The following is a 56804-nucleotide window of genomic DNA, read 5'->3' on the forward strand; positions in this document are numbered from 1 at the left end:
CGGGCTCAGGCACTCGAAGGTTTCACCAGATGCGGCATCGGTGTATTCGCCGTTGATGAAGGCGCGGCCTTCGATCTGCAATTGCCGGGCGCGGGCCTGCCAGTCAGCCAATGTCATGGTCGGTTCCTCGTGGACGTTGCGCGGCGCGCTTGCGGCAAGCGGCGCCGAAGGCCTGGAAAATGGCCAGGTAGTGGGGATGGGCAGTGACCTGCCATTCGGGGTGGAACTGCACGCCGAGGGCGAAGCTGGCATCACGCACCGACACCGCTTCTACCAGGCCATCGCAGGCCACGGCTTCGACACGCAGGGCCATGGCCAGGCGATCGATGCCCTGGCCATGGATCGAGTTGACCTGGCACTGCGCCGGCAGGCCGGCCGCCTGTAACAGGCCGCCGGACAACACTGTCAGGGGCTGGCGTGCGGCGTACTGCACGGCAACGGGCTGGTCTGCCGGCTCGCGGTGGTCCAGGTAGCCGGGGAGTTCATGCACACACGCATGCAGGCTGCCGCCCAAGGCCACGTTCAGCTCCTGGAAGCCCCGGCAGATCGCCAGCAGTGGGATGTCGGCAGCCAGCGCGGCGCGAATCAGCGGCAGGTTGAAGGCATCGCGCTGCGGGTCGTGCAAGGTGCCTGGGGCACTCGGCGGGCCTGCGTAATGATGCGGTTCGAGGTTGGACGGCGAGCCGGTCAGCAACAGGCCGTCGACGTTGGCCAGCAACGCATCCGGGTCGACCAGGCCGGGCAGGGCAGGCACCACCAGCGGCAGTGCATCGGCGCCTTCGACGACGGCGCGCAGGTATTTCTCTCCGGCCATATGGAAGGGGTGCGAGCCCAGCTGACGCACGCAGGCGTTGACCGCTACCCGCGGTTTACGGGCGGCCATCAGCGCAGCCTCTCAAGCAGTTGGTAGTACCACATGCCCGCGGCCAGCAGGCCGTTGCCGAACACATCACCCAGCGGTACGCGAACGTGTTTGCAGCGGGCGAAGGTGTCGAACTGTTCGAGTGTGCCTGTCATGGCGGTGGCCATGATCTCGCCCATGACGTGGCTGGTGGCAACGCCATGACCGGAATAACCTTGGCAGTACCAGACGTTCTGCGACAGCTTGCCCAGTTGTGGGATGCGGTTGACCACGATACCCATGGCACAACTCCACTGGAACTCGATGGGCACGCCTTTGAGGGCCGGGAAGGTGCGTTCGATGCACGGGCGCAGCTCGGCAGCGATATCCCGTGAGTCGCGCCCGGAGTAGTTGGCGCCACCGCCGAACAGCAGGCGCTTGTCGGCCGTGAGGCGGTAGTAGTCGAGCACGAAGCGGCAGTCGTACACCGCCAGGTCTTGCGGGTTGATGCGCTCGGCCAGCTCACCCAGCGGGGCGGTGGTAACGATGCCGCCCATGGCCGGGAAGATCTTGCCCTTCAGTTGCTTGTTTTCAAGCTTGTGGTACACGTCGCCGGCCAGCATCACCTGCGCGGCGTTGATCCGCCCTTCGCGGGTGACAACAGCCGGGCGCGGGCCGTGGACAATGTCCAGCACCTCGGAATGCTCGAACAACTGTACGCCAAGGCTGGCTGCTGCACGCGCCTCCCCGATGCACAGGTTGAGCGGGTGCAGGTGCATGTTGCGGGTGTTCTTCAGCGCCCCGCAGTACAGCGGGCTGTCGAGGTGCTGGTGCACACCGGCGCTGTCCAGCAGGGTTACCTGTTCACCCATGCCGCGGCGGCAGGCCTCGTCGTACGAAGCTTTCAGTTCGTCCAGGTGCGAGGGCTTGATCGCCGCATGCAGATGGCCGTGCTTGAGATCACAGGCGATGGCGTAACGGGCCACGCGCTGCTCGATGATCTGGTGGCCACGCCAGCGCAGGTGCCAGATGAAGTCATCGACATCGTTGCCCAGCCAGCGGCGCATCTGTTTGTCCATGGCGGTGTCGCCCGACAGGCTGCCGGTGACCTGGCCACCGTTGCGCCCGCTGGCGCCCCAGCCGATTTTGTGGGTTTCGACCAGGGCCACGCGGTAGCCGCGCTCGGCCAGCTCCACGGCGGTGGCAAGGCCGGTAAAGCCGCCACCGATGATGGCGATGTCGGCGTTTACCTCGCCGCGCAGGGTGGGGTAGTGGGTTTCTTCGGTCAGGGTGGCGCTGTAGTAGGACGGCGAGCGCTCGGGCGCAGGCCTGACGTGCAGTGCTGCATTCATGGGGTTGTCTCCGGGTTCGCCGTTATGCCTGGTGCAGGTACCAGCGCCAGTCCTGTTCGCCAACTTCGCCCATGAACTGGCGGTACTCGGCCCATTTGACCTTCAAGTACACCCCCAGGAACGCATGGCCCAGGGCATCCCGCGCCCAGCTGGAGCCTTCGAGTGCACGCAACGAGGTCAGCCAGTCGGTAGGCAGCAGCTGCTTGGCCTGGGCATACCCGTTGCCTTCCACAGGTGCGCCAGGGTCCAGGCGTTCGCGGATGCCGCGGTGGATGCCGGCCAGAATGGCTGCCGCCGCCAGGTACGGGTTGGCATCGGCGCCGCAGATGCGGTGCTCCACATGCCGGGTGTGTGCCGGGCCGCCGGGCACCCGCAGGCTGACAGTGCGGTTGTCACAGCCCCAGGTCGGCGCCAGCGGGGCATAGCTATTGGCCTGGAAGCGTCGGTAGGAATTGGCGTTGGGGCAGAACAGCAGCAGCGAGTCCAGCAGGCTGGCCAGCATGCCACCCACGGCCTGGCGCAGCAGCGGGGTGCCCGCCGGGTCTTCGCTGGCGAACAGGTTCTGCCCCCTCGCGTCGGCCAGCGACACATGCATGTGCATGCCGGTGCCTGCCAGGTCATCAAACGGCTTGGCCATGAAGCACGCCTGCATCCCGTGCTTGTGAGCTACCCCTTTGACCAGGCGCTTGTAGCGCACTGCCTGATCCATGGCGGCGAGCGCGTCGCCGTGTTCAAGGGTGATTTCCACCTGCCCGGGGGCGTATTCGGAAATCGCCGTGCGTGCCGGTATGCCTTGCGCCTTACAGGCAGCGTACAGGTCGGCGAGGAAGGGTTCGATCTGCTCCAGTTCGCGCAGGCCATACACCTGGGTGGCCTGCGGGCGCCCACCGTCGGCATCCCGTGCAGGTTGCGGGCGGCCCTTTTCGTCGCGGCGGGCGTCGAGCAGGTAGAACTCCAGCTCACAGGCCATCACCGGGTGAAAACCGTCGGCCTTGAGCCCGTCGATCACCTGCAGCAGCACATGGCGTGGGTCGGCAATGCTGGCCGGCATGCCTTGTTCGGGGTGCATGCTGACCTGCACCGCAGCGGTAGGGATCTGCCGCCATGGCAAACGCACCAGGCTGCCTGGCAGCGGGTAGGCACGGCAGTCGATATCGCCGACATCCCATACCAGGCCAGAGTCTTCCACGTCTTCGCCGTGCAAGGTCAGCCCAAGGATGGTGCTGGGCAGCGGTCGCCCGGCCTGGTACACGGCCAGCAGTTCCTCACGGTGCAGCAGCTTGCCGCGAGGCACGCCATTGGCGTCGAGGATGAACAGCTCGACCATTTCGATATCGGGGTTGTTGGCCAGGAAATCCTGGGCTTCGTGCAGGTCCGCGAAGTGCATGGGGGCCTCGGTCACGGCGGTTGCCGTGCTGTGTTGTTGTTTGCGCAAAATATATGGGTATAAAGTTGCGCAATGCAACAAAAAATATCTTATATGTTGCGCATCAGCTATCTTGCCAAGGCAGCGACGACAAGCCCCGCCGTGAATCTGGTAGGCTTTCAGCCGATTTCTACCCCGGCGCCACGCTACGGAAACCCCTACATGTCTATATCGACCCTCGACGACCTCGACCTGGGCATCGTCCGCGAACTGCAGATGGATGGCCGCCGCGCATTCCGCGAAATTGCCCGCACGCTTTCGGTACCCGAAGCGACCATCCGTACCCGCGTCAAGCGCCTGCAGGATCAGGGCGTGGTGCAGATCCTGGCTTTTACCGACCCGTCCAAACTGGGCCATGCAAAGCTTGCGCTGCTGTTCGTCAAGGTTGCCCCGCAGGACCACGACCGCGTGATCGACACCTTGGGCCGCTGGACCGAGGTCAGCTACCTGTCGACCATCATGGGTGTGGCCGACATCTGCGTGCAGGTGCTGTGTCGCGATGACGAGAGCCTGTGGAACCTGCAGCAGCGCGTGCGCAGCCTGCCGGGAGTGCACGAGGTGCAGTCGACGCAGGAAGTGAAGGTGCACAAGTTGCGGTTTACCTTGCCGAGCCTTGATCCGAGGGATTGAGCCTCGGTACCTCAGGTGTTGCAGACAACGGCCCACCGGCTTGCCCGGTGGGCCGTTTTTTTTGCGCGTTGCGCAAGGTTTTAAAGACTTATCCGCGCGGCGCTTTACCTTGTGGGAGCGGGTTCACCCGCGAACACCGGCGAAGCCGGTGCCATACACCGAGTTGGATTCTTCGCGGGTAAACCCGCTCCCACAGGGTAGAGCGGCGCGCTCTGGCGCAACTCTTTCAAGACATGCACCGTTGTGGCGTGCAATGCCCCGAAATGACGCATGTATTAAAAATATCTTCAAATGATTGCGCAATGCGCATTTTTGTAGTTACTTAATCTACGCATGCGCAGAAATATGGCTTACCATCTGCCCATCGCAGCGTCGCCCACTACAATCACAATAATGAGGTGTCTTGCCGTGCGTACTCTTCCTCAGGACGGAATCAACCTGGCCGCTGGCGAGGTGACGGGCATGTCGGGCTCTGGCCATCAACTGCAACGCAGCCTCACCTGGCGAGACGCCTTCTGGGTGACCAGCGGTGTGCCGGTCAGCGTGCTGTTCACCATCGGCGGCGTGGCCGCATTCATCGGCCAGCCCGCGTGGTTCATCTGGGTACTGGCGATGCTGATTGGCTTCGTGCAGTGCTTCACCTACGCGGAAATTTCCGGCCTTTACCCTCACAAGTCCGGCGGCGCTTCGGTGTACGGCGCGCTCGGCTGGGTGCGCTACAGCAAGTTCGTCGCTCCGGTATCGGTATGGTGCAACTGGCTGGCCTGGTCGCCGATGCTGGCGCTGGGCACCAGCCTGGCAGCCGGCTACATGCTCAGCAGCCTGTTCCCGGCGGATTCGCTGGTGAACACCTGGCAAATCAAGCTGCTGGACCTTGGCTTCATTACCGAAGGCCTGACCCTGCGGATCAACGCCACCTTCGTGCTGGGACTGGTGTTCATGCTGATCACCTTCTGGCTGCAACACAGCGGCGCCTCGGCGGCGGCACGGATGCAGCGCATCCTCGGCATTGCCTCGCTGGCGCCCTTGCTGCTGGTCTCGCTGGTGCCGCTGTTCACCGGTGATATGCCAGCCAGCAACTTCCTGCCGTTGTTGCCCCTGAGCCACGACGCGTCGGGCGCTGCAGTGATGGGCAGCTGGAACGCGGCCGGCATCAGCCTCGCCATGGGCGCCATGTTCCTGGCCTGCTGGTCCACCTTCGCCTTTGAAACAGCGGTGTGCTACACCCGCGAATTCAAGGATCCGCAGAAAGACACCTTCAAGGCCATCTTCGCTTCGGGCCTGCTGTGCCTCTTCATGTTCATCGTGGTGCCGCTGACCTTCCAGGGCAAGCTGGGCCTGGAGGGCATGCTGGCGCCAGCCATCGTCGACGGCTCCGGGGTGGGCGCAGCCATGGCGCATTTCGTTGGCGGCGGGGCCGTGGTGTTCAACGTGATCATCGTGATGATGGTGTTGTCGGTGCTGCTGCTGGTGATGACCGCAATGATGGGTTCGTCGCGCACCCTCTACCAGGCTTCGGTGGATGGCTGGTTGCCCAAGTACCTGTCGCACGTCAACGAGCACGGTGCGCCGACCCGGGCCATGTGGACCGACCTGGGCTTCAACGTGGTGCTGTTGCTGATGTCCAACTACATGTCGGTGCTGGCCATTTCCAATGTCTGCTACATGCTGTTTGTGTTCCTCAACCTGCAATCCGGCTGGATCCACCGTCTGGACCGTGCCGACTGGCCGCGCCCCTACAAATGCTCGACCTGGCTGTTGGGCCTGGGTGCCCTGTGTGGCTTCATCGACCTGGCATTCGTGGGCGCCGGTGCCAACTTCCTGGGTGAAAACACCTTGCGCAATGGCCTGCTGGCGGCGCTGTTGATCGTGCCCGTATTTATCTTCCGGCACTACATCCAGGACAAGGGCCAGTTCCCCGAATCCATGCGCCGTGACATCGACCTTCCTCATGCGCGGGCTGGCCTGTGGCCTTACCTGGCGTTGCTGCTGGGGGCCGCCGTGGTGTGGGTCAGCGCCGAACTCACCGTTATCTGACTTTCTAGAAACCACCGGCCAAGCCGGGTGCAGGCTGCGCGCCACGCGCTCAGCCCAGGGCACGCCTGCGCCCGCGTAAAGCCGACGAACCACCGGAGAAGCCGATGAAAACCGATTACCAGGCCAGGCAGCACTGGCCGCAGCACAAGTCCACTGCCGTGTCGCTCACTTTCGACGTTGACGCCGAAGCCGGCTACCTGGGCGAGAGCCCAAGCTTCGCCCGGCGCCTGACCAGCCTGTCCGAAGGCCGCTTTGGCGTAACCCGAGGTGTGCCGCGCATCCTCGAACTGCTGCGTCGCCATGGTATTGCGGCGACCTTTTTCGTGCCGGGCTACACCGCCGAACAGCACCCGAAACTGGTCGAAACCCTGCTGCAGGCCGGGCATGAAATCGGCCACCACGGCCATATGCACCTGCGCAGCGACAAGGTGTCGGAGCAGGAGCAAGTGGACGAGATGGAGCGCGGCCTGGAAGCCCTGGCCCGCGCCGGAGCGCCGAAGCCTGCAGGGTATCGCTCGTCTTCCTGGGAGCTGACCCCGGATACCTTCGCGCTGCTGTTGCGCCATGGCTTCGTCTATGACTCCAGCTGCATGGGCGACGACCGCCCCTATGTGGAAACCTGCAACGGCGCCTCGATCCTCGAACTGCCGGTGCACTGGTCGCTGGATGATTACCCGATGTTCGGCTGGGGAATCGACAACGGTGGCAACTTCAGCCACCCGCGCATGCTGTTCGACACCTGGCTGGCCGAGTACGAGTCGGCCCGCCGCGATGCGCGCCACACCAGCTTCACCATGCACCCCGAGGTGATCGGCCGTGCTGCGCGCTTCGAGCAACTGGAGCGCCTGGTAGAGCGCATGGTCAGCGATGGTGACGTGTGGTTTGCCCGTCTCGATGCCGTGGCCGCGCATGTGGCGCCGCAGCTTGTGAAGGGGGGCGCATGAGCCCGGTGATTTTCCGCTCCCAAGTGCGCACCCCGTTCAACCGTGGCCGCGAGTTCGGTGAAGTGTTCGCCGGCAAGGTACGCCAGACGGTGAGCACCTATGAAGCCTTGTTCGCCCGTGTGGCCAAGCGCCCCTACGACTTGCATGACCTGGGCGGCCAGGCGCTGGCGGCCATTGCCGCGTTCGCCGCGCCCTTGCATGAAGAAATTCTGGGCATCGCTGCCGGTGCAGGGCTGGCGCCCGAGCAGGTGGGGGCGATCAACGCACGCACCGAAATCCTGGCGTACCTGGGCGTGCAACTGCGCGGCGAGTGCTCGACTGTGGTGCTGGCCGACCCCTTCGGCGCGCCGGTCACCGCCCAGACCTGGGACTGGTACGCCGAGTTTGCCGGGCTGTGGCTGGTATGGGAGATCCCCCATGCCGACGGGCACCTGACCACCACCGTTACGGAGTACGGCATCGTTGGCAAGCCAGGTGTGAACGACCGAGGCCTGGGCGTGCATTTCAACATCCTCCATCACCAGCGCGACGGCGAAGGCATTGGCCTGCCGGTGCATGTGCTGTCGCGCTGGTTGCTGGACAGCTGCGCCGACATCAACCATGCGTTGCAACTGTGCCACGCAGCACCAGTGTCGGCGTCCAGCGTGCTGACCCTGGTGGCGGCAGAGCAGGGCGCCAGTGCTGCCGTGTCGGTAGAGCTGCACCCCGGCGGCCCGGCACTGGTGTTCCCCGATGCGGGCGGGCTGCTGATCCACACCAACCATTTTCTTGCCGATGCCGTGCGCCCTTACGACACCGAGCCTGCGGCCTATCCCGACACTCTGTTGCGCCACGACCTGTTGCGCCGACGCCTCACCGGGCGCACACCGCTTAGCGCCCGCGACCTGCTCGGCGCGCTGAACAGCCACCTGGGCAGCACCGGCGCGCTCTGCTGCCACCCCGACCCGGCACTCCCGGAGACCGGCCAGTACGCCACGCTGGCCAGCATTTGCCTGGACGTGCCGGGCGGCACCCTGCGTGCGCTGCCCGGCGGTCCGTGCCAGCACCTGTAAGCCTTTTTAACCAACCCACTGGAGCCATACCCATGCTCAAGCTTAAACGCCTCGACAACATGGACATCCTCAGCAACGACGTACAGCGCCTGGTCGACTTCTACCACGGCACCCTCGGCCTGGGCTTCTTCCTGCCCTATGTGGCCGAGGAAAAGTGGGCCGCCATCGAAATGGGCAACGTCACCCTGTACCTGTTCCACACCACCAGCACCGCCCGCGTAGAGCGCCGCACCGCAGTGAACCTGGAAGACAAGCCTGGCTTCGACTCGTTTGCCTTCGAGGTGGAGAACCTCGACGAGGCCATCGCCTACCTGGACGGCAAGGTCGAATGGGTCACCGCCAACCCTATCGAGTGGCAGCACCCCAACGGCACGCGCTATCGCTATCGGCCGATGTTCGACCCGGACGGCAACATGCTCTACGTCACCGAACCGCACAAGACCGTGTGAACCACTGCCAGCCAACGAGTATTGAACATGCCTACCAGCCAGACCCAAGCAACAACCCGGCAAGTGCCGCAGCGTGTTATCGACCTTTCGCCCCAGGCGCGCAGCCTTGATGGGCGGGTGGCGCTGATTACCGGTGCCGGGCGCGGTGCCGGGCGTGCACATGCCCGCCTGCTGGCCGCCCGTGGCGCTGCCGTGGCGGTGGTCGACATCGATGCCGAGGTGGCCCGCGACACGGCCGCCGAGATCGAGTCGGCTGGCGGCCGCGCCTTGCCCTTTGCCTGCGACATCACTGACCGTGCCACAGGCGGGCGGCTGGTGGCGCAGGTAGCCGAAGCACTGGGTGGGCTCGACATCCTGGTGCACAACGCCGGGCTGATCTACTCCATGACCGGCCTTGAAGCCACCGACGACGCCAATTTCGACCGGTTGCTGGCGATCAACGTGCAGGCGCCGCTGTACCTCACCCGCGCCGCGCTGCCGCACCTGCGCGCAAGCAGCGCGCCACGGGTGATCTTCATCAACTCGCAGTGGGGCCAGGTGCCGGATGGCCATTCCTACGGCTACATGGTCAGCAAGGCCGGGCAACTGGGCCTGATGAAAACGCTGGCCAAGGAGTTTGTCGGCGAGGGCATCCTGGTCAATGCCATTACCCCCGGCGCGATCCTGACGCGCATGGTCCCCGATCAATACATTGCCGCCGAACAGGCCGCCATCCCCCTGGGCCGCCTGGTACACCCCGAAGAAATCGCTGCCGTGGTGGCCTTCCTGGCCAGCGACGAGGCTGCCTTTATCACTGGCCAGGCCATCCCCGTGAATGGCGGGGCACTGCTGGTCGGCATCTGACATAACAAGAAATCCCGAGGAGAACGCCATGACCCTTCAACTGACCCAACGCCAGCGCGCCGAACAGGCCATGCGCCGCCAATGGTTCCCGGTCGCCCGCTCGTGCGACTTGGCTACGCCGCAATCGGCTACCCTGCTGGGCGAAAAACTGGTGGTGTACCGTACCGCCTCTGGCAAAGCCGTGGTGCAGGCTGCCCGATGTCCGCACCGTGGCGCCGACTTGTCGCTGGGTGAAGTGCACGGTGAGAACATCGCATGCCCGTACCACGGTTGGCAGTACAGCGGGCACAGCGGCCAATGCAGCCATATCCCGTCGTTGGAGGACCAGTGCCGCATTCCCCAGGGCGCGGCGGTGCATACCTATGCCTGCCAAGAACGCTACGGGCATGTGTGGACCGCGTTGGAGGAGCCGCTATTCGAACTTTACGACTTGGCCGAATGGCGCGAGTTGAACCTGGAGTGGGCTGCGGCCGCGCCGCTGGACTCGCCAACCGGCGTAGCCGTGGCCATCGAGAACTTCGGCGATGTGGCGCATTTTGCCTATATCCACCGCGGCATGATGGGCCATGTCAACCCGGTGGTAGAGCCGTTGAACGTGCGCCGGGAAGGGCTGGACATCTGGATGGATCGCCCGTTGCAGGCCTGTGAAGGTGAGTGGGCAAACGACGGCGACTGCATGATGAACTACCACATTGTCGCCCCGGGGCTGGTGGCCATCACTTACGACTACGAGCGCCTGGGCAAGCGCGTGGTGGCCGGCTTCCCGTGCCCGGAATCCTACGAGCATGTGAAGATCTTTTGGGGCGTGGCCAACGACCGCGACTATTCGGGCGGCGATCTGCAGGAATGTCTGCGGGTCGAGGAACTGCTGTACCTCGAAGACCTGCCGGTGGCCGCCACCATCACCCCGGCGGAGATCGACTGGGACGCCAAGACCGTGGAGCACTCGGTGCCTGCCGACCTGTACACGCTCAACTACCGCCGCGCGTTCCGCGAGTTCATCGAACGCGGCCAGGCCCAGCCGGTGCGCCTGGTGGACAGCCAGCGGGTGTCGTCGTGAGCGGTATGGGCGATTGCTTCGAGGTCATCGTCAGCTGCCTGCGGCTGGAGGCCGACGGGGTGATCTCCCTGGAGCTGACGGCGGATGAGCCGCTGCCCGCCTGGAGCGCCGGGGCGCACGTCGACCTGTTGCTGCCCTCGGGCCTGGTACGCCAGTACTCGTTGTGTGGCGACCCCGACGATCACCGCCGCCTGCGCATCGCGGTATTGCTGGAGGCGGGCGGCCGTGGCGGTTCGCGGGAGGTGCACGGCGGCTTGCGCCTCGGTCAACGGCTGGCCATTCGTGGCCCGCGCAATGCTTTTCCGTTGGGCGAGGGGCCCTACCTGTTCGTGGCCGGTGGCATCGGCATCACCCCGATACTGGCCATGGCACATGCCGCCGAACGGGCGGGTTCACAGTGGCAGCTGTTGTATGGCGGCCGCTCACGGCACTCGATGGCCTTCATTGACGAACTGCGCGCGCTGGGCGGCGGGCGGGTGGAGATTTTACCGGCCGACGAGGTTGGCTTGCTCGACCTGGATGCCGTGGTTGCTGCCGCACGCGCCGGGCAGCACGTCTACAGCTGCGGACCAGCGGCGCTGCTCGATGCGTTGGGTACGCGCTTTGCAGCAGCAGGGCTGGAGGGGCAGCTGCACCTTGAACGTTTTGCCCCGGCTGCGTCGCCACCGGTCGCCACGGGCGAGGGCACTCTGAAGGTGATCCTGGCCCGCAGTGGCGGTGAGGTGCTGGTTGAACCTGGTTGTACCATCATGGCTGCTCTGCGCGCCGCCGGTCATACGGTGGCGTCGTCCTGCGAGCAAGGCGTGTGCGGCATGTGCGAGACGCGGGTGCTGGATGGCGTCCCCGATCATCGTGACATGCTGCTCAGTGAGAGCGAGCGTGCGCGTGGCGATGTAATGATGCTTTGTGTGTCGCGGGCACAGACGTCGACCCTGACGTTGGACCTTTGAAGAGAACGGGGCTGCAAAGCGGCCCCGATCGCTGACTGAGAATGGCCTCGGGGCGGCGGCCAACAAACTGCGAACAACGAACTAGAGCATTCAAAGGCCGTTGCATAGTTTGGATCCAGTGCCAAAGAAAACTTTCCTTTCGGTCAGCTTGCAAGAAGTTAGCAAACTAACTAACGCGACTTTAAATACCGCTGGTCGGTGCTTTTGTTCAGGAAGTGAACGTTTTTTCTGTTGACGGTTCCTATTTGCCAGCAGGGGCATTCCTCATGAACTGCACCTCGCGCCCTTTTCAGGAAGTTCTACACCAACCTCATGTGCATCACCGGGATGCGCATGGGGACTTTTATTACCTCTGATCATGGAGTAACGCCTATGCCCGACCGAGGCTTAACGGTTGAGCTGCTGTGTATCTAAGTATCAATCCGCTGTTTCAATTAACGATATGAATTGGATCTTGCCGTTGCGAGCACGCTGTTCGCACACGGGTGGCAAGACCCTCTAGCGCTAATGCATTACGTGGAGAAGACGTCGTGGAGATCAATACAATTATTAGCCTGTTCGGGCAGAAAGAATCCATGGAGCTGGTGCGGTTGTCGGTTATTTATGTTCACTTGCTGGCCTGCTGTGTCGCCATCGGGCTGGTACTTGCAAGTGATGCCGAGATGGTCAGGGATTTGCTGAAAGGTCATAAACAGGCCGGGCATGACGGCCAACATATGGCGCGTTTACAGAAGTCAGTGTCCAATGCCTTGATATTCTTGTGGCTCACGGGGGCTGCCGTCATTGGTATTGATTACCTTGACAAAGGCATGAGCTATTTTGCCAACCCAAAACTTCACGCCAAGATTATTATTGTCCTGTTGTTGACGTTCAATGGCATGTTGTTGCATCGCTATGTATTGCCGGCCTTGCTCAAAGCGGGTTCTTTGCTCGACCTGAATTTCGGCGTACGCATGTTCGCGTTGTTTTCCGGCGCACTTTCTGGCGTGTCCTGGTTGTATGCGGCGATGTTGGGCGTCGGTCGCCCGCTGGCCTGGAAGTATTCGCTGACCGAGTTGCTGCTGGCCTATCCGGTCATGATTCTGCTGGGCTTTGCCCTGATGGCTGCCCTGACCCAGTGGGCGCAAAAACGCAATCAGGCCAAAGAGACGCAAGCGCCTGTCTGGCCGCTGGCGGGTATACCTTGCTGATAGTCTGAGCAACGTTGCGAAGGCGCCGCGAACCGGAAACCAGGTTCGTGGCGCCTTTGTCGTGATGCAGGGATGAAACTTACAAGATCGACAGCGGATAACTCACGATCACCCGATGTTCATCGAACGCGTTGCTGCTGAAATCCCGGCGCAAGGTCGAACTGCGCCATCTGACGGTCAGGTCGCGCAAGGTTCCGCTTTGTACGGTGTAGGCCAGTTCGGTTTCGCGGCCCCATTCCTTGCCATCGCGCACGCTGCCAATGTGCACGTTGTCTCCGCTGATGTAACGGGTCATGAATTGCAGGCCGGGCAGGCCGTCGACCGCGAAGTTATGGTCGTAGCGCAACTGCCAGGAGCGCTCATGGGCGTTGTCGTAGCTGGAGTTGTAGCTGTCGTTGGCCAGGCTGGTGCCGGCAGTGCCGTTGACCCGCATCCAGCCGGTATCGCCGCTGACCCGTTGCAGCCCCAGGTAGAAGGTATGGCCGCCGGTACGGGCCGAGAGCAGCAGCGAAGTTGTGCGGTTATCCATCGCGCCTGCCAGCGAGCGGCCACTGTCGTTGCCGACGAAGTACCCGAGGTTGGCCCCCAGGGTCCAGTTGCCCACGGCCTGGCTGTGGATCAGGTTGTAGTACTGCTGGCGGTAGATGTCTTGCAGGTCCGAATGCCAGATGGCGAGCTGGGTGGCCTTGTCGTTGAACAAGTACTCGGCGCCGAGGATGTCCAGGCGGTCGGCCGTGGCGGTAGGACGACCAGACATGAACAGGTCTTCCATGCTGGCGTCGTTGCGCGGGCTGTTGCCGCGAAAGCGTGCGCCGTAAAGGGTCAGGTTGTCGATCTCGCGTGAGGTGAGCTGGGCGCCTTGGAAGGTCTGCGGCAGTGAGCGGCCGTCGTCCGAACGCAGTACCGGCAGCATTGGCGACCACTCGCCCACTTTCAACTCGGTGGCCGAAACACGCGCCTTGAGCGCCACGCCCAGGCGGCCGAAGTCATCCGCCGGGCGGCCGTCGTCGTGCACCGGCAGCAACTGGGTACCGGCAGTGCCGCGTCCGCCGTCGAGCTTGACCGAATAGAGTCCCAGTACATCCACACCGAAGCCGACCACACCCTGGGTAAAGCCGGAACGGGCGTCGAGGATGAAGCTTTGCGTCCATTCTTCGGCCTTGCCTTGTGGATAGGCTGGGTCGACGAAATTGCGGTTGATGTAGAAGTTGCGCAAGGTCAGGCCGACCTTGGCGTCTTCGCTGAAGCCGTCGGCCTGTGCGCTGCCGGCGCCAAGCAACAGGCAAGCGCAAGCCGCCGTCATGCGGCAAGGAGGGCAAAGGATATTCATTCTTGTTGTTCCTTTCTTGCAGGCGAGTGAAACCACGCAACCGCAGTGGTTGCGTGGCGGGGTGGAGAGGGTCAGTTCAACCGATCAGGGCGACGATGGCCGGCACGCTGAGCACGGCGGTGTAGTAGCCCATGAATTGCACGCCGATGTTGAAACCGATGAAGCGATACAGGAAACCGCCCAGCAGGCCAACCGTGAGGATCACCAGCAGGCCGAGCAGTCCGCCTTCCCACAGGCCGATCACCAGGATCAGGCCGACAAAGGTGGCGATCACCGCCTCGTGGCTGATACGCCGTGAAACGAACGAGGCGGCGCGGTGGGCGAAGTTCATCGAGAAGGGGTAAGCGATCAAGATGGCGATCACGACCGCCAGCATGCCGTAGGCAAGGAATTCGCTGGCGCTGAGCAGGTTGTGCAGGTTGTTCACCTGGCCGGTGGCGCTGTCCACGGTGAAGCGTGGCGGGGCGTTGAACAGCGGTGCGGCTGGCCCTGCGGCTACCGGGCTGAGCGGCAGGCCAAAGGCGATCAGCGGGATCAGCGCCTCGGCAATGTAGGTGGACTCGGTGACACCGTTGCGCACGCTGATGACTGAGGTCAGGCGGTGGTAGGCGTGCTTGATGCGTGAACCCACCACTTCACCAAGGATGACCGTCATGGCGACCGGGCTGAACACGAAAGTGGCACTGGATACCGTGGCGGTGGCCAAGGTCCAGCCGGCCTGGCGGCGGTCCAGCACTTTCAGCGGGTTGGGAAACCAGCCGCCCCAGCCCTTCACGTCGGGTGACAGGGCAAACGTGCGCGGTTCGCTGCGTTTCATTCGCGCCCGCTCTGCCGGGGCTAGCATGGCGAACAGGGCGGCGATCAGTGGGCCGATGGCAATGCCCAGGAAGTAGCTGACGCTGAGCTCGACGCCGTGCTGGCCGGTCAGGGTCTGTAAGGCGATGATCACCAGCACGAAGGGCAGCAGCGCCAGCACCGAGGCCCAGCGGCCAGCCGAGAAATAGGCAATGGTGGTGGCGGCGGCGAGGAACACCCAGGGCGCTACGCGTTTGATTGCATCGCCAAAGGGCGCCAGCAGCACGGCGAACAGCACCGCCAGCGGGACTGCCACCAGGGCGGCTATGACCGCACCGGAGATCATCTTGCGCAGGGCGATATGCGGCACGCCCAGGTTGCGCAGGAAGTTCGCTTCGCGCATCAGTGGGGTAGCCATGGTGTCGCCGGGGATGCCGAGCAACGCCGTGGGTACCGCGTGGGTCATGTGCTTGGCCACCGCACCGGCGAGGAAGAAGGTGAACACCCCGGCAGCGGGCACGCCCAACAGCACGACCAGCAAGGTCAGGGGGGCGAGGGTGGTGGTTTCGTCGCTGCCGGAGATCAGGCCGATGGCAGCAAACACCACGGCGCCGATCACACCCATCAGCACGGCGATCAGAACCTGGTCGAAGAGGGCGTCCATCAGGCGGTACCTCGCTTCAGGGGTGCGGTGCTTGTGCAGGCCACGGCTGGGCTGGCGGGTTCGGCTTCATCGAACAGGCGCTCCAGGCCCAGCTCACGCAACTCGTTGCGCACCTCCTGTGGCAGGTCACTGAGCTGACCGATGCCGCCGTACTCGCTGCGCAGCTCTTCGATTACTTGCTGGCGCCAGGCCGGGTCGGCCACATGCTCCACCACATGGCGCTTGGGTGTGAACAGGCAAGCACTGACGCCACCGCCCAGCAGTGAACCGAGAATGCCCAGCAGCATGGCGTAGGCGCGGGCCATCTGGCTGGACTCGACCCAGCCGGTCAGCAGGTGTTCGGCCAGGAAAAAGGTGCCCAGGCTGCAGGCGGCACCGATGGCGATAGCGGCGAGCAAGTGGCGGCTGTCCACGGTGTCGCCCCACACTTCATAGAGGTTGTCGTCAGCCATGGTCCACCTCCGGGTGAAGGGGGTGCAGGCGGCATTCAAGGGTCATTGGCATTCTCCTGCCCTCGCGGGCTTGTTGTTTTTGTTCGGGAGCTACAGGCGTTATCAGTGCTCGCAGGCACGCCTTGCTGCCAGGGCGAGGCCGGCGCGGGAGCGGTTGGCGGTGCCCAGTTGGGCGCTGATGCGCACACCAACCCGCGCCACGGCCTCCAGGTCGACACCGGTGCTGTAGCCCAGGCCGTGCAGCAGGTACAGCAAGTCTTCCGTGGCCACGTTACCGCTGGCACCCGGCGAGTAGGGGCAGCCGCCGAGGCCCGCGACCGAACTGTCGAAGGTGCGAACACCTTGCCCCAGCGCAGCATGAACATTGGCGATGGCCATGCCCCAGGTGTCGTGGAAATGGCCGGCCAGCACTGCCACCGGCAGTTGTTGTGCGCAGTGCTCGAACAGCTGCGCGGTTTCGTCTGGCCGGCCAGCGCCGAGGGTGTCACCGAGGCTGATCTCGTAGCAGCCCAGTTCGTACAGGCGCCGTGCGACCTTGGCCACGGCCTCTGGCGCCACCGCACCACTGAACGGGCAGCCGAGCACGCAGGATACATAACCGCGCACACGGATAGAGGCTTGTCTGGCTGCGTGCAGCACCGGGGCGAAGCGTTCGAAGCTTTCATCGATGGAGCAATTGATGTTGTTGCGCGAGAACGCCTCGGAGGCGGCAGCGAACACCGCCACCTCGCGGCAACCGGCACGATGCGCGGCCTGGAAACCTTGCAGGTTGGGCACCAAGGCTGCGTAGCGAACCCCGTCGTCGCTGGGCAGCTGGCGCAGTACTTCCTCGCTGCCGGCCATTTGCGGCACCCAGCGCGGCGACACGAAGGCGCCGGCTTCGATATGCCGCAGGCCGGTGTCAGCCAGCTCGGCAATCAAACCCACGCGGGCGGCCACGGACAGCGGCTGACGTTCGTTCTGCAGGCCGTCACGCGGGCCGACTTCAAAGACCTTCACCGCTTGCATCGGGACCCTGCTCATTCGGCGCGCTTCTGCTTCAGCAGCTGTACGGCGCGATCGGCACGTACGTCGTGGTTTTCCACCAACTGCCGGGCCACCCAGTCCACTTCATCACCCCGGGCGCCCGCCACCACGGCGATATTGCGCGCGTGCAAGGCCATGTGGCCGCGCTGGATGCCTTCGGTGGCCAGGGCGCGCATGGCCCCGAGGTTTTGCGCCAGGCCCACGGCCACGGCAATCTCCGCCAGGTCCTGGGCAGTCTTAACCCTGAGGATGCGCAGCGACAGTTGCGCCAGCGGGTGGGTTTTGGTGGCACCGCCGACCAGACCTACGGGCATCGGCATTTCCAGGGTACCGACCAGATGGCCGTTGTTGTCCTTTTCCCAGGTGGTCAGCGAGCCGTAGTGACCACTGCGGCAGGCAAACGCATGGGCGCCGGCCTCCACTGCACGCCAGTCGTTGCCAGTGGCGACGATCAGTGGGTCGATCCCGTTCATGATGCCCTTGTTGTGGGTGGCCGCACGGTAGGGGTCGACCGCAGCGAAGGCGTAGGCGTCGAGGATGCCTTCGATCACCGACTCGCCGCTGAACTCAGCGGTTTTCAACTGCTCCGGGGTGATCCGCACCTGGGCGCGAGCCAGGCGCAGGTCGGCCAGGTTGGACAGAATGCGCAGGCGTACCTGGCCCCCGGTGATCGCTTCCATCAGTGGCGCCACGGCCTCGGCCATGGTGTTGACGGTATTGGCGCCCATGGCATCACGCACATCGACGATCAGGTGCGCCACCAGCATCGGGCCGCGCGGGGTATCGGCGAAAGTGTGCACTTCGATATCGCGGCAGCCGCCGCCGAGGCTGTTGAGCAATTGGTCCTTGCGATTGGCCAGTTCAATAATTTCGTCCTTGCGCCGTAGCAGGCTCAGGCGTGCATTGAGCGGGTCCTGTATGCCGACGATCTGCACCTGGGCACGCATCAGTGGGGCGCTGCTGGAGGTGGTGAAGCCGCCGTTGGCACGGGCCAACTTGGCCATGTACGAAGCGGCGGCGACGATCGAGGGCTCTTCCACCACCAGCGGCACCAGCACATCACGGCCGTTGATCTGGAAGTTGCTGGCCACGGCATAGGGAAGTTCGAACGTGCCGATGACGTTTTCGATCATGCCATTGGCAATCTCCATCGGCAGGGCGCCGGCGTCGGCCAGCAAGTTGACGTCGTCGTGGCTCAGGCCGAGCAGTTGGCCGATATGATCCAGGCGCGCGGCGGGGGACAGGTTACGGAAAGCGGGCAGGCGGGAATCGAGGCTCATGAAGGCTCCGTTGGCGTCATTGTTGTTGAGCGGCGGCTTGAGCGCGTCGCCGGCTTGGTGCTAAATGTGCAGCCACTGTGCCCTTGGTTAAAGGTACAGTTTTGCCCAACAGTACCCAGACTGTACCCATGACAGCACAGGAACCCGCCGATGCCTCGTGTCACCCTTGCCCAGCAAGTCGCCGATGCGGTCGAGCAGCAGATCCGCACTGGCGTGCTGAAGATTGGCGATCGCCTGCCATCGTTACGCGAGTACATGCGTTTGCACGGGCACTCGAAGAATACGGTGATCACCGCGTATGAGATTCTCGCCTCCCAAGGGTTGGTGGAGGCGCGCCACGGGCAGGGCTTTTTCGTCGGCGCGCAGGTGCAGGCCGCCGAACTGGATGAAACACCGCCCTACACCCGGGCCATGGACACCATCTGGATGATGCGTCAGCAGTTCGTTCGCGAGCCTGGGCTGGCACCGCTGGGTGAAGGCTTTGCGCCAGTGTCCTGGCTGCAGGACATGCGCCTCGACAAGTTCACCCGGCAGGCAATGCGCAGCGGTGCCGGGAACCTGTTCCGCTATGGCAATCGCCTGGGCAACCCGGGGCTGCGCCAGAGCTTGGTGCGCAAACTGGCCAGCTATGCCATCAGTGCCACGCCTCGGCAAATCGTGACCACCCACGGCGCCAACCACGCGCTGGACCTGATCATCCGCCGCTTCGTGGTGCCGGGCGATGCGGTGCTGGTGGAAAACCCGGGTTACTACCCGCTGTTCGGCAAGCTGCAACTGCACGGCGCGCGGCTGCTGAGCGTTCCACGGCTGGCGGATGGCCCGGACATGGACGCGCTGGAGGCCCTGCTGCGGGTAGAACGGCCCCGGTTGTTCTTCATCCAGTCGGTGTGCCACAACCCCACCGGCTCCGATATCTCCCCGGCGAAGGCCCACCGCCTGCTGCAGCTGGCCGAGCGGCACGACGTGTTGCTGGTCGAAGACGATGCACTCGCGGACTTCAAGCCCAGCTCCGCGCTCAAGGTGGCGGCACTCGACCAGCTGCGCCGTTCGCTGTACATCGGCAGTTTTTCAAAATCGGTGTCGGCGGCCTTGCGGGTGGGTTACATCGCAGGCAGCAAGGAGGTCATCGATGAGTTGGCTGACCTGCAGATGATGTTGCATACCAGTTGCTCTGAATTGTGTGAACGCACGGCGGATGTGATTCTCAGCGAAGGGCATTTCCTGCGGCACCTGATGCGCCTGCAGGACCGGGTGCGGGAGGCTACCGCCGGGGGGCTACGCGTGCTGGACGAACTAGGCGCCGAGGTGTTCTGCCGGCCGGAACAAAGCCTGTACCTGTGGGCGCGTTTTCCGGGTATCGACGACACGGCCCTGCTGACCCGCGAAGTGCAGGGCAGGGGGGTAATGCTGGCGCCGGGGGCGATCTTCCAGACCAACCAGAAGGCCGTGACGCCCTGGACCCGGTTGAATGTGGCCTATTTGCAGGAACCGGTGTTTGCGCAGTGCATTCGCGGTTGAGCCAGTGATGTGTCGCCCGTACCGGCCTCTTCGCGGGTAAACCCGCTCCCACAAGGATCGCACCGTTTTCGAAACCTGCGCTGTACCTGTGGGAGCGGGTTTACCCGCGAAAAGGCCAGTACAGGCAACCCATTCAGGGGCTTTGATAAGCGCAGCCTACAGGCTGCGGCCTTTCGCCAGATAAGCCGCAAACTCGGTTTCTGGAACCATGCTGCCGCCCGTTCCCCACACAAGGTGAGTGGCATTTTGCAGATGCGTTGGGGTAAAGCCCTGGCGAGCCAGATACTCGTCTGCCCGTAACACCCGTGCCATGCCAGGTACGCCAGCCAGTGCAGAAGGTTCCAGTTTGACCTTGTCCTGCTCATGGGCGATGACCATCAAGCGGTACAGTTCTTCGTCGGTCACGGTGTAGTAACCATCAATCAGCCGCTGCATGGCTTTGCCGACAAACCCGGATGGGCGCCCGACCGCCAGGCCGTCGGCGGCGGTGATGTTGTCGATGCCGAAGTCCTGCACACGGGTTTCATCGTGCAAGCTGGTGTACACCCCCAGCAGCATGCACGGGGAGTGGGTGGGTTCGGCAAAGATGCAATGCACCGCATCGCCGAACACCAGCTTCAGCCCGAATGCAACACCGCCGGGGCCGCCCCCTACGCCGCACGGCAGGTACACGAACAATGGATGATCAGCGTTCACCTGGATGCCGGCCTCGTCGAACTGCCGTGCCAGCCGTTCGGCTGCAACGGCATAGCCGAGGAACAGCTGCGGGGAGTTTTCATCGTCGACAAAATAACAGCTCGGGTCTGAAGCTGCCTGCTGGCGACCTTGCTCGACTGCCACGCTGTAATCGCAGGCGTGCTCTACCACCGTTACGCCGTTGGCGCGCAGCTTGTCCTTCTTCCATTGCCTGGCGTCAGACGACATGTGCACGCTCACCTGGAAGCCCAGCTTGGCACTCATGATGCCAATCGACAGCCCCAGGTTACCGGTCGAACCCACGGCGATCTTGTACTGGCTGAAGAATGCCCTGGCGTGGTCGCTGGTCAGTTTGCTGTAGTCATCCGTTGGTGTGATCAAGCCGGCCGCCAGCGCGAGGTCTTCGGCGTGCTTGAGCACTTCATGAATGCCGCCCCGGGCCTTGATGGACCCGGAGATAGGCAAGTCACTGTCCGCCTTGAGCCACAGGCTGCCCACGTTTTGCAGTGAGCCTTCCTCGATAAGCCGTTGGCGAAGCTGCGGCAGCCGGGTGATGTGCGACTCGATCACCCCGCCGGCAGCTGCCGTTTCAGGGAACACAGTGGCGAGGTAGGGTGCGAAACGCTGTAATCGCGCGCTTGTCGCTTGCACGTCGTCAGCCGTCAGGCCTACGTCGTGCAGGGCTTCGGCAGCCTTGGCGATACCAGGGTTGAACCAGCTGGTTTCTTTCAGGGCAACCAGGTCGGCGATGATGGGGTGGCTTTGTTGCCAGGCTTCCAGGGTTTTTCCGTGAATCATGGTTTCACCAGTAGCGCAGTATTCGCCCAATTAGAGCTCAGTGGCCGGTGAGACTCAAACGATGGCTCCTCACAGCATGCACAAGATCATCGCAGCCTTCAGGTTATGCGCAGTACTTGTGGGAGCGGGCTTGCCCGCGAAGAGGCCTGCACAGGCAGCAGATGTTTCGAGCCGTGTGTTCATTCAGCCATAAGGCGGTGCAGGCAGCTCCGCCAACAACCGCTTCAACCCATCACTCCACTGCCTGCGAATCTGCTGATAATAGGCATCCTCATTGGTGATGCGCTTGCGCGTCATGCTTTCGAGGCTGCCTTTGCGATACACCAGCAAGTCCAGCGGCATGCCCACCGACAGGTTGCTGCGGATGGTGGAATCGAACGAAATCAGGCCGCAACGCAACGCTTCATCCAGTGGCGTCTGGTACTGCAGGTTTCGGTCAAGAATAGGCCGCCCGTACTTGCTTTCGCCCAGTTGCAGGAACGGGGTGTCTGGCGTGGCCTGAAAGAAATTGCCTTGTGCGTAGACGTTGTAGATGGCCATGGGCGCACCGGCTATCTGGCCGCCGACAATGAATGAACTGCTCAGGTCGATGTCGCCCGTAAGTTTGCTGCGGTCACGGCTGACCACTTCGCGCAGGGTGTCGGCGACCAGCACCGTTGCATCGTAGAGCGTGGCAACGTTCAGCAGGTGGGCGCCGCTGCCCTGGCTGCGTTGCTGCAGCAGGTTCACCACCGACTGCGAGGTTGCCAGGTTGCCGGCGGTCTGCAGCACGATCAGCCGTTCGCCCGGCACGCTGAACACGAACAGCTTGGCAAAGGTGGAGATCTGGTCGATGCCGGCGTTGGTGCGTGAATCGCTGATGAAGACAAGCCCGTCCTCAAGGTGCATGGCGACACAGTAAGTCATGCGGTTTCCCTTGTATTGGGTATGGCGTGGTCTTGCCGCACCTGCGCGGCAAGACCGGCGTGCAGCAAGCGTGTCACTGGCGGTGTACCTGGACGCTGGCCTGCATCGACTCGATACCGCCGCCGCGGCGCACGCCCCGTACCGGGCAGGCATCGAGGTAGTCCAGGCCAACCGCCAGCTTCAGGTGACGGTCTGGCCGCGTCAGGCGGTTAGTGATGTCGAAGCTGTACCAGGCGTCGTCGATCCAGGCTTCGGCCCAGGCATGGCTGGCCAGGTGCTGCTCGTCCTCGGTGCACAGGTAACCGGACACATAGCGTGCCGGCACCCCCAAGCTGCGTGCGCAGGCCAGGAAGGCGTGGGTGTGGTCCTGGCAGACCCCGGCGCCCCCACTGAATGCTTCGATCGCGGTGGTACCCACCGAAGTGGCCCCCGGGCTGTAGGGCATATGCTCGGCCAAGCCTTGCATCAGCCCTGTCAGTGCCGCCCGGTCGCGATGCTTGCCGCATTGCCGGGTGGCGAACGCCTTGAGCGTGTCATCGGCCTGGGTCAGGCGACTGACACGCAGGAACGGCAGGGGGGACTGGCCCTCGATTTCCTGCTCGCAGTCCGGGTCTATCTCTACCTGCCCGCTGGCCGTCAGTGCAAGGTGGCCGTGGGGTTTGTCCAGGGTCAGCACATGCAGGATGTTGCCGTAGGGGTCGATCTGGCTCTTGACCTTGCAGGGCAGGCCCAGTTGCCATTCATTGATGCGTTGGCGTGCGCTGCTGCGCGGCGTCAGGCGCAGAAACTGGATGCTGTTGCTGACGTCGCTGGCGTAGCTGTAGGTGGTGTCGTGGCGAATGGACAGTTTCATACAACCTCCAGGTAGGAGTGATGGACCGCCTGGCCCAGTTGGTTGACGCGGCCGATGAAGTCGCTCAGCCAGGGGTGTAATCCTGCGTCGAGGATTTCGTCGATAGCGGTGTAGCGCAGGCGCGCGTTGAGCTCGGCGGCCATGCGCTGGGCGGCGCGTCCGCTATTGCCCGGCAGACCGGCCAGGATCAGGTCCAGTTCTTCGATGCAGGCATGCAGCGAGCGTGGGACATCCACCCGCAACAGCAGCAGTTCGGACACCGGCCGCGCACTGGGGGCGGCGCGGTAGATCTCGTTGAAGGCTTCATACGAGGTCAGCGCGCGCAGCAGGGCGCTCCACTGGTAATAACCACGGGCGGAATCGTCGCTGACCTCTTCGGAGGCTTCGCCGAACATTTCATAGCGCGCATCGAGCAGGCGCAGGGTGTTGTCCGCCCGCTCCAGGAAGGTGCCCAGGCGGATGAAGCTGTAGGCATCGTTGCGCATGATGGTGCCAGAAGTCGCGCCCCGGAACAGGTGCGAGCGTTCCTTGACCCAGTCGCAGAACTGGCTGATGCCGTAGCGGCCGAGGCCATTGCTGGCGATATTGCGCATCTCGATCCAGGTGGCGTTGATGTTTTCCCACATGTCGGCGGTGATGCGGCCACGCACCGCATGGGCATTGGTCCGGGCGGCCTGCAGGCAGCAATAGATGCTGCTGGGGTTGGTCGCGTCGAGGGCGAAGAAGTGCAGCATGCGCTCGGTGTCGAGCTCGGTGTGCCGGCGGATGTAGTCGTCCAGCGTGCCGGATGCCAGCAGCGACATCGCCAGCTCGGCATGCCCATCGCTGCGCCCGGCCTGGGGCATCAATGACAGCGAATAGCTGACCTCAAGCATGCGCGCGAGGTTTTCTGCACGCTCCAGGTAGCGGGACATCCAGTACAGGTCGGAAGCGGTTCGCGAAAGCATGGTTCAGTCCTCCACCACCCAGGTGTCCTTGGTACCGCCGCCTTGCGACGAGTTGACGACCAGCGAGCCTTCCTTCAGCGCCACGCGGGTCAGGCCACCTGGCACCAGGCGGGTTTCACTGCCCGAAAGCACGAACGGGCGCAGGTCGATGTGGCGTGGTGCGATGCCGCTGTCGACAAACGTCGGGCAGGTCGACAGGCACAGGGTGGGTTGCGCGATATAGGCGTGCGGGCGGGCTTTGATGCGCGCGCGGAAGTCTTCGATCTGGGCGCTGGTCGATGCCGGCCCTACCAACATGCCATAGCCGCCGGACCCCTGGGTTTCCTTGACCACCAGTTCGGGCAGGTGGGCCAGGACGTGGGACAGGTCCGCAGGCTTGCGGCACTGCCAGGTGGGCACGTTGTTCAGAATCGGCGCTTCGCCCAGGTAGTAGCGGATCATGTCGTCGACATAGGGGTAGATCGACTTGTCGTCGGCCACTCCCGTGCCGACGGCGTTGGCCAGTACCACATTGCCGGCGCGGTACACCGAAATCAGCCCCGGTACGCCCAGCATCGAGTCCGGGTTGAATGACAGCGGGTCGAGGTAGTCGTCGTCGAGGCGTCGGTAGATCACGTCCACCTGCCGGGGGCCGGCGGTGGTGCGCATGTAGACATGCTCGTCACGCACGAACAGGTCTGCGCCCTCCACCAGCTCGATGCCCATCTCCCGGGCCAGGAAGGCGTGCTCGAAGTAGGCGCTGTTGAAACGGCCGGGGGTGAGCAGCACGGCAGTGGGGTTGTCCAGCGGGCTGGCGCTCTTGAGCGTGTCCAGCAGCAGGTTGGGGTAGTGGTCGATGGGCGCGATGCGCTGGGCGGCAAACAGTTCAGGGAACAGGCGCATCATCATCTTGCGGTCTTCGAGCATGTAGCTGACGCCACTGGGGGTGCGCAGGTTGTCTTCCAGCACGAAATAGCTGCCATCGCCGTCCCGCACCAGGTCGACACCGGCGATGTGGGCATACAGCCCACGGTGCAGGTCCAGGCCCTGCATGGCGATTTGGTAGCCCTCGTTGGCCAGCACTTGTTCTGGCGGGATGATCCCGGCCTTGAGGATGCGCTGGTCGTGGTAGATGTCCTGCAGGAACAGGTTAAGGGCCTGCACCCGCTGGATACAGCCACGCTCGACCGTGCGCCACTCGCTGGCGCGGATGCTGCGCGGGATGATGTCGAAGGGGATCAGGCGCTCGGTGTCCTCTTTGTCGCCGTACAAGGTAAAGGTGATGCCGGCACGGTGAAACAGCAGGTCCGCCTCACGTCGGCGCTGCTCCAGCAGCTCTAGCGGCGTGTTTGCCAGCCAGCGGGCAAACTCTTGGTAATGTGGGCGGCAACTGCCGTTTGTTTCGTACATTTCATTGAAAAAAGCCCGGGACATACCCACTCCTTGCCGCCGTCGCCGGCAGCTTCATTGCGGTTCATCTGCGTTTTTCAGGGTGCTGCCTTGCTGGGGGCGGTGGGTGCCGTGTCTCGCGTGAGCCTCGGTTGCGATGGATTGCCTGTGCGTTGAGCACAAACAGCCTTTGCAATGAAGGTGCCTAAAGCCCTTTGTTGTTTGGAAAAAGAGGGGAATAGGCGGCGAAACACTGATATTTCGCTGCTTGCCAGCGACATTGCAGGGCGGTGTTTGCTTTAACCGCGATTGAACAGCGCTCGGCTGCAGCCAGGCGTGCATCAAAAAAGGGCGCTTTGAATCCGATTACAGGTTTTGACCCGAGTTGGGGCGTGGCGTCAGGCCCAGCCTCAGAGGGCCGGCCCCGACGCCACGCTGACACCTGCCAGCGTTGTGAAGGAGATGTCCTTGGCCGTGAGCAGAAAATCGCTCACGAATGGCACCTCCAGCATGTCGCTGCGCAGCGCTGCGTAGAGCCTGGCCTGCAAGCCATGTTCGCCAAGGCGCTTGGCGGTCACATAGCCACGCGAACTGTACTCATGCACCGCCCAGTTGGGCAGGCAGCAGACGCCGCGCCCGGACGCCACCAGTTGCATCATCATCACGGTCAGTTCCGAGGTGCGTACCTGCGCCGGTTCGACGTCCGCAGGGTCGAGGAAGCGGGTGAAGATATCCAGGCGAGGGCGTTCGATCGGGTAGGTGATCAACGTCTGGTTGGCGATATCGGAAGGTTCCAGGTAAGGCTTGTCGCGCAGGGCGTGGTGGTTGTCGATGGCCAGCAGTGCCTCATAACCGAACAGCGGCACATAGCTGATGCCCGGCAGTGTTACCGGGTCGGAGGTGACTACCAGGTCGAGGTCGCCGCGCTCCAGGGCAGGCAGTGGCGCGAAGGAAAAACCGGAAGCAAGGTCTAGCTCCACCTCTGGCCAGGCGCTGCGGAACTCGTCCACTGAAGGCATCAGCCACTGGTAGCAGCTGTGGCATTCGATGGCGATGTGCAGCCGCCCGGCCGAGCCCCCGGCCAGTTTGCCAAGGTCCCGTTCAGTACTGCGGATTTGTGGCAACACCTGGTCGGCCAGCTGTAACAGCTTCAGCCCGGCACTGGTGAAGCGCACCGGCCTGGATTTGCGCACGAACAGCGGCATGCCGATGCGCTCTTCCATGTCGCGGAACTGGTGCGACAGGGCTGACTGGGTCAGGTGCAGGCGCTCGGCGGCCTCGTGCAGGCTGTCGGTTTCACGCAGCGCGTGAAGGGTTCGCAGGTGGCGTAAATCGATCATGGGGTAAATTACGGATCCACTCGATAAACGTGGGTTCTCCTCACTATCGAGCGGCCCTGGCAATCCCTTTCAGTAGGTTTCCGTTAGTGGGGAAGAGGCTCAAGCCGCGTCGTGCGCGGCGATGTTGCGGTATTGCCCCTTGAAATACAGCAGTGGCTGCGTACCAGCCGCTGCCTGCACGCCCAGCGCTTTGACTTCACCAATCACGATCAGGTGATCCCCGGCGGCGTGTTCAGCGTGAATTTCGCAATCGAGCCAGTGGAGACTGCCCGCAATGATCGGGTTACCCAGCGGCGACGCCTGCCATTGCACGTCGTGCCATTTGTCGGTGCCGCGCTGTGCAAAGCGGTTGGAAATGCCAACCTGCTCACCTGACAGGATGTTGACCATGAAGCGGCCAGCCTGGCGAATCTTCGGGTAGCTGGCCGAACGGGACATCACACTGAATGACACCAGCGCAGGGCTCATCGACACGCTGTAGAACGACTGGCAGGTGAAGCCGACGGGCTCACCATCAAGGTGCGATGTAATCACCGTGATGCCGGATGCGAAGTGCCCCAGCGCCTGGCGAAAAATCGACGGCTCGATAGCCTTATCGGAAAGCAACATAGTAGGTCCTGTGGCTGCGTTTGCTTCAGCGTGCGTTAACGAGTTCCTGGCGGACGATTGCCGCGCCTGCACTCAACGCCTTGAGCTTGCCGCTGGCTACACGACGAGGCAGGGGGGCCATACCGCAATTGGTGCAGGGGTAAAGTTTGTCGGCATCGACGAACTGCAGTGCTTTGCGCAGGGTGTCGGCCACCTGCTCAGGTGTTTCAATGACATGGGTGGCCACATCAATGGCGCCGACCATGACTTTCTTGCCGCGAATCAGCTCGATCAGGTCCATTGGAACATGCGAGTTATGGCATTCCAACGAAATGATATCGATGCTCGACTGTTGCAGTTTGGGGAAGGCTTGCTCATATTGCCGCCATTCCGAACCCAAGGTCTTTTTCCAGTCAGTATTGGCTTTGATGCCATAGCCATAGCAGATATGGACGGCTGTTTCGCACTTGAGGCCTTCAATGGCCCTTTCCAGGGTGGCCACGCCCCAGTCATTCACGTCGTCAAAGAAAACATTGAACGCAGGTTCGTCGAACTGAATGATGTCAACACCGGCCGCTTCCAGTTCTCTGGCTTCCTGATTGAGAATCCTGGCGAATTCCCAGGCCAGTTTTTCGCGGCTTTTATAGTGGCTGTCGTACAGTGTATCGATCATGGTCATGGGGCCAGGCAGCGCCCATTTTATCGGCTGCGTGGTTTGTTGGCGCAAGAATTTGGCATCTTCGACAAATACGGGTTTCTGTCGAGCCACAGCACCGACCACTGTCGGCACGCTGGCATCGTAGCGGTCGCGGATTCTAACGGTTTCACGTTGCTCGAAATCAACACCACTCAGGTGCTCGATAAATGTGGTGACGAAGTGCTGACGTGTTTGTTCGCCATCGCTGACGATATCGATGCCGGCATGTTGCTGTTCTTGCAAGGCCAGGCGCAAGGCATCCTGTTTGCCTTCGATGAGTTGCTCGTCTTGCAACTTCCACGGTGACCAGAGCGTTTCGGGTTGAGCGAGCCAGGACGGTTTAGGCAGGCTGCCGGCAGTGGAAGTGGGTAGCAGAGTGTTCATGAACAGCGACCTTGTACTTTAAATGGATCAACGGGCGTATTGAGCGGACCATTGCTCAAGCGTGGCCTGGTAGGGTTTGACAAATTGCGCCTCGGCAAATTTGCCCTGTTCGATCGCCAACCGGCTGCGCTCTTCCCGATCGTAAACAATGCGCGTGAGCGAGTAGTCCTGGTGCTCCAGGCTGGGCTGGTAGGCCTTGCCGGCTGCAGAATTGGCATTGTAGATTTCGGGTCGGTAGATCTTCTGGAAGGTGTCCATGGTGCTGATGGTGCTGATCAGCTCAAGGTTGGTGTAGTCCGCCAGCAAGTCACCGGCAAAATAGAATGCCAACGGGGCAACACTGTCCGGCGGCATGAAATAGCGGACCTTCAAGCCCATTTTCTTGAAGTATTCGTCCGTCAGCGAGTATTCATCCTGCTGGTATTCCGCGCCCAGTACAGGGTGCTGGTTTTCGGTGCGGTAGTAGGTTTTGCTGCTCGACACACTCAGGCAGATAACCGGCGGTTTGTTGAAATGCTGCTGGTAGGTTTGCGAGTTGACGAAGCATTTGAACAGGTTGCCGTGCAGCGCGCCAAAGTTGTCGGGCGTGCTGAAGGTTGGCCGATGCTTGTTGTGCTCCAGCAACAGTACACTGAAGTCGTAATCGCGAACGTACGAGGAAAAGTTGTTGCCTACCATGCCCTCGATGCGGGTGTCGGTTGTGCGGTCGACAATATGGGTTTTCAGTATTTCTATCAACGGCAGGGCGGTGCCGCGCGGCGCGGCTTCCATGTTCATCTCCACCGAGATGATTTCCAGCTCGACGTGATAGCGGTCATTTCCGGGGTTATCCCAATGCGCCAGCGCGTTGAAGCGGTTGTCAATCATCGCCAAGGTGTTGCGCAGGTTTTCCTGGCGGTTCGCACCCCGCGCCAAGTTGGCGAAGTTGGTGGTGACGCGGGTGTTTTCGGCAGGGTGATAATGTTCGTCGAAGGCAATGCGCTTGACGGTAAACGCAGGTTCTTTATTCATGGTGAGCGGTGTCCTGATACCTGAGGTCGAGCGTTCCAGTGCTTTCCAGTTGCATCGACTGGGGCCTTCACTCAACAAACTTTATGTTGATGCATGATCAGGGCCTATTTTAGGCAGGGCCTCTACATGAAGGGTATTGAAGATAATTCACAGGTTTTTTAGCGCTGTTCATGATGTGTGCCATGGCCAGTTTCAGGCGCGCGACTGAAGAACTCGCCGGCTTTCACTGGCTGGCATATTCGCACTGAACCGGCCCACGCCATCGCTGAGCTGTTCCTTACTGGCGTACCCGCCAGGGGCAGGGCGAACTGCGTATGTTGCGTGGCCCAACCAGCTCGGGCGTCTGCCCCGGAGAACGGTCGGCCAGCACCCTGCAGACGTGAGCGATCAGCTCATCAAAGCGTAGGGTGCTTCCGGCCTCCCTGGCCCTGCGCAGCTGTTCGACCAGCGTGTAAGTGAAAGCGCCATAGCTGGCGGCACCGGCTTCGTATTCACTTGCCTTCTGGTTTTCCATTGCCGCGAACAGCAGCAAAGGCAGGTAGGGACCGTGATGGCCATAAAGCCGCCCCTGGCGCTGGAGCTGTCTGACATCGTCCGGGCGCAGCTCGGTGGCACAGCCCTGGGAGCGGCGTTGGCGTTGGGGCAGGTGCCTGCCCTGGTCTGTTCCCTGGGTGAAGTCCCGGTGAGCTTCGCCTTGGGCAAACCGGCGCTCTTCCCAGTCACGGGCCGCATCGTCCCACAGCAGTGCACGGTGGCGAATGTCGCTGGGCGCCGTTATGCCGCGCACGCGGCCGTTACCACGCGTCATTCCGCTGGCGTAGCAGCAATCGAAAATAACGCTGAGCCTGGCGCTGTCACCCTCTGGAGAGAAGGGCAGGTGGCTGTAGAACTGGCGAAAGAGCTTGTCGGTGAAGTGGGTAGATGAGTCATTCCAGTCGAAGTCGTGCAGCACCAGGGTCTCATCCAGCCGGTCCGCCTCTCGGCTGCTGCAGCTTGCCGGCAGTTGTGCGCCGTGACCGGAGTAGAAGAACAGGCGTTCGTCCCCAGACCGGGTGCCCTCCATTAGCCACTCCAGGCGCTCTTCCAGATTGGCACGGGTGGCACGGGCGTCATGCAGCAGGCGGATGTCGCCAGCGTCGTAGCCGCTTTCCTGGAGCATGCGGCTGATCAGGTAGGTGTCGTTGATACAGCCATTGAGGCGCATCTCGGCGTCCGGGTAGTCATTGATGCCGACGATAAGCGCACGACGTTTGCGCTGCCCGCTGCGGGACAGGAACGCCGGCACTTCAAGGGCACGATTCGCTACGGTGCTGCGGGCAAGCTGGGGCCACAGGTCCGTCTGGCTGGTATCGTCCATGAGATAGGCCGCGCCGGAGTGGTTCAGGTCCAGTACGTCTTCACGCAGGGGAATGTCAAAAAGGGTAGTCAGGTCGATGCGTGCCGAGTCCGGTGACGTGATGGGGCGAGTGAACACGCGATCATTGGGGTTGTAGAGGTGGTACCAACGCCTGATGCCTCGGCCGTTTTCGTGCAGGCGCATGACACGGCCTGCCCAGACCTCGCGCATGATGACCGGGTGGGCGATCTGCGAACCGAAGCTCACCAGAACTCGACCGTCGATGAGGTTCAGGTCTGTCCCCGGCTTGGCCACCGCACGGCGGAACGCGTCGTAGCAGATCAGGCTGCCCAGGCTGTGGGCAAGGATGACCTGCGGCTGGACTTGTTCGAGGGTGTCCAGCAAGCGCTTGCACAGACGCGTTCGAAGCGTGGCGTCTTCCAGCCACTGGACTGTCATGCCGACGGTCCAGCGCAACATCTGGTCCACGGGCACACCCCAGGCGCGTGTGCCTGCCGCATCCCTTTCATGGGGTTCGTCCAGCAGCATGGCGAGCCCGCGTGCGATCTGCGCGAAGTCGGGCCCATTGCCGAACAGGTCGTCATAGCGCAAAAACACGATGTCTTCCGGTTCGACCCTGCGACCGTTGCGCTCAAGGTTGGTGCTGATCGCGGCGCGCCACTGCGCTTGCCAGTCGGGCTCCGAGGTCCATTCCCCATTGCCGGCTTCGCCATGGCCGACGCCATGCAGGCAGAGCACGCGCAAGTGCTCGGTTGCGGTTTTGGGCAGGACTGCGCCGGTATCGTGCAGGCGCGTCGCTGTGTTCAGTGGGTCGCTGGCATTGAGCATGAGGTCTTGCAGGCGGCGAAGCTTGGCCTCGAGTTTGTCGGGGCTCGCGATTGCACGTTTGCCGAGGGTGAGGTCTTGCGTGGCGGGCCTGGCGCTGTTCTTCCAGGCTTGCCCCAGGTTCTGGCCATCGAAGTATGCCAGTGAGGTGTCCAGCACCTGGCGGATACTGGTGGCCAGGCCTGTCTCCGTCCTGCGGACGTTGCTGTAGGTGGGGGGCGGGGTGGTGGTGAGGCGGAACGCTTTGTCGACAACCGGCACGGTACGCCAGACGGGCGCTTCGCCGAAGTGCCTGGCCTGTTCGACCCGTTTGCCCAGTTTGTAGCGCGGCAACTTGAAGTGGTCACAAAGAAAAGCCAACAGGCTGGTGTGGTCGTAGTGCGTGTAGTGATCGTCTTGCAGCGTGTCATTCCACGGCACCAGCCCGGGCATGAGCCAGGGTGAAGCGAGAATGGCCGGCACGCGCGCCCCCAGGCGGGTGAATGGGGCTATGTCGGCCCAGGTAACATCTGCCGCGTGATTGTCTGGTGCCACCGTGCGTGGTGGAACCACATGGTCGTAGAAACCGCCATGTTCATCGTAAAGCAGCACGAACAGCGTCTTTTTCCATACGTCCACATTTGCCATCAGCGCATTGAAGACTTCACCGATGAAGTGGTCGCCAAGCCGCAAGTCTTCAGAGGGGTGATGGGAGTTGTTCGGCCCAAGGGTGTCATACAGAAGCCCGTAGCTTGGCTCGATCCACGCCAGCGCGGGTAGTGCGTCCTTGAGGACCTCTTCCTTGAATGCAGCGATGGAAGAATGCCTTAGCCCCTCCTTGACCAAGGTGGCAAGCGGTACCTTGCCGTCCGAATAGATGCGCGCATCGTGCCCGTTGGCCTTGAGCAAGGAGAAGATGCTTTCCTCGCCGAACTGGGCGATCAGGCTCTTGATGCCAGCCAGCATGGTTTTTTCGCCCGGCATGAGTACGCGCCCATGACAGCTGCCAAGCATGGCGAAAAAGCGATTGGGCCAGGTTGGCCCAGGCACCGAGCAGAACCAGCGGTCGCAGACGGTGAAGTGCCGGGCAAGCCCCTGGATGGCGGGTAAAGGGTCTTGTGCCGGATCGGTGGGGAACGGCACGAAGTTCATCGCCCGCTGGGCAATGGATTGTGCATGGACTTTGTGGGCCTTTAGCACCGACCTGGCCGTCATATAAGCGTTCTGGGCGAACCCGTCCATGCTCGGGGCTGACAGGCTGGTCGATACGCCGTCGTTGAACTGTTTCACGACATCGTCGTATTCGTGGCCCAGGTCGACACCCTCGCGTTTCAGGCCCGTCGCTACGTCCAGGTAAGGTGGCGGTACCCAAAGGCTGAAGTCATCGGGCTGCTCGGCCGCCTGCGTGAGGGTGATGGCGGGGCCACCACTTGCCGGCGTCAGTGGGTTCGTGCGCAATGCTTTGTGGTCCACGCCCTCGCAGTCCTTGGCAATACGCTTGTAATCACCCAGCAAGTGATCGAACGAACGGTTCTCCATCATCAGTACAACGACGTGGCGGATTTCGCTTTGCCAGTTTTTCGCCATGTTTGCATGCTCTCAGAAGGGAACGCGGCATCGCCAGCATTGAGCGTCGCTCACCTCCATTTGCACTGTCAGGAGGAAACCGGCAGGCATTCTTCACTGTAGTACTGTCATTACATGGCATTACGCTAGTAACGTCAGGGCAGTCTGTCCAGTTCACGAGTGCCTCTTGGGCAATGCCAGGCCTTGTGAAATACGCTCAAAAAAGAAGATGCCTGGACTTGGCACGAAAATCTCATGTCAATCGAAAGCCATACTATTCTTTTGGCTTTGCATCCACCCTTCATGGAAGAAGAACAAAAGGGGGCTTACATGAGTTGTCTGATCTGCGCGGGGCAGGCTGAAACTGTCGAATGCGCCCACGGATGGGAAGCGCGGTGTTGTTCCCAATGTGGATGTTACCGAATGTCCCAAACCCTCATCCTGGTCATGATGGAGGAGGGGCAGATTTTCGATACTGCGCGAATGCGCGAGTGGCTGACGGCTCGGCGCGTTCAGGTGCCTGTGCCTTCGATCGACCATCATCAGGCGATATTGGCCCGCTGAACAGGCGATGCATCACATTCAGGGTGATATCATAATAATATTATCCGGCGCATTGCGCAGGCAAAGTTGCATCAGAACATCGCTCGTTTTAAAGAGTTCCTGGCGACAGGGAATAATTCTGCCTGTGCATGTCGGGGCAGAGAATCGATTGAACAATGGTTCTTTACCATGTTTAAATCGCGCCAGCTCAAACGCCTGGCAGCGCCTGGGCGTCGTGAGATACATGGACGGCTCGCAGTGAATCGCTAGACAGGCCTCGTGTTATTTCAACAGCGCAAAGGTTGCTGTGGCGTAAATTCACACACTCACTAAAGGGAATTAGGCATACCATGCTGTTTTCGAACGAGCGGGAAATCATTGGCAGTTACAAGATGCTGCCCACCAAAGACGCGGACGCCATTTACTCGCAGAAAAGCATGCTTCTCAAGGCTGCGAAGTTCCTCAAGCTGGTGGGCTGGTTTTGTATCATCCTCGGGTTGCCCATGCTGTTCATGCTTGTACCCGGCATCATCATGATTGGGCTGGGTGTGTTCTTGCTGGTACGTGCCAACAAGAATATCAAGGTGATCGAGCAGGCAACTGAAGCGTATTGCGCTGAAATCGGCGTGGCACCGGTCTGACGGGTTTGGGCCGCTAGCGCCATCAGCACTCAAGCCGTAGCCTCTTGTTCGTGGAAGAGGCTGCGGCTTTTGCTTTTCAGCTGCCGGGGTTATCAACCCGGCACGGCGACCACGGACATTTCGACCAGACTGCGGCATCATGTCTCGCTCAATCATCACCTGATGCAGGAGACAGCGATGATCAAGACTGGCGATCAACTGCCCGACGTTACCCTTTACGAATACAACAACGATGCTGGCGCCTGCGCGATCGGCCCGAATGCCTTTTCTGTTCGCGAGCGCTGCAAGCAGAAAAAAGTGGTGATTTTCGGCTTGCCCGGCGCGTTCACGCCCACATGCTCTGAACGCCACGTCCCGGGTTATGTCACGGCGGCAAACGCGTTGTTCGCGGCTGGCGTTGACGAAATACTCTGCGTTTCGGTAAACGATGCCTTTGTCATGAATGCCTGGGGCAACAGCCTACAGGTGGGCGATGCGGTGAAGATGATCGGCGATGGCAATGGCGAATTCAGCGAAGCGCTGGGCCTTATCCAGGACCTGTCGTCTCGTGGACTGGGGCGCCGTTCGCTGCGTTATGCCATGGTGGTCGACGACCTGGTGGTCCAGCACATTGCAGTGGAAGCGCCCGGCAAGTTCGAGGTCAGTGATGCGGCGAGCGTGCTGGCTACGCTGCGCTAGGTTCATATGCCCCGAAATTTGACACCCACCCTGAAGCATCTGATGATGCCCGTATGACGACTTGCAGCCGCGTGAACATGATGCGTCCCATGATGACCGCCTTGGGCGGGCCATAGGACGTTTTGCGCGCAAATCCTGACGCATCCCTAAGCCCCGCCCTCAATGGTCGGGGCTTTTTCGTGCTCCGGTCCTGATCACCCATGACAAGGAGAGTGAGCATGTTGCAGATCCGTCCAGCCAGGTACAGCGATGCCGAAGCCGCTTTCAACATCAGGTTTCAGGCGATCCGGCACCAGTGCATTACCGTCTACACGGCGGAACAGGTTCAAGCCTGGACGCAGGTGCCGCTGACCGAACGGTACAGGCTCAGCGTAGAGCGGTACTACCACATTGCATGGTGGGACGAAGCGCCTGTAGCCACAGGGTTCATCGATTTGCAGTCCGGAGAACTGGGGGCTTTGTTTGTACTGCCAGCGTTCATGGGGCAGGGGATTGGTACGGCTATGGTCCAGTATCTGGAGCGTCTGGCGCTTGAGGCTGGCCTTTGCAAGATTCATCTGGACGCGACCCCAAATGCCACTTCGTTCTACCATCGGTGTGGCTATCACGGGGAGGTTGAAGGGATCTACACCTCGCCTTCGGGACTTGAGCTGGCATGCACGCCCATGCACAAGCGATTGATTGGATGCGCATGAAGAAGTCGAGCAGCCCCTTGCAAACCGCGCCCGCAAAGCACGCGTGGAAATCGTTGACGAGATTCCGGCAGAAAGACGGGCAGATGCCCGCCAGCGCACCTTGGCCTGCGTCCGGGCCTACCAGGTTTGCGCATGGGGCTCTGGCCCAGTCAGCGATGGAAACAGTGGCAGCACTTCTTCTGCCAGCTCCTGGATGATTTCCAGCGGCGGGCGCTGCGCCATTTGCATGCCCAGTGCCGCATGATTGACCCCGGCCTCGCGCCAGTCATGCAGCAGCTCGATCAACCCGTTGCGGCCTGTGCGCAATACATAGCCACCTTGTTGCGGCGTTCGCGGGAAGTTCGGGTCTTCATCAAGATCTATCCACTCATTGGTCACATGCGGACGAAAGCCGCCCCCAGGAATGGCCGCTCGCCAAGCTCGGACCTTCTCGGCCAGGCGCCTGGGACCAAGGATGTTGTGGGTGGCCTCGGGGTAGGTAATCCAGCCGTCGGCCTGCTCGCCAAGCCACTGCAAGGATTGGCGTGCCGAACCGGTCACCAGCAACGGGATCTGTCCAGTAACGGGGTTCGGGAGCAGTCGGGCGCTATCGAGTTTTCCCAATGGCGAATGGATCGGCTCAGCGTGGCCAGCCAACAGCTTGCGGAAATAGTCCACGCTTTGCGCGAAGCGCTCGCCACGGTTCTCATGGGGGAGGCCATAGGCTGGAAACTCTACGCGTCGGTCGCCCGAGGCAATGCCCAGCACCAAGCGCCCACCTGACAGGCAGTCCAGGCTAGCCGCAGCTTTGGCCAGGTCGATAGGATGGCGCAGGGCAAAGATCGCGCTACCGGTTGCCAGGGCGATCTTGCGGGTATGGGCGGTCAGGTATGGGGTCTTGCGATATCTACCGTAGGCCGATGGCGGTGCATGCCGAATTGAGCGGTACAGCATCCCGGCTAAGCTGCCTGTTGCTGCCATGCCCGAGGTGTTATCCCTGCGGATTTCATAAACGTTCGACAGAAATGTGGTTGATCGTAGAAGCCGCACTCCAGCGCGATCTCGGCAAGCATCATCGTCGATGCCTCCAGCAGCTCTTTACTCTTGTTAATCCGCTGTTCACGCAACCACTTTTGCGGAGATACCTGCATCGTTTCTTTGAACAGTCGCGAGAAATGGCTACGCGATATTCCGCACGCTTCAGCGAGCGAAGTGACTGATATGCCAGTGTCCAGATGATCCAACATCATTTGCTTGGCGGTTGTGACCTGCCAGGATTTGAGCTGCCGCGTCGACTGAATTACGACCGCGGCCAAAACGATGCCGTCAGCACTGTTCATGGGGATCTATTCATCCTGAAAAATCTGAAGATGGTTTGCTGCGGGCAGCACGGTTCGCTGAAGCCTCTTCTGAGACTTCAGTTCACTCCGTCTCGATTCACTAGCCCGCATCAGCTCTTTCCAGCTTCCCGCTTGTAGATCAGAAACCTGGCCTGGGGCTGATGAGGCCTCAGATCGATGCAGCCACGGGCGCCAGAGTGGGACCGTGCTGAACGCGCTCAGGCGCTTTGTGCACCATCGTGTAGGCGTAGTCGACGCCCATGCCGTAGGCGCCTGAGTGTTCTTTGACCAGATCCATGACCGCATCGTAGGTGTCGCGGTTCTTCCAGTCGCGCTGCCACTCCAGTAGCACCTGTTGCCAGGTCACCGGTACTACACCTGCCTGGATCATGCGCTGCATGGCGTAATCGTGAGCTTCCTTCGTTGTGCCACCGGAAGCGTCTGCAGCCATGTAGATCTCATAGCCTGCATCGTGCATGGCAGACAGTGCGAATGTGGTGTTGCAAACCTCAGTCCACAGGCCCGAAACGATAATCTTGTTACGACCGTTCTTCTTCAGTGCGTCACATACCTTCTGGTCATCCCAGGAGTTCATGGAAGTACGCTCGAGCAGCGGCGCGTCGGGGAATACAGCGAGCAATTCGGGGTAGGTATGCCCAGAGAAACTCTCAGTCTCGACCGTGGTGAAGATGGTGGGCACATTGAAGATCTTGGCTGCTTTGGCCAGCCCTACGGTGTTGTTCTTCAGCGTCTGCCGGTCAATGCTCTGGACGCCGAAAGCCATTTGCGGTTGCTGATCGATGAAGATCAGTTGGCTGTTGAGCGGTGTCAGGACTTCAGTGTTTGGATTGCGCATTGTTCTTCCCTTTTGCTGAACGGTGGCGAGAGTTTTTCGGCGGGTTGTCGCCGAGTGCCAACACAAGATAGCGAAGTCCCCAGAGAACAGGTGGCGCACTTTTGCGCCTGTAGAGGTGCATTAATGCACCTAGGTAGAATCTAATCCGGTGATAGGATTTCGGCCTGTCGGATCCCATCGATCCATTTTTTGCCAAGGAAAATCCAATGGCCGCTTCACGACCTTTCAACGACGACACTGCCTACTGGGGCGTTCCATGGGAAGAGGCCTACGGCTATCCGCAAGCCCGACGGGTTGGCAACGAGATCTTTGTTTCTGGCCAGTTCAACCATGACGAACAGGGCAATCTGTTAGCGCCGGCACCGCTGAATGCCGACGGTCGCCCAAGCGATTTCTCGTCGATGGGCGAACAGATGCGGGTTTCCTACGACAACATCGCCAAGTTGCTGGCCCTGTATGGCGCCACGATGCAGGATGTCGTTGAAGAGACGCTGTATGTGTTGGACATGGACGCGGCCTTTGCCGTTGTCGGCAAGGTGCGCAAGGCGGCCTATGGTACCGAGCGCCCGCAAGCAGCCAGTAATATCATCGGTGTATCGCGGCTCGCCCAGCGTGCCCAGCTCATCGAGATTGTGTGCCGTGCTGTTATTGGCGCCCAGGCCAAATGACCGGCTCTCGCGCTTTCGACTATGAAGCCGGGATGGCCTGCTGACCTTCGACCAGCGGTTTGAGGTCGGCCACGGCAGCCGCGCAGAACGTCATGAATGCTTTCACTCGCCAGGACTTCCTGATGTCCTGGTGGGTAAGCAGCCACAGTTCATCTTGAAGCGCCTGAACCACTGGACCGGCCCGAACCAGTCCTGTGGTGATGTCGCCCAGCATGCAGGGGAGGAAGCCAAAACCGAGGCCTGCCGCAATAGCAGCGCTCGCTGCCGCCACTGAATCGGTGCGGTAAGAAATAAACTCCGGGGGTACTCGACATTCGACATAGCCCGTTGCCTTCAAACCGGACAGGCCTCCCGAGTAGGACACCCACGACTGACCCTCAGCGAAGGGGTCTGCAATTGCTGCCTGCTTGACGCTGCCATATGGCGCCCAAGCGATGTTGGCAAGCTTGCGACCCACAAGGGTATCAGCCGGTTTTTTCGTCGCCCGCACCGCAATGTCCGACTCGTCCCTCGCCAGGCTCAACGTCTGGTTGCCGACCAATACTTCAATGGTGATTCCCTCATTGAGGGCTTTGAAGTCCGCGATGATCGGCGTGAGAAAGTACAACAGCAGCGAGTCGCTGGTGGTGATTCGCAGTCTTCCCAGGGGGCCTTGGCCGGCACGGGAAACCCTGCGGGTGACACTGACGATGTCCAGTTCGACTCGCTCCGCCAGCGCCCGCAACTCGACACCTTCCGCTGTTAGCAAATAGCCCGTCTTGCGATGATCGAACAGCGCGACCCCAAGCGTCTTCTCAACCTGCGCGACGCGTCGCGAGACGGTGGAGACATTAATGCCGAGTTTCTTGGCCGTCGCGGCCCGATTAGCACAATCACTCAGCGTCTTGATGATCCGCAAGTCGTCCCAGGAGAGCCGGCTGACAGCTTCGCCAAAGTCCCATTTCGGCCCGTTAGAATTCGATTGGATCGGCGAAACACTTCCAGGTGACGGCTTCACGAAAATCATTCCAGATGAGGAGGAGCAATGATACGAGAAGGCGCTGGATCTGCCCACCATCCCGAATATGGGGCACATTCATTCAAGCCAATACATATGTCCGCTTATTTTAAACGCAGTCAATCGCGAGCGGCCGCTTTCGACCCATAGCGGACTGTCGGCATGACGTAAGACCCAGACGGAAATTCTCGTCTATGGCGCCTGCTCGGCGGTTACTCGAAATGGCTCCATACGAAGTGGCACATTACCGCTTGGGCACTTGGTGTCTTCTGAAGAGCATTGAGCATTTGGGCGGGATCGTGTTGCTCAGCGACCAGTAGGGCATAACGTCGTCGGATCATGGCTGCAAGGTGACCAGGCGTGAACTCCGGATGATACTGGGTGGAGATTGCGTGGCGGCCATATCGGATGATCTGGTGAGGGTCATGCGTCGAGCGAGCCAACGCGACAGCGCCTTCAGGGAGCGTGATAACTGTCTGTTCATGCGTGAGATGGGCCGGGAACTGAGCAGGCCACTGCTTCAGCAATTCATCGGCTATGGCCGCAGGTAGCAGTTGGATCATCTCGCAGCCCACTTCACGCCCGGCAGGGTGGTAGTCGACAACCCCACCTAGCGCGTGAGCCATGAGCTGATGCCCATAGCACACGCCGAACAGTGGCATCTCGATCCTCATGGCTTCACGAATCCACTGCGCTACGTACTCGCTCCAGGGCTCGCGGTTGGTAACCATTGCCCATGAACCCGTAATGATGGCAACAAGATCCTTGGACGGAGCAGGCAGCAGTTCTCCCTCGAAGGCTCGTACAATGGTCATCTCACTGGGTGAAAGGCCCAAGGCCGCTGCAAACCATGACGGCAGGTCCCCAAGTTGATCGCGAATGTCTGCCGGTGGCGTACCTACCTGAACGATGAGGAGCGTGGGTGAGTTCAATGACGTGTATCGCTATTTCAAAGGAACATGGCTGGGACGACTGTGGAGCGATCAGCTACCCAGCGCAAAATCGATTCCAGCCTCGATATGAATCGCGGTTGAATCGAAACCAGGTAGAGCAAGCTTGTCGCTCTCCAGGATTAAGCAGATTTCCGTACAACCAAAAATGACAGAGTCCGCGCCTTCGGCTTTGGCCTGCTCGATCAGAGACAAAAGCACTGCTCGCGATTCGTCGCGTACGATCCCCAGGCTGAGTTCGTTGAAAATGATGTCGTGTATCTGGCTCCGACCCGCACTGTCGGGAACGAGCACGTCAATACCATGATTCTGCATGCGGGCTGGGTAGAAGCCATTCTCCATGGTGTATCGGGTCGCGATCAGCAACGGTTTCTTGTGCCCGGCGAGCTTGAGGCGATCCGCTACGACATCGACGATGTGGATGAAGGGGAGCGAGGTGGCTGCCATGACAGCATCCGCTACCAAATGCATGGTCACAGCACAGATCATCACGCAGTCAGCGCCTGCGTTTTCCAAGCTCCGAGCCACTTCAGCTAGTTGGCTCCCGGCCTGCGCCCATTCGCCAGCTTTCTGCTTTTCGACAATGGTCTGAAAATCTACCGAGTGCAGCAGTATCTGGGCCGAGTGCAGACCGCCCAGGCGTTGGTTGATACCTCGATTCAGCTCCCGGTAGTACACCGCAGAGCCCTCATAGCTCATTCCACCGATAAGTCCAATTTTGCGCACATTACACCTCTCAGGAAGCTGCTCTCGACGACCAGATGGCAGGCACTGCCCGCTCGGATCATTTGGAGTGTATGCTGTGTGCAAATTCATCAATAATGAATAATCAGCATATTTGATTCTCAAAATGAGAAACATGGACCTCGATTCACTGCAAATATTCAAAGCCGTGGTGGACTACGGCAGCATCACGAACGCAGCAGCCCAGCTTCATCGCGTGCAATCGAATATCACGACCAGGGTAAAGAACCTGGAGGAGCGCTTGGGTGTGGCGCTCTTCCATCGCCAAGGTGGGAAGCTAACGCCTTCCGATGAAGGGTTACTGCTGTATCAATATGCTGAGAAGTTGCTTCGCCTTTCCATAGAAGCAGAAACCGCTCTCAAGCGCGGCACCCTGCAAGGCGTGCTTCGGATCGGTACGCTTGAAAGTACCGCTGCCGCCAGGCTTGCTCCGCTGCTGTCCAGCTATCACGAACGCTTTCCGGATGTTCAGATCGAGTTGGTATCCGGCTCAACGGACGCACTGATTGCCCAGGTTCATCGCGGTGATATCGAGGCTGCATTTATCTCGGACCCATTCACTGTTGCCGGGCTGGATTGCCAAGAGGTCTTCGTTGAGGAACTGGTACTCGTCGTGGCCAAGAACAGCCCAATCGCTAATGCGCGTGCACTCCAAGGAGCGACCATCATCGCGTTTTCCAGGGGCTGTTCGTTCAGGCGCATTCTGGAAAGCTGGCTTCAGACCTGCGAAATCGTGCCCACCAGGGTGCTGGAACTTGCCTCCTATCATGCGATAGCAGTCTGTGTTGCAGCCGGGACGGGGGTGGCAATCATGCCGCAGTCCGTGCTCAAGGCTGTAAACGTGGAAAGCTTGGTCAGATCGCTCCCCTTGCCCCCAAAGGTTGCTCGGGTTCGCACTCACCTGGTCTGGCGCAACGGGCATGAATCGCGCGTATTGCAGTCTGTTCGGGATGAGTTGGCCTGGCACCGCAGGGCCTCATAGCGGGAAACCGTTTCACTCCGGTCGAATGCCCTTCGATCAGTGTCAGCTTTGGGTCGATTGCGGTCAGTCACGACCGGCTGCTTTCGACCCATTGCAGCCGTTAAGACCAGGCAGTGGATGCGACGGCCTACGCTGCTCACTGATCGGCCGAGCATAGATACTGATGCAACTGCTCTCCAAGAACCTCGAACGCCTGAGCGATCCTGTTAACTTTGCGCAGGTCATTGTGCATTGCGATCCACACGTCTACCTCAAAGCCAAAATCGTGTGGTAGCACATGTACCAGGCCGTGCGATTTTGCAATTTGCGTCGGGCACAGTCCGAAGCCCAAGCCCGCTTTCAGAGCGGCCAACTGAGCAAGGTGATGATCAGAGGCAATGGCGAAGTGCTGATCGGCATCGCACAGACCGGCGTCGACAATCCGACGCAAATCCGCTGAGCGTCTGTCCGGACCGATCAGCGGCCCATGGCGCAGCGACAGCAGGGAGGCTGGATTACCGTAGCGCTCCAGGCACCCGGCAGCGGCATGGATGCCGATCCGCAAACTGCCGACACGCCGCACCGTGATATCCGCTTCATTGGGCCGCATCAGCCGCACCGCAATATCCGATTGCAGCCTGGCGATGTCTTCAAGCGCATCGCTTATGCTCAACTCAAGTTTGAGCCCGGCGTGTTCGTAATGAAAAGGCCGCAGCAGGTCGGGCAATACTTCGACGCCAAGCAGCTCGCCACAGGTCAGCCGGACTGTACCGTGATCCATCGACGCTTCAGAGCTGGCCATGCGGTTGAAGGTTTGCGCGGCCAGATCCATAGCCTCCACATGTTCGATCAGGCGCTGCGCTCCGGCAGTAGGCGTCAGCCCTTGAGGTGTGCGGGTGAACAGACTTACACCGAGAGCGTGTTCAAGATGGTCCAGGCGCCGGCGCGCAGTGGCTTGGGCGATACCCAGTAACTTCGCCGCGCCGCTCAGGCTGCCAGAGCGCAACACGGCGAGAAATACACGCTGGCTTTCCCATTCAATGCCGCTCATACATTCTTAGCCAACAGTTGCTCCTAATTTGATCTTCTGCCCGAACCCGTGAAAGGCGATCATTCGCCTACATTTTTCCGGCGTCATTGTAAGGAACCAACGCATGAGAATCACCGGTCAGTGCCGATGCGGGCAAGTCACCCTCGAGATCGTGGCGCAGCAATTGCCGCCGCTGTATGCCTGCCACTGTCTGAACTGCCAGCGCTGGAGCGGCAGTGCGTTTGGGCTGCACATGCTGAGCGCAGCGTCGGCTGTTCAGGTGTCTGGCGAAACGGCGATCTTTGAGCATGAACACCAGGGCCAAACGTCTACCCAACATGCCTGCGGCATATGTCATACCCGGCTGTTCAACGAGACCACGGCAGCGCCCGGCATGCGAGTAGTACGGGCCGGCATCCTGGAAGGCGCTGAGCGTTTCGCGCCGGTTGCGCATATCGGTGCCGTTGAAGTTGGCATTGCCCAGGTACAGCAGGCTGGCCAGCACGGCATTGACGTCGGCCAGGCTACCGCTGAGGGTGAGGCTGTTGCTGTTGGCGCCGTTCACCGTCACGCCTGGCAGGCTGTTGGCCAGCGACAGGGTGCCGTTGAGCACGCTCAACGTCACGCTGATGGTGCGGGCGGCGGCATCCGGGTTCCGTTCCAGGTCGATATCGGCCACGCTGATGCCGCCGATGGCCAGGGGCACGTCCTCAAGGCCGTGCTGCGTGCCGGGCAGGGTGTTGACCGGGGCGTCGTTTTGCTCGACGTAGCCGGCATCGGCGCTTTGCGTGTCGGCATCGCCCAGGGTGATGACGATTTGACCGAGAGCGCCGCCGTCACTGTCGATGCGCACGCGCAGGTCGCCCAGCGGTTGTGGGTAGCTGACCACGCCGGCAGGTGCATCGATGCGGTACACACCCAGGGGCAGCACGCCGAATTGATAGCGGCCGTTGCTGTCAGTGAGGGTGCTGAACTGCAGGTTGTCGGCGGTGGTGTCCAGGCGCCCGTCAGCGCCGGCCCAGGTCAGGGTTACGGTTTGCCCGGCCAAGCCTGGGCCGTCGGGCACCGTGCTGTTGGTGGCCGAGCCGGTGTCGTCCCACAAGGTGCCGGTGATCATACCGAGGCCGGAGTTGTCGCGCAGGATGTACTGGTTAGGGCCTACCGTGCTGCCGGTTCGCTCGCCTTCCAGGGTGCCATCGTTGCCGACTGCCGAGCCGCCCCAGCCGGTGAAGTCTTCGGGCAGGCTGGTCCAGGTCAGGGTGGCATCACTGCTGGCGATCACCGTGTTGTTGGGCAACTCGACCTGGTAGCGCACGCTGACCTGGTCGCCGACGTTCAATTGGGCAAAGTCCACGGTCAGGCCGCCAGTGGCGCTGAAGCTCACGCCGCCAGGCAGATTGCCTGGCCCATAGGTGACGCCATTGATGCTGATGCTCACCAGGCTGTAGTTGCTGCCGCTGGCAAAGCTGTCGCGCAGTTGCGCGTCGAAGGCCGGCAGGCCGCCATTCTGGGTGAAGTCCAGCTGCACCGTGGCCGTGCCACTGGAGCCGGTCGGGTTGGGGTCGAAGCTGACGATCTGTTTGTCCAGGCCGGCGAAGCTGGGTTCGACGATGCGTTCGAACAGGGTCTCGCTGCTGGCGCGGGCGTTACCGTCGACCCGTTCGTTGGCCTGCACCCCCAGTTGTGCACCGGCGGCGTTGCTGGCTTGGTTGGCCACACGCACGTTGAATTCCAGCACCACGCCTTCCAGGTCGGCGTCGGCGCCTGCGCCGTTGACCACATTGCCGAGGTTGAAGGTGATTACCTGGCTGCCATCAGGGTTGGTGACGATGGTCAGGCGGCTGGGGTCGAACACGCCGGTGGGCGCCAACCCGGAAAGGTCCGGGGTGATCGGCAGCGCTTCGGGGCTGCTTTCGTTGCCCGCGATGTTCAAGGTGCCGCCAACGATGAGGTTAGCGTCGCTGGTCAGGCCACCGTCGGAAATAAAACCGATGCGCAGGGCGTTGGCCAGCGCATCCGGCGATATGAATTGCAGGCCGTTGGCCAGGGTGATCTGTACCTGGTAGTTGGGGTTGTTGCCTTCCGGCACCAGTACCACCACGCGGTAGCGGATGACTTCGCCGATGGTCACCGACTCTTGCACACTGGTGGTCGGGGAGGGTGCCGGGCTGTCGGGCAGGCCGCCGACTCGGGATATCTGGATGGCCTGGGCCACCGGGATCAGCAGCAGCGAGCTGTTGCGGTAGTCGTTGAGCACGCCGCTGTCGAGCAAGCCGTCCACACCGGTACGTTCGCCGCCGTCGCTGCCATCCAGGCTGGTCCATTGCACCGTGGCAAGGTTGCTGACGGCTGCTTGCGAGGCTGCACTGGCGTTGACCACACCGGTCAGGCTAAGGACGATGCTGCCGCCCTTGGCGATGTCGATGTTGGCACCGGTGGCGGTGCGCAACTGGCCGCCGACAATCTCGAAGTCCACGCCACCGTTGTTGCTGGCGCCATTCTGGTACAGCACGCCCGTCAGGCGCACGTTGTCCAGCTGGCTGGGCAAGTTGTCGAGGAAACTGATGTCGAAGGCATCGAAGTCGTTGTTGCCCGCACCATTGCGCAGGGTGATGGTGAAGGTGACGATATCGCCCTGGTCGTAGCCGCCGGGGCCTGCGGTGGAGGTCAGCGTCTGGCTGATCTGCACGGTCGGCTCGCGCAGGGTCACGGTGGGTGCGCCACCGCTCAAGGCCACATCACGGTCGACACTGGCGCTACCGTTGGGCGTGTCGCCGTCGGGGTCGCTGTAGGCAAGCTGGGCGCCGTTCTGCAACAGGCGGTTGGCCTGGTTGTCGCTGACGTTGCTGGCCACCAACTGCACGCGAATCACGAAGCTGTTGTTGTTGCCGTCGTTGTCGGCAGTGGCACCTGCGGCGCTGAAGGTCCAGCGGGCATCCACACCATCGGCGCCCAGGGCGCCACCCGCGCCTGTGAAGCCGCTGATCACGATGTTGCCGGCAAAATCGGCGGCCAACGCACCGCTGCCGGCGCGGGTGGTGATCAGTTGGTAGCCCAGGCCGTTGTTGAAGCTGGTGTCCAGGCGCATGCCAGGTGGTATCAGGTCTTCGATGCGCAGGGTCTGTGTATTGCCCTCGGGCAGGGTGATGATGATGTCATAACGCATGCTTTCGCCCACCACCAGGTCGCTGCCGGTGGTGTGGCTGGCGCTGGAGTCGCCATCGTCCAGGCTGCCGTCGGCGAACGTCTTGCTGATGGTAGGGGCCGCCACCTGCTGGCTGGCCAGGTCACTGAGGTCGACCGGGGTGAAGTCGGCGCCCCCGTTGACGCTGGCGTAGTTGCTGAGGGTGGCGCTGGTCTGCAGGCTGCGGCTGGCCTCGATGCTGGCGCTGACCACCACGTCGTAGCTGATCACCACCAGGTTGGCACCGCTCTGGTCGGCGGCGGTGCCACTGCGCCCGGCCAGCAGGGTGGCTTGACCACCTGCATCGAGGAAGGTGATCTGCTGGCCGTTGACGCTGTAGTCCACGCCAGCTACCAGCGCCGTGCCGTCGCCCAGGTAGATTTGCAGGTTGGCCGCGGCCAGGCTGCCGCCGACGAAGCTCAGGCCATTGGGCAGCGTGATGCTGGTCACCACGTCGTAGGCGCCGCCACCGCCGCTGTTCTCGATGGCAGTGATCAGGCGCAGTGTATCGCCACCGTCGATGCCGGTGATGTCGCCATCGACCTGGGCCAGATCGGTGATGCTGCCATTGAAGGGCGGTAATCCACTGCCAGGTGGGTTCCAGCTACCACTGGTGCCCGTGACATTGCCGTTCGAACCCGCCACCACGCCATGCTTGATCGACAACACGGGCTCGGCGATGGACACAATGGCCACCACGTCCGACGAGATCAGTGTGCGGTCGGTGAGCGTGGTCTGTTGGCTGGATTGGGCCAGCACGTCGATCGAACGCTGGTCGGCGAACGGTTGGTCGCCAACGTTCAGGGTGAAACGCACGACGATGCGGCTGCCGGTGGTTTCGGCCGTGACGAAGCTGCCGAAGTCGAACACCACCGAGTTGCCAGGGCCGTTGCTGACGCCCAGCACAGGGCCGAGGTTGCTGTTGCCGGGGCCGATTTGCCATTGCCCGGCATTGTCACCGACGCTCCAGTTGATGGCGGAAACATCGAACAGTGGCAGTGGCAGGTAGGCTGTGAGCTTGAATTGCTCATAGTCACCAGTGATCAGGTCGTAGCTCAGCTCGAACGTGACTTGGTCGCCGGGGCGCAGTTCGCCGTTGGCGGGCGGTGTGCCGTTGTTCACCTCGACCAGCTCGATGTCGACCGTGCTGGTAGGAATCACGCTGGTACTGGTCGAATCGTCCGACTGGCTTTGCCCGGTGAGGTTGAAGATGTCCTGCAGCAGGGTGCCTTCGATCACCGCACTGTTGCCCAGCTCGTCACCTTCGTTGATTTCGCCGTGGGGTGCGCCGGCGGGTGGCGTATACGCCTGGCCGACCACAGCGGCATAGCTGATGACGGCAATCACCGCGCCTTCTTGACGGGTGTCGAATGCGAGGTCGCCGTTGAGCCAGCCACGCACGTCGGAGAAGGCATTGCGCAGTGACTGGGCAATGTCGAACACCATGGAGGTGCTGCCATCGGCGTTGGTCACCACACTGGTAACCAGGGCAATCGTTTGCGGCACCCCGGCCAATGTCACCGTCATGGTCGGGGTGCCGTTCAGGGTTTGGCCATCACTGAGCTGGTCGCGAATGACCAGTTGGCCCTGGTTGAAGAAGTCCTTGCCGAAGGCGAAGTAGTCGGAAATCGCCAGGTTCAGCGAGTATCTCAAGGTATCGCCAGGGCTGATGCCGGTCTGGCCGATATCGGTTTGCAGGCTCACGTCTTTGAGCAGGGTGATGGACTTGGCAATGAACTGAGTGGGGTCGCCCGTGCCGGTAAAGTCGATGTTGTCGCCAGGTGTGGCGACGTCACGCGGGTCCAGCGGTACCCATTCGCCTGCGGCGGTCGGTGCGCCCAGGTTGATGGTGACGGCGTTGCCGGTGACCGGGTCGAGTACCGGAACGCCATTGGCGTCGGTTTCCGGTACATAGAACGACACCACGGTATCGGTGGCGGCGCTGAGGCTGTCGTACTCGACCGTGAAACTGCTGATGAACACATCGTCGGCGGCGATCAGTGCAGCGATGGTGGCGGCGTCGCTCACCACGGAGCCGTCTTTCAGGGTAATCGAGGTCAGACGCCCGCCGGCACCGGGGTTAATGGCCGTGACCTGAACATTGTCAGGTAGCGGCTGGGTGACTACCACGTTGGTCAGCGTCTGCCCGGGCGCCGGGGTTACCGTGACGGTGAGCGTACGCCCGTAATTGGGGCCGGTCGCTGTTTCGCCTTCAGGCGTGTTCAGCGTCTGGTCGAGGGTGATCACCGTGGGGTGCACGACGAATGCCGACGACCCGCTGGCGATCAGGCTGGGGTCATTGGTGGGGTTGTCCAGGGCATCGTTGCCGAACTGGAAGCCGCCGCTTGCACGGATGGTCAGGTCGGGGCTGCCATTGGAGAAGTGGGTGTCGGCCAGGTTGCTCAGGCTGGCGGTAATCAGTACCGGGATGACCGGCTGGCCGGTCGAGACGCTGGCGAACGGTAGCTCCACCACGACCAGTTGGTCGCCCGCGCTCAGGCCGAAGCTGGCCGCGTTGATGATCAGCGGGTTGCCACTGGCATCCTTGGCCAAGGGGTGGGTGGCGGTGCCGTCGGCGGCAAAGGTGACCACATGGGCGGTCAGGTTCTGCCCCAGGTAGCTGGCCGAGATGAAGTTCACTCCGTCGTCGCCGTCCTTGCCAGTGCTGGGCATGAACAGGTTGATGAAGGGCGCGTAGCCCTCCTGGCTGGAGGTATTGCTGAAATTGACGGTGAAGGTGAACGTGTCGCCCAGCAACACGTCGCTGCCACTGCTGGGCAGGCTGACGGTGGGGGCTGCGTCGGCCAGTAGTCCGTCGAAGCTGGCCATGGCGTTGGCGCTCAGGGCAATGGCCTGGTCCAGGTCGCCAACGCGTGTTTCCAGTACCCAGTCGCCCCCGGCCGTGCTGGCGCCGGTGGCGTTGCTCGACGCGCCGACATCGGCGGCGGTCCAGCGGGCCAGTTCATTGACCAGCATCTTGCCGGCGTCGCCTGCGCCAATGTCGCAGCCATAAAGCTGGATGTCGGCCCCTTCGTTGAGGTTGCCACGCCATTGCTGGAGGGTATCGCCCAACTGGCCGATGTTGTCGGCACTGACCGTACGGTTGCCGAGGGTGAACTGCCCGGCGGCACCGTGGGACATGACCTGGATCGAGTCGACCTTGCCCAGTTGCGCCAACGCGGCACTGATGGCGGCCAAGCCATCCTCGCCACTGTTGACGACGATGGCTGTGACGTTGCCTGGCAGGTTACTCAGCAACTGGTCACGGTTTTCGATACGGCTGTCCAGCACCAGAAGGCTGCGCGCCGCAGAGGGCGCGTTTTCCCTGGCTGGCTGGCCATCGGTTTGCGGTGTGTTGTCGATGTGGCTGTCCGCCGGTTTGGCAGGGTCGGACTGATGGGCATCGGAAGCCGCGACGGCGGCGGCCCCATCGAACAGAATCCGTGGCTCCAGGGCAAGCGTTTGACGTTTAGGGCGTAGCAGCGAGGAGCCAGGAAGGTTGGCAGGCATTCATTCAACTCCCATGTTGAGGGGCACAATCCGTTGTCAGCTGAAGCGTTGCCGCTTGACCCGTTGATCATAGGAAAGAAACGGAATTTTTCCAGAACAGGCGAATGCGTCTTGCCACTCAACTGATTTGAGTCAATGACTGTGCGGGAGGGGAGCCGGAGAGCAGGGTTTTTTACGCCTGCTCAACGCGTGCCGATGCGATCCAGCGCGTGCTGGAGTTGATCACGGTCGAGGTTGTCGAAAGGCAGTGCGAAGAAGGCTTCGCAGCGTGACGCGATGTGTGCCAAAGTGGCTTGGAACGCCGCATCTACCGCTGCTTCGTCACCCCGCACTTCGGACGGGTCTGCAAGCCCCCAATGCGCTTTCAGCGCGGGGCCGAAATACACCTGGCAGGCTTCGCCGGCAGCGTTGTCGCAGACGGTAATGACGATGTCCGGCGGGTTGCTTTCAAAGGCGTCGTTGCCCTTGCTGCTCAGGCCCTTGGTCGCAATACCGGCTTGCTGCAACGTGCTCAGGCTGCGGGGTAGCACCTGCCCCCTGGGAAAGCTGCCGGAGCTGACGGCCTCGAAGCCAACCGGCGCCAGGTGGTTGAACAGCGCTTCGGAAAGAATGCTGCGGCAGCTGTTGGCTGTGCACATGAACAGGACTCGCATGGAGGGCTCCTCCGCCTTGTGGCGGACATCAGAGGCTCAGGCGCAATGCCAGGGCCGAAAGGGTGATCAGCAACACCGGCAGCGTCAGCAGGATGCCCACCTTGAAGTAGTAACCCCAGGTGATGCGCATGTCTTTGCGCGCCAGCACATGCAGCCACAGCAGCGTGGCGAGGCTGCCAATCGGTGTGATTTTCGGGCCCAGGTCGCAGCCGATGACGTTGGCGTAGATCATCGCCTCACGCACCAGGCCCTCCGCGCCGCTGGCCTGGATCGACAAGGCACCGATCAGCACGCTGGGCATGTTGTTCATCACCGAGGACAGCAGTGCAGAGATCAAGCCGGTGCCGATGGCGGCGCTCCACAGCCCGTGCTCGGCAAGCCGGTCGAGCAGGTGGGTGAGCATGTCTGTCAGGCCGGCGTTTTTCAGGCCGTACACCACCAGGTACATACCGAGAGAAAAGATCACCACCTGCCACGGCGCTTCGCGCAGTACTCGGCGGGTTGAGATGCGGTGACCGCGGGCGGCCACGGCGAACAGGATTGCTGCACAGGCGGCGGCTACCGCACTGACCGGGATACCCAGCGGTTCCAGGGCGAACAGGCCGGCCAGCAACACCAGCAGCACCCATCCCCCCACTTTGAAGGTGGCGTGGTCATGAATCGCCTCGCTCGGCGCCTTCAAGGCCTCGAGCGCGTACTGCCTTGGGATATCGCGACGGAAAAACAGGAACAGCACCAACAGGGTGGCCGCCACGCTGACGAGATTCACCGGCACCATCACCGAGGCGTACTCGGCGAAGCCCAGCTTGAAGTAGTCGGCCGAGACGATGTTGACCAGGTTGGAGACCACCAGTGGCAGGCTTGCCGTGTCGGCGATGAAGCCGGCGGCCATGACGAAGGCCAGCGTCGCCGCGGGTGAGAAGCGCAGCGCAAGCAGCATCGACATGACAATGGGGGTAAGGATGAGCGCTGCACCATCGTTGGCGAACAGCGCCGAGACAGCGGCACCGAGCAGCACGCAGAAGGCAAACAGGCGGTAGCCGCTGCCGTTTGCCCACCGCGCGACATGCAACGCAGCCCATTCGAAGAAACCGGCTTCGTCCAGCAACAGGCTGATGATAATGACGGCGATGAAGGTGGCGGTGGCGTTCCAGACAATGGCCCACACGGTCGGAATGTCGTGCAGGGAAACGGCTCCAACTGCCAAGGCGATGAGCGCACCCAGCGCAGCACTCCAGCCAACGCCAAGCCCTTTGGGCTGCCAGATGACCAAGGTAAGGGTGAAAACGAAGACGGAAATGGCGACCAGCATGGTTCTCTCGCTTGGTGATGATCAGCAGCAGGCGGCATCACGAACGGGGCGCCCGTCCATGTGCTTTAGCCGAAGGGCGTTGTCTGCCAGCCATTGAGCATTGGCCTGCAAGGTGAGCTGCAGCATCTCGTGTACCCAGGCGGGCAGTGCGGGGTTGAGGCGGTAGTACACCCACTGACCCTGGCGTCGATCCAGCAACATGCCAGTGCTGCGCAGTTGCGCCAGATGGCGACTGATTTTCGGCTGGCTGTCGCCCAACGCACACATCAGTTCGCAGACGCAGAGCTCGCCCAGGCTGGCAATGAGCAAGACTGCACGAGCGCGGGTTTCGTCAGACAGGCACTTGAAAATGTCGGGTGGAGTGTTCATGGGTGCACCAAAACATACGGATTAACGAATATACGGATATTCGTATATATATTTCAAGCGCGCTGTGGATGAGTGTGCAATTCGGGCGCGACACACCGAATGCTGGCCGGAATGGATCCCGGCGCTGCCCTGCGAAGCCTGTGCTATCACTACAGGACAATTGGCCAGGGAGTGCGCAATGAACCGTCTTCTGACCGTGCTGTTGGTGCTGTGCGCTTTGCTGCCGCTGGCTGGGCAGGGCAAGGACTTGGCAGGCAGTGCTACTGATGGTGTGCCGGGTGACCCCGCAGAGTTGCGTATCGCCAACCGCAGCATTTTCACCTTTCACGCCACGCTGCTGGGCGAAACCCCCGCTGCACGCGCGCTACGGGCTTCATCGGTCATCGACGAGGCCTTGCGTGGTACCGACGAGCTGAAGGTCAGTGTCGACCCGATCGTCAACAGCCACCTGGTGCTGCTGGGCGGGCGCAGGGCGTTCATTGTCGCGCCCCAGGACCTGGGCGTAGAGGGTGGCGATACGCGTGAAGCGGCCGAGCAGGCAGCCGCTACGTTGCGCCAGGTAGTGGATGAGACCGGCGAAGCACGCAGCCTGCGCTTTCTGCTCAAGGCGCTAGGGTTTTCTGCCGTCGCCACACTGGTGTTCGTGGTGCTGATCAAGGGTGCCAACCTGGGCCGTCGCACACTGCGCGGGCGCCTGCCGCAGTTGATGCGTGAGCGTGCCCGGCAGATCAAAGTGGGCCAGCTGCCGCTGTTCGACATGCAGTATGTGTACTTTCTGATCGACCGCTTGCTGCGCCTGATGTACTGGGCAATCGTGCTGCTGCTCAGCTACCAGTGGCTGAGCTTTGTGCTATCGCAATTTCCTTATACCCGGCCGTGGGGCGAAAGCCTCAACGTGCACCTGCTCGACCTGCTGCGCTATCTGCTCGATGGCATTCTCCACGCCATCCCTGGCATCGCCGTGGCCGTCATGATTTTCTTCATCGCCCGCGGCATCAGTGGCTTCAGCCGGCGCATGCTGGAGCGGATGGCCCGCCCCGGTACGCTGAAATGGCTGACCGAGGAAACCCTGCAGCCCACCACGCGGCTGACGTCACTGGCGATCTGGCTGTTTGCCCTGGTGATGGCATACCCCTATTTGCCAGGCTCTGGCACCGACGCCTTCAAGGGGCTGTCGGTGCTGCTCGGCCTGATGATTTCGCTGGGGGCTTCCAGCGTGGTCGGGCAGGCCGCGGCGGGGCTGATCCTGACGTATTCACGCACACTGAAGGCGGGTGAATATGTGCGCGTAGGCGACAACGAAGGCACGGTGACCGAGGTTGGGATGTTCAACACCACCATCCGCACCGGCCTGGGCGAGGTGCTGACGTTGCCCAACTCGATGATTACCGGTTCGGTGACGCGCAACTATTCGCGGGTGGTGCAGGGGCCGGGTTATATCGTCGACACGGTTGTCACCATCGGCTACGACACGCCTTGGCGCCAGGTTGAAGCCATGCTCGTGGAGGCGGCCCACCGTACCGATGGCATTCTGGAAACCCCCACGCCGCAGGTATTCCAGACCGGGCTTTCAGACTTCTACCCCGAGTACCGCCTGGTGGCCCAGGCAGTTCCCAGCGCGCCAAGGCCGCGTGCGGAGTTGCTGAGCCTGTTGCACGCCAACATCCAGGACGTGTTCAACGAATATGGGGTGCAGATCATGTCGCCGCATTACCTGGGTGATCCGGCACAGGACAAATGGGTACCGCGCGAGAAGTGGTTCGCGGCGCCTGCACATGACCCGGCGGCAAAGCCTGACCGGCAGTAGCTTCACAGCGCGGTGAGCATGGGGGCGCCGTTGACCGTTATCGAGCAAGCGCCAGGTGCGCCCCAAGCCCGACCAGCGCAGCCCCCATCGCTGCATCGATCGGCCGCCGCATGCCCGCGTAGATCATGCGAACCCGTTGGGTCGAAAACATCAGGGCCAATGTCGAAAACCACAGGAACGACACCGCCGTTACCACCACGACTGCACTGCCGAGTACCCAGGCAGGGGCATGCTGAGGCAGTACGGTAATGAAGAAACTGCCGAAGAACACCGCGGCCTTGGGGTTGGTCATGGACACCAGAAAACCGACCCGAGGCGCTGGCGTTGTGGTGTTGCTGGAGGTGGTGATCGCCAGGTCCTGATAGGGGCGGCGTGCACCGAGCAGCATCTTGATGCCGAGGTAGAGCAAGTAGCACACCCCGACCACGCGGATGGCGTCGTACAGCCAGGCCAGTTTGGTGAGCAGCACGCCCAGGCCGATCACTGCCATCACCGCCCAGACGCAGATGCCCAGGGCGGTGCCCAGGGCAACCCCCAGGCCGCGCTGGCGGCTGACCAGTGCGTTGGAGGTGACGGCGATGAAGTCTGGCCCCGGGCTTATGCAGCCCAGGAGCATGACCGCAGCAATGGTCAAGAGTTGAGGTATGTAGTCCACGTCGTGGCCTCCTGTAAAGTCGATTGCCTGTTCAAGCGCTGTTGCTGGCTAAAAGTTGTGCAGCACAGCCGGTCAGTTGACTGCGTCGTAATGGACAGACAGCTGGCCTTTCTTTTCTTTGAGTTTGAGCACTTTCACCTGACCGATCTCGGCGGCCGATGAAACATGCGTGCCCCCGCAGCCGTGCATGGGCAGAGTGCCGAAACACACCGTTCTCATGCCGTCCTGATCAAGCAGCTGGCGGGGTACGTCATCGTTGATCAGCTGGTTGACGGCGTGCTCCAGATGCTCGGCCGTCAGCGCCTCGGAATGGGGCTGACGCTCGAACACCACCCGGCACTCACCCGGCCAGTGGTGGCCCTTGACCGGCTGCCAGCCCATGAGCTGGCCTACGCCGGAGATCAGGTGGCCTGCGGAATGCAGGCGGGCGTGCAAGCTGCGAATGTCAGGTGAGACAGCGATGTCGACGGGGCCCAGCGGAACGGGCTGGTCAAGGACGTGGATGACCTGGCTATCATTCTGGCTTACACCTTTGACCGGTATGCCAGCGATGTCACCTTGATCAGCCAACTGCCCACCGCCTTGTGGGTGGAACAGCGTTTCTGCCAGCACCACCTGGAACTTGCCGTCATCCGTTGGCGTGCAGCTCAGCACTTCTGTGCGCAGGGTGAGTTCATCGCTTGTGTAATACGCGCGCAGTGTCATCAATGGCTCCTTGACCGTTTCTATCAGTACGGGGCGGGGACAATGCGGTGTCCGGCCCAGTGCCCAAGGTTAGGAAGCCTGTGCGAGAAGCGCTTGTATAAAATTGAGTGACCTGGAGGGGCGTACGTCAGTACCGCGAGGGTGCCACGCCAAAGGCCTGCTTGAAGGCGCGGTTGAAATGGCTTTGATCGTAGAAACCGACTTCCTGAGCGACCTTGGTCAGTTCCCACTGTGTGTGGCTGAGCAGTTCGCAAGCGCGTTCCAGGCGCAGGCGAACCAGCCACGCATGGGGCGTCATGCCCACGGTCTGCTTGAACATCTTCAAGAACTGGAAGCGCTCAAGGCCGCACAACGCGGCCAGTTCCAGCAAGGTGATCTTTTCTGCCAGGTGGGCGTTGCAGTGCTCTGTCACCCTGCGCCATTGCAGCGGTGAGAGGGTACCTTTGACGAACTGCTGCTTGACCATGCGGGTTTCGGTGAACAAGCGGCCCAGCAACGTCAGCCATTGCGACTCGACGAACAAGGGCGACGCGGGCAAGCCCTGGGCCAGGGTGCTGTGCAGGTTAGCCAGTTCCGCGGACAGCCTGGGGTTTTGCAACAGCGCGCCGCCCAGTGCAGAAAACCGGTCGTGCCCGGTCAGCGTTTCGGTGACATCCTTGAGCAGGGCTGCCGAGATGCGGAAGGTCTTGAGGGTATAAGACGCGGTATCGGCACTGACACCGTCATGGATTTCGCACGGCGGCATCAATTGAATGCTGCCAGGCGTCAGCAGCACGGATTGTCCGTTCAAGCCTTGGCGTTGCACACCCTCGGTGATCAGGCCAACGTGGTAATCGAGGTGGTAATGGCGATCAAAGCGAAAACTGGAAAACCGCCCCTCGCTGAGCACCAGGCCAGGGATTTCGCTATTGCGCTTGTAATCTACATGGTCTGCCACCAGCCCCTCCCGAACGGCCTTTGCCTGCCAAGCCCTCGCACAACCAAGGCGTGAGCCTGATTTTAATCCCGATGGCATTCAGGGCGTGAGCAAAGTTTTTACAGGAGGGGCGCGCGCAGCGGGCGCGGCGGCTGCTCGTGGGCGCCATGGCGACGCGGGAGCGGGGTCAAAGGTGCGTGGGTAAATCGCGTAGAATGCGTCTTGAGCGGTAATGGGTGCGGTACCGTGAGCAAAACAGACAACAACCAATGGAAAGGTGCGTAATGAGTGGTGCTCTGATTGATGCAAGCCAGGCGACGTTGCTGGTTGTCGATGTGCAGGAAAAACTGGTGGGTGCCATGCATGAGGCCGAACGCCTCACCGCACGGGTCGAGTGGCTGGTGGCAGCCTGTGCACGGCTGGCATTGCCTGTGGTGTTTTCCGAGCAGTACCCCAA

General features: G+C 61.7%; 50 protein-coding genes and 2 pseudogenes (1 of these 52 running past the window's edge). 19 read left to right on the forward strand and 33 right to left on the reverse strand.

From position 1 onward, the window contains the following. The 4 genes from QQL85_RS09990 to QQL85_RS10005 all read right to left on the reverse strand — a co-directional run. Positions 1 to 117 (reverse strand): hypothetical protein (locus QQL85_RS09990; protein WP_284353902.1); only part of this gene is annotated, 117 nt, incomplete at its 3' end. Beyond that, complete coding sequence (locus QQL85_RS09995) at positions 104 to 883, reverse strand: gamma-glutamyl-gamma-aminobutyrate hydrolase family protein (RefSeq protein ID WP_284353888.1); 780 nt, start codon at positions 881 to 883, stop codon at positions 104 to 106. The genes QQL85_RS09990 and QQL85_RS09995, both read right to left, overlap by 14 nt. After that, positions 883 to 2193, reverse strand: coding sequence for an NAD(P)/FAD-dependent oxidoreductase (locus QQL85_RS10000; protein ID WP_284353887.1), 1311 nt, complete (start codon positions 2191 to 2193; stop codon positions 883 to 885). The genes QQL85_RS09995 and QQL85_RS10000 overlap by 1 nt, the downstream gene beginning before the upstream one ends. Positions 2194 to 2215: 22 nt before the next feature. Next, positions 2216 to 3580, reverse strand: a complete 1365-nt coding sequence (locus QQL85_RS10005; RefSeq protein ID WP_284353886.1) for a glutamine synthetase family protein — start codon at positions 3578 to 3580, stop codon at positions 2216 to 2218. 201 nt (positions 3581 to 3781) lie between these two features. Between QQL85_RS10005 and QQL85_RS10010 the strand changes: the two genes are divergently transcribed. The 9 genes from QQL85_RS10010 (at position 3782) to QQL85_RS10050 (ending at position 12774) form a co-directional block, all read left to right on the forward strand. Continuing rightward, positions 3782 to 4249: an Lrp/AsnC family transcriptional regulator gene (locus tag QQL85_RS10010; protein ID WP_264359558.1), complete on the forward strand. Its 468-nt coding sequence runs from the start codon at positions 3782 to 3784 to the stop codon at positions 4247 to 4249. Positions 4250 to 4657: 408 nt separating this feature from the next. Then, the gene (locus tag QQL85_RS10015; protein WP_284353885.1) at positions 4658 to 6286 is read left to right on the forward strand and encodes an APC family permease; all 1629 of its coding nucleotides are present in this window, start codon (positions 4658 to 4660) and stop codon (positions 6284 to 6286) included. Positions 6287 to 6390: 104 nt separating this feature from the next. Beyond that, positions 6391 to 7230, forward strand: coding sequence for a polysaccharide deacetylase family protein (locus QQL85_RS10020; RefSeq protein ID WP_284353884.1), 840 nt, complete (start codon positions 6391 to 6393; stop codon positions 7228 to 7230). Continuing rightward, positions 7227 to 8282, forward strand: a complete 1056-nt coding sequence (locus QQL85_RS10025) for a C45 family autoproteolytic acyltransferase/hydolase (RefSeq protein WP_284353883.1) — start codon at positions 7227 to 7229, stop codon at positions 8280 to 8282. The genes QQL85_RS10020 and QQL85_RS10025 overlap by 4 nt, the downstream gene beginning before the upstream one ends. Positions 8283 to 8314: 32 nt before the next feature. Next, the gene (locus tag QQL85_RS10030) at positions 8315 to 8731 is read left to right on the forward strand and encodes a VOC family protein (RefSeq protein WP_284353882.1); all 417 of its coding nucleotides are present in this window, start codon (positions 8315 to 8317) and stop codon (positions 8729 to 8731) included. Positions 8732 to 8758: 27 nt separating this feature from the next. Next, a complete protein-coding gene (locus QQL85_RS10035) occupies positions 8759 to 9574 on the forward strand; it encodes an SDR family NAD(P)-dependent oxidoreductase (RefSeq protein ID WP_284353881.1) in 816 nt (271 codons plus the stop codon). A 28-nt stretch (positions 9575 to 9602) separates the two neighbouring features. After that, a complete protein-coding gene (locus tag QQL85_RS10040) occupies positions 9603 to 10634 on the forward strand; it encodes a Rieske 2Fe-2S domain-containing protein (protein ID WP_284353880.1) in 1032 nt (343 codons plus the stop codon). Positions 10635 to 10639: 5 nt separating this feature from the next. After that, positions 10640 to 11584 (forward strand): PDR/VanB family oxidoreductase, encoded by a 945-nt coding sequence (locus QQL85_RS10045; protein WP_284353901.1) that lies wholly within the window; start codon positions 10640 to 10642, stop codon positions 11582 to 11584. 575 nt (positions 11585 to 12159) lie between these two features. Next, the gene (locus tag QQL85_RS10050) at positions 12160 to 12774 is read left to right on the forward strand and encodes a hypothetical protein (protein ID WP_284353900.1); all 615 of its coding nucleotides are present in this window, start codon (positions 12160 to 12162) and stop codon (positions 12772 to 12774) included. Positions 12775 to 12853: 79 nt separating this feature from the next. On the opposite strand, the gene QQL85_RS10055 is transcribed toward QQL85_RS10050, so the two are convergent. From QQL85_RS10055 to QQL85_RS10075, 5 genes are all read right to left on the reverse strand, one after another. Continuing rightward, positions 12854 to 14077 (reverse strand): OprD family porin, encoded by a 1224-nt coding sequence (locus QQL85_RS10055; RefSeq protein ID WP_284353899.1) that lies wholly within the window; start codon positions 14075 to 14077, stop codon positions 12854 to 12856. A gap of 103 nt (positions 14078 to 14180) precedes the next feature. Further along, positions 14181 to 15563 (reverse strand): tripartite tricarboxylate transporter permease, encoded by a 1383-nt coding sequence (locus tag QQL85_RS10060; protein WP_284353879.1) that lies wholly within the window; start codon positions 15561 to 15563, stop codon positions 14181 to 14183. Further along, a complete protein-coding gene (locus QQL85_RS10065) occupies positions 15563 to 16015 on the reverse strand; it encodes a hypothetical protein (protein ID WP_284353878.1) in 453 nt (150 codons plus the stop codon). The genes QQL85_RS10060 and QQL85_RS10065 overlap by 1 nt, the downstream gene beginning before the upstream one ends. A 102-nt stretch (positions 16016 to 16117) precedes the next feature. Continuing rightward, the gene (locus QQL85_RS10070; protein WP_284353877.1) at positions 16118 to 17038 is read right to left on the reverse strand and encodes a hydroxymethylglutaryl-CoA lyase; all 921 of its coding nucleotides are present in this window, start codon (positions 17036 to 17038) and stop codon (positions 16118 to 16120) included. Then, complete coding sequence (locus QQL85_RS10075; protein ID WP_284353876.1) at positions 17035 to 18321, reverse strand: hydroxymethylglutaryl-CoA reductase, degradative; 1287 nt, start codon at positions 18319 to 18321, stop codon at positions 17035 to 17037. The genes QQL85_RS10070 and QQL85_RS10075 overlap by 4 nt, the downstream gene beginning before the upstream one ends. 150 nt (positions 18322 to 18471) lie before the next feature. Between QQL85_RS10075 and QQL85_RS10080 the strand changes: the two genes are divergently transcribed. After that, positions 18472 to 19839 (forward strand): PLP-dependent aminotransferase family protein, encoded by a 1368-nt coding sequence (locus tag QQL85_RS10080; protein ID WP_284353875.1) that lies wholly within the window; start codon positions 18472 to 18474, stop codon positions 19837 to 19839. Between the two features lie 156 nt (positions 19840 to 19995). On the opposite strand, the gene QQL85_RS10085 is transcribed toward QQL85_RS10080, so the two are convergent. From QQL85_RS10085 to QQL85_RS10130, 10 genes are all read right to left on the reverse strand, one after another. Then, the gene (locus QQL85_RS10085; RefSeq protein ID WP_284353874.1) at positions 19996 to 21333 is read right to left on the reverse strand and encodes a D-serine ammonia-lyase; all 1338 of its coding nucleotides are present in this window, start codon (positions 21331 to 21333) and stop codon (positions 19996 to 19998) included. Between the two features lie 183 nt (positions 21334 to 21516). Next, complete coding sequence (locus QQL85_RS10090) at positions 21517 to 22239, reverse strand: proteasome-type protease (RefSeq protein ID WP_284353873.1); 723 nt, start codon at positions 22237 to 22239, stop codon at positions 21517 to 21519. Positions 22240 to 22312: 73 nt separating this feature from the next. Beyond that, on the reverse strand, positions 22313 to 23092 hold the full coding sequence (locus QQL85_RS10095; protein ID WP_284353872.1) for a transglutaminase family protein: 780 nt from the start codon (positions 23090 to 23092) through the stop codon (positions 22313 to 22315). Beyond that, positions 23089 to 24039 carry an alpha-E domain-containing protein gene (locus QQL85_RS10100; RefSeq protein WP_284353871.1) on the reverse strand — a complete coding sequence of 317 codons (951 nt, stop codon included), beginning with the start codon at positions 24037 to 24039 and terminating at the stop codon, positions 23089 to 23091. Before QQL85_RS10100 ends, QQL85_RS10095 begins: the two co-directional genes overlap by 4 nt. A gap of 3 nt (positions 24040 to 24042) precedes the next feature. Continuing rightward, positions 24043 to 25452 (reverse strand): circularly permuted type 2 ATP-grasp protein, encoded by a 1410-nt coding sequence (locus QQL85_RS10105; protein WP_284353870.1) that lies wholly within the window; start codon positions 25450 to 25452, stop codon positions 24043 to 24045. Positions 25453 to 25817: 365 nt separating this feature from the next. After that, positions 25818 to 26747, reverse strand: a complete 930-nt coding sequence (locus QQL85_RS10110) for a LysR family transcriptional regulator (protein WP_284353869.1) — start codon at positions 26745 to 26747, stop codon at positions 25818 to 25820. A gap of 99 nt (positions 26748 to 26846) precedes the next feature. Beyond that, positions 26847 to 27356 carry a flavin reductase family protein gene (locus QQL85_RS10115; RefSeq protein ID WP_284353868.1) on the reverse strand — a complete coding sequence of 170 codons (510 nt, stop codon included), beginning with the start codon at positions 27354 to 27356 and terminating at the stop codon, positions 26847 to 26849. Positions 27357 to 27381: 25 nt separating this feature from the next. Further along, positions 27382 to 28416 (reverse strand): methionine synthase, encoded by a 1035-nt coding sequence (locus QQL85_RS10120; RefSeq protein ID WP_284353867.1) that lies wholly within the window; start codon positions 28414 to 28416, stop codon positions 27382 to 27384. A gap of 27 nt (positions 28417 to 28443) precedes the next feature. Beyond that, the gene (locus QQL85_RS10125; RefSeq protein WP_284353866.1) at positions 28444 to 29427 is read right to left on the reverse strand and encodes a DUF1852 domain-containing protein; all 984 of its coding nucleotides are present in this window, start codon (positions 29425 to 29427) and stop codon (positions 28444 to 28446) included. A 277-nt stretch (positions 29428 to 29704) separates the two neighbouring features. Then, positions 29705 to 33175: an alkaline phosphatase family protein gene (locus QQL85_RS10130; RefSeq protein ID WP_284353865.1), complete on the reverse strand. Its 3471-nt coding sequence runs from the start codon at positions 33173 to 33175 to the stop codon at positions 29705 to 29707. 402 nt (positions 33176 to 33577) lie between these two features. On the opposite strand from QQL85_RS10130, the gene QQL85_RS10135 reads away from it, so the two are divergent. The 4 genes from QQL85_RS10135 to QQL85_RS10150 all read left to right on the forward strand — a co-directional run bounded on the left by QQL85_RS10135 (position 33578) and on the right by QQL85_RS10150 (position 35711). Then, positions 33578 to 33718: a hypothetical protein gene (locus tag QQL85_RS10135; protein WP_284353864.1), complete on the forward strand. Its 141-nt coding sequence runs from the start codon at positions 33578 to 33580 to the stop codon at positions 33716 to 33718. 329 nt (positions 33719 to 34047) lie between these two features. Then, positions 34048 to 34338 (forward strand): hypothetical protein, encoded by a 291-nt coding sequence (locus QQL85_RS10140; protein ID WP_060501668.1) that lies wholly within the window; start codon positions 34048 to 34050, stop codon positions 34336 to 34338. A gap of 177 nt (positions 34339 to 34515) precedes the next feature. After that, entirely contained in the window at positions 34516 to 35016 is a 501-nt protein-coding gene (locus tag QQL85_RS10145) for a peroxiredoxin (RefSeq protein WP_284353863.1), read from the forward strand. 218 nt (positions 35017 to 35234) lie between these two features. After that, on the forward strand, positions 35235 to 35711 hold the full coding sequence (locus tag QQL85_RS10150) for a GNAT family N-acetyltransferase (RefSeq protein ID WP_284353862.1): 477 nt from the start codon (positions 35235 to 35237) through the stop codon (positions 35709 to 35711). A gap of 117 nt (positions 35712 to 35828) precedes the next feature. Here QQL85_RS10150 and QQL85_RS10155 read toward each other — a convergent pair whose 3' ends face one another. From QQL85_RS10155 to QQL85_RS10165, 3 genes are all read right to left on the reverse strand, one after another. After that, a complete protein-coding gene (locus tag QQL85_RS10155) occupies positions 35829 to 36644 on the reverse strand; it encodes an LLM class flavin-dependent oxidoreductase (RefSeq protein ID WP_284353861.1) in 816 nt (271 codons plus the stop codon). A 5-nt stretch (positions 36645 to 36649) separates the two neighbouring features. Continuing rightward, on the reverse strand, positions 36650 to 37030 hold the full coding sequence (locus QQL85_RS10160; RefSeq protein ID WP_284353860.1) for an AraC family transcriptional regulator: 381 nt from the start codon (positions 37028 to 37030) through the stop codon (positions 36650 to 36652). A gap of 169 nt (positions 37031 to 37199) precedes the next feature. Beyond that, on the reverse strand, positions 37200 to 37886 hold the full coding sequence (locus QQL85_RS10165; protein ID WP_284353859.1) for a hydrolase: 687 nt from the start codon (positions 37884 to 37886) through the stop codon (positions 37200 to 37202). 206 nt (positions 37887 to 38092) lie between these two features. Here QQL85_RS10165 and QQL85_RS10170 point away from each other — a divergent pair, with 206 nt between their 5' ends. Continuing rightward, positions 38093 to 38554, forward strand: coding sequence for a RidA family protein (locus QQL85_RS10170; RefSeq protein WP_284353858.1), 462 nt, complete (start codon positions 38093 to 38095; stop codon positions 38552 to 38554). Between the two features lie 19 nt (positions 38555 to 38573). Here the strand turns inward: QQL85_RS10170 and QQL85_RS10175 are convergent, their stop codons facing one another. From QQL85_RS10175 to QQL85_RS10185, 3 genes are all read right to left on the reverse strand, one after another. Beyond that, complete coding sequence (locus tag QQL85_RS10175) at positions 38574 to 39560, reverse strand: LysR family transcriptional regulator (protein ID WP_284353857.1); 987 nt, start codon at positions 39558 to 39560, stop codon at positions 38574 to 38576. A gap of 203 nt (positions 39561 to 39763) precedes the next feature. Continuing rightward, a complete protein-coding gene (locus QQL85_RS10180) occupies positions 39764 to 40483 on the reverse strand; it encodes a glutamine amidotransferase (RefSeq protein WP_284353856.1) in 720 nt (239 codons plus the stop codon). Positions 40484 to 40534: 51 nt separating this feature from the next. Beyond that, entirely contained in the window at positions 40535 to 41362 is an 828-nt protein-coding gene (locus QQL85_RS10185; RefSeq protein ID WP_284353855.1) for an aspartate/glutamate racemase family protein, read from the reverse strand. Between QQL85_RS10185 and QQL85_RS10190 the strand changes: the two genes are divergently transcribed. Beyond that, on the forward strand, positions 41361 to 42227 hold the full coding sequence (locus QQL85_RS10190) for a LysR substrate-binding domain-containing protein (protein WP_284353854.1): 867 nt from the start codon (positions 41361 to 41363) through the stop codon (positions 42225 to 42227). The two genes, QQL85_RS10185 and QQL85_RS10190, sit on opposite strands and share 2 nt — an antisense overlap. Before the next feature lie 136 nt (positions 42228 to 42363). Here the strand turns inward: QQL85_RS10190 and QQL85_RS10195 are convergent, their stop codons facing one another. Further along, entirely contained in the window at positions 42364 to 43257 is an 894-nt protein-coding gene (locus tag QQL85_RS10195) for a LysR family transcriptional regulator (RefSeq protein WP_284353853.1), read from the reverse strand. Between the two features lie 103 nt (positions 43258 to 43360). On the opposite strand from QQL85_RS10195, the pseudogene QQL85_RS26745 reads away from it, so the two are divergent. Further along, positions 43361 to 43633 (forward strand): annotated as a pseudogene (locus QQL85_RS26745) (GFA family protein); the annotation flags it as partial. Positions 43634 to 43690: 57 nt separating this feature from the next. Here the strand turns inward: QQL85_RS26745 and QQL85_RS26750 are convergent. From QQL85_RS26750 to QQL85_RS10220, 4 genes and pseudogenes are all read right to left on the reverse strand, one after another. Then, a pseudogene (locus QQL85_RS26750) lies at positions 43691 to 49930 on the reverse strand (DUF4347 domain-containing protein); the annotation flags it as partial. Between the two features lie 182 nt (positions 49931 to 50112). Continuing rightward, a complete protein-coding gene (locus tag QQL85_RS10210) occupies positions 50113 to 50583 on the reverse strand; it encodes an arsenate reductase ArsC (protein ID WP_284353852.1) in 471 nt (156 codons plus the stop codon). 28 nt (positions 50584 to 50611) lie between these two features. Further along, complete coding sequence (locus QQL85_RS10215; RefSeq protein ID WP_284353851.1) at positions 50612 to 51895, reverse strand: arsenic transporter; 1284 nt, start codon at positions 51893 to 51895, stop codon at positions 50612 to 50614. A gap of 21 nt (positions 51896 to 51916) precedes the next feature. Then, on the reverse strand, positions 51917 to 52264 hold the full coding sequence (locus QQL85_RS10220) for a metalloregulator ArsR/SmtB family transcription factor (protein ID WP_284353850.1): 348 nt from the start codon (positions 52262 to 52264) through the stop codon (positions 51917 to 51919). 178 nt (positions 52265 to 52442) lie between these two features. Between QQL85_RS10220 and QQL85_RS10225 the strand changes: the two genes are divergently transcribed. Continuing rightward, complete coding sequence (locus QQL85_RS10225) at positions 52443 to 54071, forward strand: mechanosensitive ion channel family protein (protein ID WP_284353849.1); 1629 nt, start codon at positions 52443 to 52445, stop codon at positions 54069 to 54071. A gap of 37 nt (positions 54072 to 54108) precedes the next feature. On the opposite strand, the gene QQL85_RS10230 is transcribed toward QQL85_RS10225, so the two are convergent. The 3 genes from QQL85_RS10230 to QQL85_RS10240 all read right to left on the reverse strand — a co-directional run bounded on the left by QQL85_RS10230 (position 54109) and on the right by QQL85_RS10240 (position 56368). Further along, the gene (locus tag QQL85_RS10230; protein WP_284353848.1) at positions 54109 to 54726 is read right to left on the reverse strand and encodes a LysE family translocator; all 618 of its coding nucleotides are present in this window, start codon (positions 54724 to 54726) and stop codon (positions 54109 to 54111) included. Between the two features lie 72 nt (positions 54727 to 54798). Beyond that, on the reverse strand, positions 54799 to 55431 hold the full coding sequence (locus QQL85_RS10235) for an alanyl-tRNA editing protein (protein ID WP_284353847.1): 633 nt from the start codon (positions 55429 to 55431) through the stop codon (positions 54799 to 54801). A gap of 127 nt (positions 55432 to 55558) precedes the next feature. Then, on the reverse strand, positions 55559 to 56368 hold the full coding sequence (locus QQL85_RS10240) for an AraC family transcriptional regulator (RefSeq protein ID WP_284353846.1): 810 nt from the start codon (positions 56366 to 56368) through the stop codon (positions 55559 to 55561). A gap of 263 nt (positions 56369 to 56631) precedes the next feature. Here QQL85_RS10240 and QQL85_RS10245 point away from each other — a divergent pair, with 263 nt between their 5' ends. Next, on the forward strand, positions 56632 to 56804 hold the 5' end (the start) of the coding sequence (locus QQL85_RS10245) for a hydrolase (RefSeq protein WP_284353845.1). It continues 388 nt past the right edge of the window; only the first 173 of its 561 coding nucleotides appear in the window; it begins with the start codon at positions 56632 to 56634; its stop codon lies beyond the right edge, outside the window.

The organism is Pseudomonas putida (genome assembly GCF_030159595.1).
GTDB classification, from domain to species: Bacteria; Pseudomonadota; Gammaproteobacteria; order Pseudomonadales; family Pseudomonadaceae; genus Aquipseudomonas; species Aquipseudomonas putida_AC.

What these genes read in the sequence shown, in the direction of transcription:
- QQL85_RS10055 (WP_284353899.1), bottom strand. Translation starts at nt 14,077, where the DNA reads ATGACGGCGGCTTGCGCTTGCCTGTTGCTTGGCGCCGGCAGCGCACAG.
- QQL85_RS10010 (WP_264359558.1), top strand. Translation starts at nt 3,782, where the DNA reads ATGTCTATATCGACCCTCGACGACCTCGACCTGGGCATCGTCCGCGAA.
- QQL85_RS10045 (WP_284353901.1), top strand. Translation starts at nt 10,640, where the DNA reads ATGGGCGATTGCTTCGAGGTCATCGTCAGCTGCCTGCGGCTGGAGGCC.
- QQL85_RS10060 (WP_284353879.1), bottom strand. Translation starts at nt 15,563, where the DNA reads ATGGACGCCCTCTTCGACCAGGTTCTGATCGCCGTGCTGATGGGTGTG.
- QQL85_RS10125 (WP_284353866.1), bottom strand. Translation starts at nt 29,427, where the DNA reads ATGAATAAAGAACCTGCGTTTACCGTCAAGCGCATTGCCTTCGACGAA.
- QQL85_RS10235 (WP_284353847.1), bottom strand. Translation starts at nt 55,431, where the DNA reads ATGACACTGCGCGCGTATTACACAAGCGATGAACTCACCCTGCGCACA.
- QQL85_RS10215 (WP_284353851.1), bottom strand. Translation starts at nt 51,895, where the DNA reads ATGCTGGTCGCCATTTCCGTCTTCGTTTTCACCCTTACCTTGGTCATC.
- QQL85_RS10130 (WP_284353865.1), bottom strand. Translation starts at nt 33,175, where the DNA reads ATGGCGAAAAACTGGCAAAGCGAAATCCGCCACGTCGTTGTACTGATG.
- QQL85_RS10025 (WP_284353883.1), top strand. Translation starts at nt 7,227, where the DNA reads ATGAGCCCGGTGATTTTCCGCTCCCAAGTGCGCACCCCGTTCAACCGT.
- QQL85_RS09995 (WP_284353888.1), bottom strand. Translation starts at nt 883, where the DNA reads ATGGCCGCCCGTAAACCGCGGGTAGCGGTCAACGCCTGCGTGCGTCAG.
- QQL85_RS10000 (WP_284353887.1), bottom strand. Translation starts at nt 2,193, where the DNA reads ATGAATGCAGCACTGCACGTCAGGCCTGCGCCCGAGCGCTCGCCGTCC.
- QQL85_RS10170 (WP_284353858.1), top strand. Translation starts at nt 38,093, where the DNA reads ATGGCCGCTTCACGACCTTTCAACGACGACACTGCCTACTGGGGCGTT.
- QQL85_RS10115 (WP_284353868.1), bottom strand. Translation starts at nt 27,356, where the DNA reads ATGTTGCTTTCCGATAAGGCTATCGAGCCGTCGATTTTTCGCCAGGCG.
- QQL85_RS10075 (WP_284353876.1), bottom strand. Translation starts at nt 18,321, where the DNA reads ATGAGCCTCGATTCCCGCCTGCCCGCTTTCCGTAACCTGTCCCCCGCC.
- QQL85_RS10165 (WP_284353859.1), bottom strand. Translation starts at nt 37,886, where the DNA reads ATGCGCAATCCAAACACTGAAGTCCTGACACCGCTCAACAGCCAACTG.
- QQL85_RS10195 (WP_284353853.1), bottom strand. Translation starts at nt 43,257, where the DNA reads ATGAGCGGCATTGAATGGGAAAGCCAGCGTGTATTTCTCGCCGTGTTG.
- QQL85_RS10065 (WP_284353878.1), bottom strand. Translation starts at nt 16,015, where the DNA reads ATGGCTGACGACAACCTCTATGAAGTGTGGGGCGACACCGTGGACAGC.
- QQL85_RS10185 (WP_284353855.1), bottom strand. Translation starts at nt 41,362, where the DNA reads ATGTTTCTCATTTTGAGAATCAAATATGCTGATTATTCATTATTGATG.
- QQL85_RS10225 (WP_284353849.1), top strand. Translation starts at nt 52,443, where the DNA reads ATGAACCGTCTTCTGACCGTGCTGTTGGTGCTGTGCGCTTTGCTGCCG.
- QQL85_RS10140 (WP_060501668.1), top strand. Translation starts at nt 34,048, where the DNA reads ATGCTGTTTTCGAACGAGCGGGAAATCATTGGCAGTTACAAGATGCTG.
- QQL85_RS10120 (WP_284353867.1), bottom strand. Translation starts at nt 28,416, where the DNA reads ATGAACACTCTGCTACCCACTTCCACTGCCGGCAGCCTGCCTAAACCG.
- QQL85_RS10150 (WP_284353862.1), top strand. Translation starts at nt 35,235, where the DNA reads ATGTTGCAGATCCGTCCAGCCAGGTACAGCGATGCCGAAGCCGCTTTC.
- QQL85_RS10050 (WP_284353900.1), top strand. Translation starts at nt 12,160, where the DNA reads ATGGAGCTGGTGCGGTTGTCGGTTATTTATGTTCACTTGCTGGCCTGC.
- QQL85_RS10135 (WP_284353864.1), top strand. Translation starts at nt 33,578, where the DNA reads ATGTCCCAAACCCTCATCCTGGTCATGATGGAGGAGGGGCAGATTTTC.
- QQL85_RS10100 (WP_284353871.1), bottom strand. Translation starts at nt 24,039, where the DNA reads ATGCTTTCGCGAACCGCTTCCGACCTGTACTGGATGTCCCGCTACCTG.
- QQL85_RS10110 (WP_284353869.1), bottom strand. Translation starts at nt 26,747, where the DNA reads ATGATCGATTTACGCCACCTGCGAACCCTTCACGCGCTGCGTGAAACC.
- QQL85_RS10145 (WP_284353863.1), top strand. Translation starts at nt 34,516, where the DNA reads ATGATCAAGACTGGCGATCAACTGCCCGACGTTACCCTTTACGAATAC.
- QQL85_RS10220 (WP_284353850.1), bottom strand. Translation starts at nt 52,264, where the DNA reads ATGAACACTCCACCCGACATTTTCAAGTGCCTGTCTGACGAAACCCGC.
- QQL85_RS10090 (WP_284353873.1), bottom strand. Translation starts at nt 22,239, where the DNA reads ATGACTTACTGTGTCGCCATGCACCTTGAGGACGGGCTTGTCTTCATC.
- QQL85_RS10005 (WP_284353886.1), bottom strand. Translation starts at nt 3,580, where the DNA reads ATGCACTTCGCGGACCTGCACGAAGCCCAGGATTTCCTGGCCAACAAC.
- QQL85_RS10080 (WP_284353875.1), top strand. Translation starts at nt 18,472, where the DNA reads ATGCCTCGTGTCACCCTTGCCCAGCAAGTCGCCGATGCGGTCGAGCAG.
- QQL85_RS10035 (WP_284353881.1), top strand. Translation starts at nt 8,759, where the DNA reads ATGCCTACCAGCCAGACCCAAGCAACAACCCGGCAAGTGCCGCAGCGT.
- QQL85_RS10085 (WP_284353874.1), bottom strand. Translation starts at nt 21,333, where the DNA reads ATGATTCACGGAAAAACCCTGGAAGCCTGGCAACAAAGCCACCCCATC.
- QQL85_RS10020 (WP_284353884.1), top strand. Translation starts at nt 6,391, where the DNA reads ATGAAAACCGATTACCAGGCCAGGCAGCACTGGCCGCAGCACAAGTCC.
- QQL85_RS10175 (WP_284353857.1), bottom strand. Translation starts at nt 39,560, where the DNA reads ATGATTTTCGTGAAGCCGTCACCTGGAAGTGTTTCGCCGATCCAATCG.
- QQL85_RS10105 (WP_284353870.1), bottom strand. Translation starts at nt 25,452, where the DNA reads ATGTCCCGGGCTTTTTTCAATGAAATGTACGAAACAAACGGCAGTTGC.
- QQL85_RS10095 (WP_284353872.1), bottom strand. Translation starts at nt 23,092, where the DNA reads ATGAAACTGTCCATTCGCCACGACACCACCTACAGCTACGCCAGCGAC.
- QQL85_RS10030 (WP_284353882.1), top strand. Translation starts at nt 8,315, where the DNA reads ATGCTCAAGCTTAAACGCCTCGACAACATGGACATCCTCAGCAACGAC.
- QQL85_RS10190 (WP_284353854.1), top strand. Translation starts at nt 41,361, where the DNA reads ATGGACCTCGATTCACTGCAAATATTCAAAGCCGTGGTGGACTACGGC.
- QQL85_RS10210 (WP_284353852.1), bottom strand. Translation starts at nt 50,583, where the DNA reads ATGCGAGTCCTGTTCATGTGCACAGCCAACAGCTGCCGCAGCATTCTT.
- QQL85_RS10155 (WP_284353861.1), bottom strand. Translation starts at nt 36,644, where the DNA reads ATGCTGTACCGCTCAATTCGGCATGCACCGCCATCGGCCTACGGTAGA.
- QQL85_RS10070 (WP_284353877.1), bottom strand. Translation starts at nt 17,038, where the DNA reads ATGAGCAGGGTCCCGATGCAAGCGGTGAAGGTCTTTGAAGTCGGCCCG.
- QQL85_RS10040 (WP_284353880.1), top strand. Translation starts at nt 9,603, where the DNA reads ATGACCCTTCAACTGACCCAACGCCAGCGCGCCGAACAGGCCATGCGC.
- QQL85_RS10160 (WP_284353860.1), bottom strand. Translation starts at nt 37,030, where the DNA reads ATGAACAGTGCTGACGGCATCGTTTTGGCCGCGGTCGTAATTCAGTCG.